General features: G+C 72.9%; 56 protein-coding genes and 1 riboswitch (2 of these 57 only partly in view). Of the genes, 28 read left to right on the forward strand and 28 right to left on the reverse strand.

Annotated features, from left to right (window positions below; genetic code table 11):
• Positions 1-273: the 3' portion of a glycoside hydrolase family 9 protein gene (locus O7635_RS26265; RefSeq protein ID WP_278083142.1), read on the forward strand. Its footprint begins 1998 nt before the window's first position; the window shows 273 of its 2271 coding nt (coding positions 1999-2271); the start codon falls outside the window, past its left edge; the stop codon is at positions 271-273.
• Positions 274-334: 61 nt separating this feature from the next.
• Here O7635_RS26265 and O7635_RS26270 read toward each other — a convergent pair whose 3' ends face one another.
• Positions 335-577, reverse strand: a complete 243-nt coding sequence (locus O7635_RS26270) for a LamG-like jellyroll fold domain-containing protein (protein ID WP_278083143.1) — start codon at positions 575-577, stop codon at positions 335-337.
• A 483-nt stretch (positions 578-1060) separates the two neighbouring features.
• Here O7635_RS26270 and O7635_RS26275 point away from each other — a divergent pair, with 483 nt between their 5' ends.
• Together O7635_RS26275 and O7635_RS26280 are read left to right on the forward strand one after the other, a co-directional pair.
• Positions 1061-1645, forward strand: coding sequence for a hypothetical protein (locus O7635_RS26275; protein WP_278083144.1), 585 nt, complete (start codon positions 1061-1063; stop codon positions 1643-1645).
• Between the two features lie 486 nt (positions 1646-2131).
• Positions 2132-2344 carry a hypothetical protein gene (locus tag O7635_RS26280; RefSeq protein WP_278083145.1) on the forward strand — a complete coding sequence of 71 codons (213 nt, stop codon included), beginning with the start codon at positions 2132-2134 and terminating at the stop codon, positions 2342-2344.
• A gap of 80 nt (positions 2345-2424) precedes the next feature.
• Here O7635_RS26280 and O7635_RS26285 read toward each other — a convergent pair whose 3' ends face one another.
• Positions 2425-3231: a siderophore-interacting protein gene (locus O7635_RS26285; protein ID WP_278083146.1), complete on the reverse strand. Its 807-nt coding sequence runs from the start codon at positions 3229-3231 to the stop codon at positions 2425-2427.
• Between the two features lie 88 nt (positions 3232-3319).
• Between O7635_RS26285 and O7635_RS26290 the strand changes: the two genes are divergently transcribed.
• The 4 genes from O7635_RS26290 to O7635_RS26305 all read left to right on the forward strand — a co-directional run bounded on the left by O7635_RS26290 (position 3320) and on the right by O7635_RS26305 (position 7314).
• Complete coding sequence (locus O7635_RS26290) at positions 3320-4753, forward strand: alpha-amylase family protein (protein ID WP_278083147.1); 1434 nt, start codon at positions 3320-3322, stop codon at positions 4751-4753.
• Positions 4754-4824: 71 nt separating this feature from the next.
• Positions 4825-6369 (forward strand): GH25 family lysozyme, encoded by a 1545-nt coding sequence (locus tag O7635_RS26295; RefSeq protein ID WP_278083148.1) that lies wholly within the window; start codon positions 4825-4827, stop codon positions 6367-6369.
• A 24-nt stretch (positions 6370-6393) separates the two neighbouring features.
• Entirely contained in the window at positions 6394-6780 is a 387-nt protein-coding gene (locus O7635_RS26300) for a VOC family protein (protein WP_278083149.1), read from the forward strand.
• Between the two features lie 18 nt (positions 6781-6798).
• Entirely contained in the window at positions 6799-7314 is a 516-nt protein-coding gene (locus O7635_RS26305) for a hypothetical protein (RefSeq protein WP_278083150.1), read from the forward strand.
• A gap of 89 nt (positions 7315-7403) precedes the next feature.
• Here the strand turns inward: O7635_RS26305 and O7635_RS26310 are convergent, their stop codons facing one another.
• The 3 genes from O7635_RS26310 to O7635_RS26320 all read right to left on the reverse strand — a co-directional run bounded on the left by O7635_RS26310 (position 7404) and on the right by O7635_RS26320 (position 9612).
• The gene (locus O7635_RS26310) at positions 7404-7922 is read right to left on the reverse strand and encodes an SRPBCC family protein (RefSeq protein WP_278083151.1); all 519 of its coding nucleotides are present in this window, start codon (positions 7920-7922) and stop codon (positions 7404-7406) included.
• Positions 7919-8260, reverse strand: a complete 342-nt coding sequence (locus O7635_RS26315; RefSeq protein ID WP_278083152.1) for a metalloregulator ArsR/SmtB family transcription factor — start codon at positions 8258-8260, stop codon at positions 7919-7921. Before O7635_RS26315 ends, O7635_RS26310 begins: the two co-directional genes overlap by 4 nt.
• 182 nt (positions 8261-8442) lie before the next feature.
• Positions 8443-9612 carry an MFS transporter gene (locus tag O7635_RS26320; RefSeq protein WP_278083153.1) on the reverse strand — a complete coding sequence of 390 codons (1170 nt, stop codon included), beginning with the start codon at positions 9610-9612 and terminating at the stop codon, positions 8443-8445.
• 69 nt (positions 9613-9681) lie between these two features.
• Here O7635_RS26320 and O7635_RS26325 point away from each other — a divergent pair, with 69 nt between their 5' ends.
• The 3 genes from O7635_RS26325 to O7635_RS26335 all read left to right on the forward strand — a co-directional run bounded on the left by O7635_RS26325 (position 9682) and on the right by O7635_RS26335 (position 14024).
• The gene (locus O7635_RS26325) at positions 9682-10272 is read left to right on the forward strand and encodes an ABATE domain-containing protein (RefSeq protein ID WP_278083154.1); all 591 of its coding nucleotides are present in this window, start codon (positions 9682-9684) and stop codon (positions 10270-10272) included.
• 71 nt (positions 10273-10343) lie between these two features.
• Positions 10344-10553: riboswitch (cobalamin riboswitch) on the forward strand.
• Between the two features lie 118 nt (positions 10554-10671).
• Entirely contained in the window at positions 10672-13029 is a 2358-nt protein-coding gene (locus tag O7635_RS26330) for a ribonucleoside-diphosphate reductase subunit alpha (protein ID WP_278083155.1), read from the forward strand.
• On the forward strand, positions 13026-14024 hold the full coding sequence (locus O7635_RS26335; RefSeq protein WP_278083156.1) for a ribonucleotide-diphosphate reductase subunit beta: 999 nt from the start codon (positions 13026-13028) through the stop codon (positions 14022-14024). Before O7635_RS26330 ends, O7635_RS26335 begins: the two co-directional genes overlap by 4 nt.
• A gap of 45 nt (positions 14025-14069) precedes the next feature.
• Here the strand turns inward: O7635_RS26335 and O7635_RS26340 are convergent, their stop codons facing one another.
• The 4 genes from O7635_RS26340 to O7635_RS26355 form a co-directional block, all read right to left on the reverse strand.
• Positions 14070-14450, reverse strand: coding sequence for an Imm1 family immunity protein (locus O7635_RS26340; RefSeq protein WP_278083157.1), 381 nt, complete (start codon positions 14448-14450; stop codon positions 14070-14072).
• 121 nt (positions 14451-14571) lie between these two features.
• Positions 14572-17145: a DUF4062 domain-containing protein gene (locus O7635_RS26345; protein WP_278083158.1), complete on the reverse strand. Its 2574-nt coding sequence runs from the start codon at positions 17143-17145 to the stop codon at positions 14572-14574.
• A gap of 76 nt (positions 17146-17221) precedes the next feature.
• Positions 17222-18436 carry an alpha-hydroxy acid oxidase gene (locus O7635_RS26350; protein ID WP_278083159.1) on the reverse strand — a complete coding sequence of 405 codons (1215 nt, stop codon included), beginning with the start codon at positions 18434-18436 and terminating at the stop codon, positions 17222-17224.
• Between the two features lie 12 nt (positions 18437-18448).
• Positions 18449-19423, reverse strand: coding sequence for a kelch repeat-containing protein (locus tag O7635_RS26355; RefSeq protein ID WP_278083160.1), 975 nt, complete (start codon positions 19421-19423; stop codon positions 18449-18451).
• Between the two features lie 114 nt (positions 19424-19537).
• Between O7635_RS26355 and O7635_RS26360 the strand changes: the two genes are divergently transcribed.
• Both O7635_RS26360 and O7635_RS26365 read left to right on the forward strand, forming a co-directional pair.
• The gene (locus tag O7635_RS26360) at positions 19538-20290 is read left to right on the forward strand and encodes an SDR family NAD(P)-dependent oxidoreductase (protein WP_278083161.1); all 753 of its coding nucleotides are present in this window, start codon (positions 19538-19540) and stop codon (positions 20288-20290) included.
• Positions 20291-20425: 135 nt separating this feature from the next.
• Positions 20426-21532 (forward strand): crosslink repair DNA glycosylase YcaQ family protein, encoded by a 1107-nt coding sequence (locus O7635_RS26365; RefSeq protein WP_278083162.1) that lies wholly within the window; start codon positions 20426-20428, stop codon positions 21530-21532.
• A gap of 10 nt (positions 21533-21542) precedes the next feature.
• Here O7635_RS26365 and O7635_RS26370 read toward each other — a convergent pair whose 3' ends face one another.
• The gene (locus O7635_RS26370; RefSeq protein ID WP_278083163.1) at positions 21543-22793 is read right to left on the reverse strand and encodes an endonuclease/exonuclease/phosphatase family protein; all 1251 of its coding nucleotides are present in this window, start codon (positions 22791-22793) and stop codon (positions 21543-21545) included.
• A 113-nt stretch (positions 22794-22906) separates the two neighbouring features.
• On the opposite strand from O7635_RS26370, the gene O7635_RS26375 reads away from it, so the two are divergent.
• Positions 22907-23311 carry a hypothetical protein gene (locus O7635_RS26375; protein ID WP_278083164.1) on the forward strand — a complete coding sequence of 135 codons (405 nt, stop codon included), beginning with the start codon at positions 22907-22909 and terminating at the stop codon, positions 23309-23311.
• Here the strand turns inward: O7635_RS26375 and O7635_RS26380 are convergent.
• On the reverse strand, positions 23308-23784 hold the full coding sequence (locus tag O7635_RS26380) for a GtrA family protein (protein WP_278083165.1): 477 nt from the start codon (positions 23782-23784) through the stop codon (positions 23308-23310). The two genes, O7635_RS26375 and O7635_RS26380, sit on opposite strands and share 4 nt — an antisense overlap.
• Before the next feature lie 144 nt (positions 23785-23928).
• On the opposite strand from O7635_RS26380, the gene O7635_RS26385 reads away from it, so the two are divergent.
• A complete protein-coding gene (locus O7635_RS26385) occupies positions 23929-24681 on the forward strand; it encodes a PHP-associated domain-containing protein (protein WP_278083166.1) in 753 nt (250 codons plus the stop codon).
• Here the strand turns inward: O7635_RS26385 and O7635_RS26390 are convergent.
• Both O7635_RS26390 and O7635_RS26395 read right to left on the reverse strand, forming a co-directional pair.
• Positions 24678-25103: a Rid family hydrolase gene (locus O7635_RS26390; RefSeq protein WP_278083167.1), complete on the reverse strand. Its 426-nt coding sequence runs from the start codon at positions 25101-25103 to the stop codon at positions 24678-24680. The genes O7635_RS26385 and O7635_RS26390 overlap by 4 nt on opposite strands.
• 43 nt (positions 25104-25146) lie before the next feature.
• The gene (locus O7635_RS26395) at positions 25147-26064 is read right to left on the reverse strand and encodes a lysophospholipid acyltransferase family protein (RefSeq protein WP_278083168.1); all 918 of its coding nucleotides are present in this window, start codon (positions 26062-26064) and stop codon (positions 25147-25149) included.
• A gap of 213 nt (positions 26065-26277) precedes the next feature.
• Between O7635_RS26395 and O7635_RS26400 the strand changes: the two genes are divergently transcribed.
• The 4 genes from O7635_RS26400 (at position 26278) to O7635_RS26415 (ending at position 31245) form a co-directional block, all read left to right on the forward strand.
• The gene (locus O7635_RS26400) at positions 26278-27537 is read left to right on the forward strand and encodes an EAL domain-containing protein (protein ID WP_278083169.1); all 1260 of its coding nucleotides are present in this window, start codon (positions 26278-26280) and stop codon (positions 27535-27537) included.
• A gap of 183 nt (positions 27538-27720) precedes the next feature.
• A complete protein-coding gene (locus O7635_RS26405) occupies positions 27721-28065 on the forward strand; it encodes an AraC family ligand binding domain-containing protein (protein ID WP_278083170.1) in 345 nt (114 codons plus the stop codon).
• Between the two features lie 119 nt (positions 28066-28184).
• Positions 28185-28739, forward strand: a complete 555-nt coding sequence (locus O7635_RS26410) for a TetR/AcrR family transcriptional regulator (RefSeq protein WP_278083171.1) — start codon at positions 28185-28187, stop codon at positions 28737-28739.
• Positions 28740-28902: 163 nt separating this feature from the next.
• Entirely contained in the window at positions 28903-31245 is a 2343-nt protein-coding gene (locus O7635_RS26415; RefSeq protein ID WP_278083172.1) for a family 20 glycosylhydrolase, read from the forward strand.
• Here O7635_RS26415 and O7635_RS26420 read toward each other — a convergent pair.
• The gene (locus O7635_RS26420; protein WP_278083173.1) at positions 31218-32123 is read right to left on the reverse strand and encodes a LysR family transcriptional regulator; all 906 of its coding nucleotides are present in this window, start codon (positions 32121-32123) and stop codon (positions 31218-31220) included. The two genes, O7635_RS26415 and O7635_RS26420, sit on opposite strands and share 28 nt — an antisense overlap.
• 73 nt (positions 32124-32196) lie before the next feature.
• Between O7635_RS26420 and dapA the strand changes: the two genes are divergently transcribed.
• Positions 32197-33033 carry a 4-hydroxy-tetrahydrodipicolinate synthase gene (gene dapA / locus O7635_RS26425; RefSeq protein ID WP_278083174.1) on the forward strand — a complete coding sequence of 279 codons (837 nt, stop codon included), beginning with the start codon at positions 32197-32199 and terminating at the stop codon, positions 33031-33033.
• Here the strand turns inward: dapA and O7635_RS26430 are convergent.
• Genes O7635_RS26430 through O7635_RS26445 form a run of 4 tightly spaced genes read right to left on the reverse strand, consistent with a single transcriptional unit; the run spans position 33030 to position 35148 of the window.
• Positions 33030-33299 carry a hypothetical protein gene (locus tag O7635_RS26430; RefSeq protein ID WP_278083175.1) on the reverse strand — a complete coding sequence of 90 codons (270 nt, stop codon included), beginning with the start codon at positions 33297-33299 and terminating at the stop codon, positions 33030-33032. The two genes, dapA and O7635_RS26430, sit on opposite strands and share 4 nt — an antisense overlap.
• Positions 33300-33310: 11 nt before the next feature.
• Positions 33311-34396 (reverse strand): hypothetical protein, encoded by a 1086-nt coding sequence (locus O7635_RS26435; protein WP_278083176.1) that lies wholly within the window; start codon positions 34394-34396, stop codon positions 33311-33313.
• The gene (locus O7635_RS26440; RefSeq protein ID WP_278083177.1) at positions 34374-34715 is read right to left on the reverse strand and encodes a WXG100 family type VII secretion target; all 342 of its coding nucleotides are present in this window, start codon (positions 34713-34715) and stop codon (positions 34374-34376) included. Before O7635_RS26440 ends, O7635_RS26435 begins: the two co-directional genes overlap by 23 nt.
• A 4-nt stretch (positions 34716-34719) precedes the next feature.
• Positions 34720-35148: a YbaB/EbfC family nucleoid-associated protein gene (locus tag O7635_RS26445; protein ID WP_278083178.1), complete on the reverse strand. Its 429-nt coding sequence runs from the start codon at positions 35146-35148 to the stop codon at positions 34720-34722.
• 144 nt (positions 35149-35292) lie between these two features.
• Between O7635_RS26445 and O7635_RS26450 the strand changes: the two genes are divergently transcribed.
• A complete protein-coding gene (locus tag O7635_RS26450; RefSeq protein WP_278085576.1) occupies positions 35293-35613 on the forward strand; it encodes a helix-turn-helix transcriptional regulator in 321 nt (106 codons plus the stop codon).
• Positions 35613-36722, forward strand: a complete 1110-nt coding sequence (locus O7635_RS26455) for a hypothetical protein (RefSeq protein ID WP_278083179.1) — start codon at positions 35613-35615, stop codon at positions 36720-36722. Before O7635_RS26450 ends, O7635_RS26455 begins: the two co-directional genes overlap by 1 nt.
• Here O7635_RS26455 and O7635_RS26460 read toward each other — a convergent pair.
• Positions 36719-37681: a peptidoglycan DD-metalloendopeptidase family protein gene (locus O7635_RS26460; RefSeq protein ID WP_278083180.1), complete on the reverse strand. Its 963-nt coding sequence runs from the start codon at positions 37679-37681 to the stop codon at positions 36719-36721. The two genes, O7635_RS26455 and O7635_RS26460, sit on opposite strands and share 4 nt — an antisense overlap.
• Positions 37682-37808: 127 nt before the next feature.
• On the opposite strand from O7635_RS26460, the gene O7635_RS26465 reads away from it, so the two are divergent.
• Positions 37809-38483, forward strand: coding sequence for a hypothetical protein (locus tag O7635_RS26465; protein ID WP_278083181.1), 675 nt, complete (start codon positions 37809-37811; stop codon positions 38481-38483).
• Here O7635_RS26465 and O7635_RS26470 read toward each other — a convergent pair whose 3' ends face one another.
• Both O7635_RS26470 and O7635_RS26475 read right to left on the reverse strand, forming a co-directional pair.
• Positions 38484-38804 (reverse strand): nuclear transport factor 2 family protein, encoded by a 321-nt coding sequence (locus tag O7635_RS26470; RefSeq protein ID WP_278083182.1) that lies wholly within the window; start codon positions 38802-38804, stop codon positions 38484-38486.
• A gap of 18 nt (positions 38805-38822) precedes the next feature.
• The gene (locus O7635_RS26475; protein WP_278083183.1) at positions 38823-39539 is read right to left on the reverse strand and encodes a phosphotransferase; all 717 of its coding nucleotides are present in this window, start codon (positions 39537-39539) and stop codon (positions 38823-38825) included.
• A gap of 32 nt (positions 39540-39571) precedes the next feature.
• On the opposite strand from O7635_RS26475, the gene O7635_RS26480 reads away from it, so the two are divergent.
• Complete coding sequence (locus tag O7635_RS26480) at positions 39572-41020, forward strand: MFS transporter (RefSeq protein WP_278083184.1); 1449 nt, start codon at positions 39572-39574, stop codon at positions 41018-41020.
• On the opposite strand, the gene O7635_RS26485 is transcribed toward O7635_RS26480, so the two are convergent.
• Positions 40998-42389: an FAD-binding oxidoreductase gene (locus tag O7635_RS26485; protein WP_278083185.1), complete on the reverse strand. Its 1392-nt coding sequence runs from the start codon at positions 42387-42389 to the stop codon at positions 40998-41000. The two genes, O7635_RS26480 and O7635_RS26485, sit on opposite strands and share 23 nt — an antisense overlap.
• A gap of 108 nt (positions 42390-42497) precedes the next feature.
• Here O7635_RS26485 and O7635_RS26490 point away from each other — a divergent pair, with 108 nt between their 5' ends.
• Positions 42498-43409: a LysR family transcriptional regulator gene (locus tag O7635_RS26490; protein WP_278083186.1), complete on the forward strand. Its 912-nt coding sequence runs from the start codon at positions 42498-42500 to the stop codon at positions 43407-43409.
• Here the strand turns inward: O7635_RS26490 and O7635_RS26495 are convergent.
• The 3 genes from O7635_RS26495 to O7635_RS26505 form a co-directional block, all read right to left on the reverse strand.
• Positions 43406-44128: a hypothetical protein gene (locus O7635_RS26495; RefSeq protein ID WP_278083187.1), complete on the reverse strand. Its 723-nt coding sequence runs from the start codon at positions 44126-44128 to the stop codon at positions 43406-43408. The genes O7635_RS26490 and O7635_RS26495 overlap by 4 nt on opposite strands.
• Positions 44129-44245: 117 nt before the next feature.
• Positions 44246-45061 (reverse strand): siderophore-interacting protein, encoded by an 816-nt coding sequence (locus O7635_RS26500; RefSeq protein ID WP_278083188.1) that lies wholly within the window; start codon positions 45059-45061, stop codon positions 44246-44248.
• 3 nt (positions 45062-45064) lie between these two features.
• Complete coding sequence (locus O7635_RS26505; protein ID WP_278083189.1) at positions 45065-46105, reverse strand: iron-siderophore ABC transporter substrate-binding protein; 1041 nt, start codon at positions 46103-46105, stop codon at positions 45065-45067.
• Positions 46106-46262: 157 nt separating this feature from the next.
• Between O7635_RS26505 and O7635_RS26510 the strand changes: the two genes are divergently transcribed.
• From O7635_RS26510 to O7635_RS26520, 3 genes are read left to right on the forward strand one after another with little or no spacing between them, the layout of a single operon-like run.
• Positions 46263-47237 (forward strand): iron ABC transporter permease, encoded by a 975-nt coding sequence (locus tag O7635_RS26510; RefSeq protein WP_278083190.1) that lies wholly within the window; start codon positions 46263-46265, stop codon positions 47235-47237.
• Entirely contained in the window at positions 47234-48280 is a 1047-nt protein-coding gene (locus O7635_RS26515; RefSeq protein WP_278083191.1) for an iron chelate uptake ABC transporter family permease subunit, read from the forward strand. Before O7635_RS26510 ends, O7635_RS26515 begins: the two co-directional genes overlap by 4 nt.
• Positions 48277-49119 (forward strand): ABC transporter ATP-binding protein, encoded by an 843-nt coding sequence (locus tag O7635_RS26520; RefSeq protein WP_278083192.1) that lies wholly within the window; start codon positions 48277-48279, stop codon positions 49117-49119. Before O7635_RS26515 ends, O7635_RS26520 begins: the two co-directional genes overlap by 4 nt.
• Here O7635_RS26520 and O7635_RS26525 read toward each other — a convergent pair.
• Positions 49109-49987, reverse strand: coding sequence for an arginase family protein (locus tag O7635_RS26525; protein WP_278083193.1), 879 nt, complete (start codon positions 49985-49987; stop codon positions 49109-49111). The two genes, O7635_RS26520 and O7635_RS26525, sit on opposite strands and share 11 nt — an antisense overlap.
• A gap of 88 nt (positions 49988-50075) precedes the next feature.
• Here O7635_RS26525 and O7635_RS26530 point away from each other — a divergent pair, with 88 nt between their 5' ends.
• Positions 50076-52787: a penicillin acylase family protein gene (locus O7635_RS26530; protein ID WP_278083194.1), complete on the forward strand. Its 2712-nt coding sequence runs from the start codon at positions 50076-50078 to the stop codon at positions 52785-52787.
• A gap of 40 nt (positions 52788-52827) precedes the next feature.
• On the opposite strand, the gene O7635_RS26535 is transcribed toward O7635_RS26530, so the two are convergent.
• The gene (locus tag O7635_RS26535; RefSeq protein WP_278083195.1) at positions 52828-54897 is read right to left on the reverse strand and encodes a PQQ-dependent sugar dehydrogenase; all 2070 of its coding nucleotides are present in this window, start codon (positions 54895-54897) and stop codon (positions 52828-52830) included.
• Positions 54898-54932: 35 nt separating this feature from the next.
• Positions 54933-55495 carry the 3' portion of a LamG-like jellyroll fold domain-containing protein gene (locus O7635_RS26540; protein WP_278083196.1) on the reverse strand. Its footprint extends 394 nt past the window's final position, so only the last 563 of its 957 coding nucleotides appear in the window; its start codon lies off the right edge, out of view — the gene reads right to left on this strand; its stop codon occupies positions 54933-54935.

The following is a 55495-nucleotide window of genomic DNA, read 5'->3' on the forward strand; positions in this document are numbered from 1 at the left end:
TCGAAGAACCAGCACAGCCGGTGGTACGCCCGCCAGCTCAACCCCGACCTGCCGAACCCGCCGCGGGGAACGCTGTCGGGCGGCCCGAACTCGTCGATCCAGGACCCGGTGGCGCAGCAGAAGCTCCAGGGCTGCGCGCCGCAGTTCTGCTACATCGACGACATCGAGTCGTGGTCGACCAACGAGCTGACCATCAACTGGAACGCGCCGCTGGCCTGGATCGCGGCGTTCGTCGCGGACCAGGACAACGGCGACGCCTCCGGCCGCCTGTAACGGAAGCAAGGGACCCTTCTTATCGCTTTCCGCGATAAGAAGGGTCCCTTGCCAACGCGCGTCAGGCCCGCAGGAACTTGTCGACCGGCAGCGCCCGGTCGACAATGCGGACGTCGCCGAGCCAGCCGTAGAAGGCCTGCTCGACGATGCGGTCGTAGTGGTAGGCGCCCACGCGCCATCGCTCCTGCGAGGTGGCCCTTCGCCGCGGTCGACGGGTTGCGCACAGCTCCGCCTCGTCCACGTGGAGCGTCGTGGTGCGGCCGTCGTTTAGGACCGCGACATGGATCCACTCGTCGGCGCGCATCTCGTGGCCACACTTGGTCGCGAGATGCCGTCCTGGTTGAGCGAAAGACCGCCCACCGCAGCGCCGTCACCTCCGACATGCTGAGCGTTGCAATCGGCTCGACCAGGTCGGCGCCCGTCGGGAAGGGTGGACCTGTCGGACAGGTCGAGTTCGGTTAAGAGGCCGGGGCATGGCCTGCCGCAGCAGGCGGCGTCACCCCGCCGTCGTGGCCCAGAATGGCCCGACGGCGCTTCCGTTGCGGCCGACAGCAGGTTCGTGGCCATATCGTGGTGGAGTCAGCTTTGCTGCTAGACGGTCGGACACATCGCCAACGATAGGTAGGGTGCCGGTTGCCTCATCGGACGATGATCCGCGATCCTGCGCATGGTTCAATCGGGCATGGTCCAACCCGCGCTGTGGTTCCGAGCTGATCTAGGTGAGGATCCGGCTTCCACCGCTGTGGTCAGGTACTTAAGTAGTTTCGAGGACCTATGGCGGTACTCGATGCTGCTGGAGGCCTTGAAGCGGGAGGATGAATCATCTATTGGCCTTCGCGATCGTCTACAACGGGCCCACGAAGAGTCGATCGCGGCGGAGGGGAGCCTGTATGCGGCTACCGTCCGGGACCGGATTGTCGAAGAGTTCCACATCGTGCTAGATCAGTTACTGCCGGTCCCCGGGGTTCGAAAGCTGAAGATCGCTAGTCCGCTTGAGACGATGATCGTTTCCTTGGCCGGCGCATCGGAACCGTTCGCATGGGTCTTGGCTGGCCTGTGGAGCATCGAACGGGTGATGAAGAATTTAATGGAGTGGCAACGGCATCGCGCTGACATGAACGATCGGTCGACTGCTCCGACTGGTTCCCCGTCCGCGGCTGGACCAACTGGGCGCGAGGCAGGCGAGATCGCGATCTGGCTTAGCCAGGACATGGCGAGTGGTGAGTCGGGTGTGCGTGTCGCTCCGCTACGGGCCGATCAGCGACGGGCGGAGCAGGCAATCTGGAACCTCGCTCTTGTTCCAGTGGTTCAAGTAGCCGTTGTCGATGCGACCCGGACCGATGCGGATGGAGCGGGTGACGCTCACGCTTGACGTTTACCAGTGCTTCCGATGACATGGGTCAACTGGTCTTGGGAACGTGGTGAGGCTCAATGGGACAGGAGGGGGATCTGTGCTCGCCGCCGCCAGGCTGGTAGCCGTTTGCTTGCACGGCCGGGTTGCAACGCACCGATTGGCCGCACCGTGCGAGATCCGTTAAGGCGCAGCGGTTCGGGCGGAAGGCTGCCGAACGATCGGCTTCAGCCTTTCGCTCATTGACTACGACTAGGTCTTCGCCTACGCCCGAGTGCGGCCAGTCCAGCGCGAACACCACCCACTCCCGGCCGGCCGGAACACGTGGTAAGTGTTGTAGCCTTCCGGCGTGGCGCCGCGGTAGGTCGCCAATTGGCGGAAGTGCTCGGGCCCGAACACGTTGCCGGCGAGCACGCTGTACGGGGTACGCCGCCGGTCCAGGATCGTGAAGACCTCGCCGGCCGCAGTGAGCCGCGGTCCGTGTCGAACAGATACTGGGTGTCCGGGATGACGGCGAGGGTGAACCTCGGCTGCTCCGGGTCCGGCCGGCCGCCCTTGCCGGCCGCCGTCCCGCCGCTGCCCTGGGCGCTCGCAGGCGCCGGGACGAACGCGCCGATCGCCGTGCCGGCGCCCACCAGACCGGCGCCGGCCAGCACGCTGCGCCGGCTCGGTGTCAGTTCCATGATCACTCCTCGTTCGCGGATGGTCCGCGCCCAGTAGGCGCGCGGACCGCGAACAGTGATCATGTTGACGGGCGAACGGCGACCGAATACGCCGTGAACCTCGGCCCGGGGCCGGGCTCAGTCGATCTGGCCGATCGGGTCGCGCTTCTCGGCCTGGAACGCGTCCTCGGTGCGGCCGCGGGCCCAGTAGCCGGAGATGGAGATCGCCTCGCGCGGTACGCCACGGTCCCGCAGCACGCCGCGGATCGCCTTGACCGACTCCCGCTCGCCGTGCGCGAAGACCTGCACCGGCCCGCCCGGCCAGTGCGCGCCGTCGACGGCGCGGGCCAGGAACGCGATGTCGTCGGGGTCCGGGTTGACCAGCCAGTCGACGGTCACGTGCTCCGGGCGTTCGAGGTCGATGATGTCGGCGTCGCCGTTGACCTCGAGGTGCGCGACGCCGCGCGCGTCGCCCGGCAGCGCCTCCAGCGACCGCGCGATCGCCGGCAGCGCGGAGAGGTCGCCCGCGAACACGTGCCACGGCACCGCCGGGTCGGGCGCGTAGGCCCCGCCCGGCCCGGACAGCACGAGCCGGTCGCCGGGGTTGGCCTTCATCGCCCAGGGCGCGGCCACTCCGGTGTCACCGTGGGTCACGAAGTCGATGGCCAGCCGGCGTGCCTCCTGGTCGAACCACCGCACCGTGTACGTGCGTACGACGGGAGCCTGGCCGGTTTCCCGCAGCGCGGCGAGGTCGTAGGGCGGCTCCAGGCCGAGCGCGGGGTCGACGAACATGAGCTTCACGTAGGCGTCGGTGCAGCCGTTGTCGGCGAACTCGGCCAGTGACTCGCCCGTCGCGACGACCCGCACGAGGTGTGGCGTCAGCTCCTTGGTCGACTCCACGGTCAGCACGTGCTGCCGGCGGCCCCGCCGCTGAGATGTTTCCATGGGAACTTAGGTTACCCTCAGGCCCAGCGGCCGGACCGGGAGCTGCGTACCATCGACAACGGTGACTGTCGATGTGTGGAGGTTCGCGATGAGGCGACTCGCCCTGGCCGTGGTGACGATGGTCGCCGCGTCGTTGCTCGTGGCGTCCGGTGGCCCCGCGGCCGCGGCGCCGGCCGGCCCGCGAAGGGTGATCGCCAACCTGTTCGAGTGGAACTGGACCTCGGTGGCCAACGAGTGCACGTCCTTCCTCGGGCCGCGCGGCTACGGCTGGGTCCAGGTCTCGCCGCCGCAGGAGCACGTGCGCGGCCAGGAGTGGTGGGTGGCCTACCAGCCGGTGAGCTACCGGATCGAGTCGCGCAAGGGCACCCGGGCCCAGTTCGCCGCGATGGTCACCGCGTGCCACAACGCCGGGGTCAAGGTGATCGTCGACGCCGTCGTCAACCACATGGCCAACGAGGACAAGACGGGGCCGGGCTGGGCCGGTTCGGCGTGGAGCCACTACAACTACCCGGGCGTCTACCAGACGCAGGACTTCCACCACTGCGGGCGCAACGGCGACGACGACATCCGCAACTACAACGACCGCTACGAGGTGCAGCACTGCGAGCTGGTCAACCTGGCGGACCTCGACACCGGCGCCAGCTATGTGCGGGGGCGGCTCGCGGCGTACCTCAACGACCTGTTGTCCCTCGGCGTCGACGGCTTCCGGATGGACGCCAGCAAGCACATGCCGGCGGCCGACATCGCCAACATCAGGTCCCGGCTGTCCCGCCCGGCATATCTCGTGCAGGAGGTCATCCACGGCGCCGGCGAGCCGATCACGCCGGGCGAATACACGGGCAACGGCGACGTCCACGAGTTCCGGTTCGGCAAGGACCTCGCCCGGATGTTCCGCAACGAGCGGCTGGCCTACCTGCGCGACTTCGGCGAGGCGTGGGGCTACCTGCCGTCCGGCTCCGCGGTCTCGTTCGTAGACAACCACGACACGCAGCGCGACGTCGCCGGTGTGCTGACCTACCGCGACAACGGCAGCTACGCGCTCGCCAACGCGTTCATGCTCGCCTGGCCCTACGGTTCGCCGACCGTGATGTCCAGTTACGAGTTCAGCTCGCGCGACCAGGGGCCGCCGTCGGACAGCTCCGGCCGCACCAGCAACGCGACCTGCTTCTCCGGTGGGTGGCGCTGCGAGCACCGGTGGCAGGTGATCGCCAACATGGTCGGCTTCCGCAACGCGGTCGAGGGCACGCCGGTCGTCAACTGGTACGACAACGGCAACAACCACATCGCGTTCGGGCGCGGCTCGGCCGGCTACCTGACGATCAACGACGAGGATGGCGCGGTCAACGGCCGGTCGTACGACTCGAACCTGCCCGCCGGCCGCTACTGCGACGTGATCCACGGCGAGCGCTCCGGGTCGGGCTGCACCGGCCCGGTGATCACAGTGGACAGCGGCGGCTGGTTCAGCGCCAACGTCGCCGCGCACGACGCCGTGGCGATCCACATCGGAGCGCGGCTGCCCTGAGTCGGCGACCCGACCGCAGCGGTGGTTGAGGTTCCCGCCGGCGGGGAGGACCCTGTCCCCAGGAGGCGGCCATGGCTCGGCGACGGTGGGCGACACTGCTGGTGGTGACGATGGTGGCGGCCGGCCTGTCGGCGGTCGCCACGCCGGCGCGGGCGATCCCGCCGCCGCCCGGCTACGCGATCCGCGGCGTCGACGTGTCCTACTTCCAGGGGCCGGCCCTCGACTGGGCGGTGCTGGCCCAGGGCGGCACGAGGTTCGCCTACATCCGGGTCAGCGAGCAGGACGGGCGCGCCCTGCCCAACAACAACCCGGACCCGTTCTTCGCGACGAACTGGGCGGGCGCGCGGGCCAACGGCGTCTACGCCGGGGCGTACCACCGGGCCCGTCCGGGTCTGACGACCGGCAGGCAGCAGGCCGACGTGCTGCTCGACCTGGCGCCGCACCCCGCCGACGGGCTGACCCTGCCGCCGATGCTCGACATCGAGTGGCCGCGACCCGAGTGGGGCCTGGGCGACTGCTACAACCTGACGCCGGCGCAGATGGTGGCCTGGATCCAGGACTTCGTCGACGAGGTCGCGGTCCGCACCGGCCGCCAGGCGATGATCTACACGAACACCAACTGGTGGAACGCGTGCACGGGCAGCAGCACCCGGTTCGCGGCGAACCCGCTGTTCCTCGCCAACTATTCCCAGAACCCGCCGCCGCTGCCGGCCGGCTGGCCGTCGTTCACCATGTGGCAGCACGCGGCCGGCGAGTCGATCCCCGGGTCCGACTGGGCGTCGCCCGACCTCGACGTGTTCCAGGGCGACTACGCCGCCCTGGCCCGGCTGGTCGGTGGGCCGGCGACCGCGCTGCTGGCCAACGTCAACAACCGCTACGTCACCGCGGAGAACGCCGGCGCGGCGCCGCTGGTCGCCAACCGCGCCGCGATCGGGCCGTGGGAGCAGTTCGACCGCATCGACCTCAGCGGCGGCTTCGTGGCGCTGCGGGCCCGGGTCAACGGCCGGTTCGTCACCGCGGAAAACGCCGGCGCGGCGCCGCTGGTCGCCAACCGCGCCACGATCGGGCCGTGGGAGAGGTTCCAGCTCGTCACCAACGCCGACGGGACGGTCAGCCTCCGGGCGGCCGTCAACAACCTGTTCGTCACCGCCGAGGACGCGGGCCGGTCCGCCCTCATCGCCAACCGGGCCGCCGTCGGCCGGTGGGAGAAGTTCCGTCTCGCCCGGCCGGCGCCGCTGGTCAACCTGTTGGCCGGCGTCAACCGGCGCTACGTCAGCGCGGCCGCCACCGGCCTGATCGCCAACCGCGCCGTGGTCGCCCGCACGGAACAGTTCGACCAGGTCGACGCGGGCGGCGGGATGGTCGCGTTCCGGGCGCGGAGCAACGGCCTCTTCGTCACCGCCGAGGACGCCGGCCGATCGCCGCTGGTCGCCAACCGCACGGCGGTGGGGCGCTGGGAGAAGTTCACGCCCGTCACCAACGCCGACGGCACGGTCAGCCTGCGGGCCAACGTCAACAACCGCTACGTCACGGCCGAGGACCGCGGCGCCGCGCCCCTGATCGCCAACCGCACAGCCATCGGCCCGTGGGAGAAGTTCTTCCGGCTGGTGACCTGACCGCGCGGCGGGTATGAGTGGACCATGGCCCACCGCAGCAGGCTCTCCACGATCCTCATCGACGCACCCACGGCCGAGGCCCCCGCGGCCGCCGGTTTCTGGTCACAGGCACTCGGTGTCCCGGCGCGCCCGGAACCCGACGAGCCCCAGTTCACCGCGCTCGACGGCGCGCTGCCCGACCACGTCCTGGCGGTGCAGTCGGTCGACGACGAGCCCCGCTTCCACGTCGACATCGAAACCGACGACGTCGAGGCGGAGACGGCGCGCCTCGTCGCCCTGGGCGCGGTCGAGGTGAACCGCTGGCTGGAGTGCCGGATCCTCCGAGCGCCGGGCGGCCACCTCCTCTGCGTCATCCCACGCCACAGCGACCCGGAAACCTTCGCCCGCCTGTCCCGGGAGTGGCCCGGCTAGACATGCGACCATTCATGGATGGACGTCGCAGTGGTCCGGTTCACCCTCCGCAGCGTCGTCGGTCTGGTCGGCGTGGCGTTGGTGCTGGCGGTTGCGGTGCGCTGGTCGCCACGCGCGGATCACGCCGCGGTCGCGGCGTGGCGGCCGCCGGTCGGCTACGCCCTGGCCGAGACGGTGCCGTTGAGTGGCGATCGGGCGTTGCGGCTCTGGACCGGACCCAACGGTTGGCAGGTCGAGAGCCTCGTGGCGGGTCGCAGCGAGTCCGCGGTCGGTGCCGCCGGCGGCGTCGACCAGTTCGCGGTCAGCGAGGTCCTCGGCGGCTTCGTCGGGACCGTCCCGACGCGCGGCTGCCGAGCCGCCCTGATCCGCGACGCGGGCGGCATCGCCGTCCGCGCCGACCTCCACGACGGATTCTTCCTGGTCGCGGCGGAGGCGTTCGCCGCCACCGGCGACGCGCTGCTGGTCACGCCGCTCGACGCTGCCGGCCGGCCCCTGGCCGGCGAGACCGTCACACCGATCGCCGGTCGCCCCTGAGGCGCCGCTGGCGGCGTCAGTTTGCTCTGCAGCCGGATACGCAACACCCTCCGCCGCAGGCGTTGCGTATCCGGCTGCAGAGCAAGGGCCTACTGGTAAGCCGGCGCCAGCTCCCCGTAGAGCCGGCCCCAGGCCGGGATCTCCTCGGCCGCCAGATGCGCGCCCAGCCGGTCCAGGAAGGCGTGCGTGCCCGGGATGAAGCCCTGGGCGTTGCGCACGCTCAGCCCGCGGTGGGTGAAGACCAGCACGGTCCCGTCGCCGTCCTCGGTCAGCTCGTAGCGGACCACGCCGTCCTCGACGATGCGCTGCCGCCACTCGTGCTCGAGGACGGCCGTCCGCGCGCCGGCGCCCGTCGGCGGCTGCCAGGTCAGGATCCGCCCGGTCATCTCCTTGGCCTCGGGCGCGGCCGGCGGGTCGTCGGGCATCATCGTGATCGTGCCGCCCGGGCGGGCGTCGATCGTGGTCGCGCCGAACCAGATCGCGCGCTCGGCGGGGTCGGTGATCGCGGCCCACACCGCATCGATGGGGTACGGCAGTCGGCGCCGGAACGTCATCGTCGCGGTCTCGCCGCGCACGTCGAGGTGGCCCAGGCGGTCGTCAGTGCTCATCGGTCGGTCGTTCCTTCGGCTCGGGCGAGGTTCGCGGTGCGGTTGGCGAGGTGCGTCTCCACCGCGTCCAGATGGCGGGCCCAGTGCTCGCGGTAGCGGGCCAGCCAGTCGTCCACTTCGGACAGCGGCTCGGTGCGCAGGGTGTAGATCCGCCGCTGCGCCTGCGCCCGCACGTCGACCAGGCCGACCTCGCGCAGCACCCGCAGGTGGCGGGAGATCGCCGGCTGGGTCAGCGCCGGGAAGGCGGCCACGAGGTCGCCGGCGGGCCGCGCGCCGCCGGTCAGCAGGTCGAGCATGGCCCGGCGGGTTGGGTCCGCCAGCGCGGTGAAGACGTCCACGCCGCTATATTACGCACGACTCATATAAACGCAAGCTCATACAGCAACCCCTGGGCGCCAGCGACTTCGAGCTGCGGGTGGGCGGCGCGGGGATCGAGGGCTCGTTCGCGCTGACGGTCGGCGCGCGGTGAACGCGTACCTGGAGATGTGGGGTCCCACCGGCCCGTTCCTTCGAATGCCCGCTAGGCCGGCGCCGCACACCTTGCGAGCCGGTGCGGCGCGGGCAGCACGCGCTCGGTCAGCGCGAGCGCCAGCGCGGCCAGGCCGAGCAGCGCGCCGATCAGCACCGTGCTCCGCACGCCGTGCCCCGGCAGCACCAGACCGCCCAGGAAGGCGCCGGCGGTGATGCCGACGTTGACCGCGGCGGACAGGGTCGCCGCGGCCAGGTCCGAGCGCCCGGGCGCCACCCGCAGCACCAGGCCGCCGAGCGACGCGGTGAACGCGGCGAACGCGAACCCGGCCAGGGCGAGCAGCCCGACCGCCGCGACGGGGTGCCCGCCCAGCGCGTACAGGCCGAGCAACGCCGCCGCCTGCACCGCGACCGTGCCGACCAGCGCCCGCCACGGGTCACGGTCGACCACCGCGCCCACGGCGACGATGCCGAGCACGCTGGCGATGCCGCGCACGAGGAGGATGGCGCCGACGGACGCCGCGGCGAACCCGCTGACATCGGTGACGAACAAGGCGACATAGGTGTACGCGGCGATCGCGCCCGCGGTCGTCAGCGCGGCGACGCCCACGAGCAGCCAGAAGCGGCGCGTGTCGGGTGTGGACCCGCGGGCGGCGTGGCCCTCGTCGGGCCGGGTCGATGGCAGCAGGGCGGCCACCACGAGCAGCACCACGGCGCCGAGCGCGGCCACCGCGAGCTGTGCGGCGCGCCAGCCGGCCCGCTCGCCCAACCAGGTGCCGGCGGGCACGCCCACGACCAGGGCGACGTTGCCGCCGGCGAACACCGTGGCGACCGCCCGGCCGCGCAGCCCGGGCCGGAACAGCTCCGCCGCGGCCGGCACCACCACCGCCCAGAACAGCGCATGGGTGGCCGCGGTCGCCATCCGGGCCGCCAGCACGAGCGCATAGCTGCTCGCGAACGCGGTCGCCGCCACGCTGACGACGAACCCCGCCAGCAGCGCGGAGAGCAACAGCCGGCGCGGCACCCGCCGGGCGAGCGCCGTCAGCGGGATCGAGCCGACGACGACCACCGCCCCGTACGCGGTGACCAGCGTGCCCACCTGCGACGGCGAAAGCCCCAGGTCGGCTGCCATCGGCAGCATCAGGCCGACCGGCAGCGCCTCGGCCGTGGTGTAGAGGAACGTCCCGCCGGCCAGGCCGACGAGCGCGCCAACCGCTCGCATGTTTCCCCCTAACCGAGCTTTGATGGCAACAATCTAGCGTCCCGCCCGTTTCTGGTAAAGTGCGTTTCGATGGAAACAGTGCAGCGGATGCGTCTGGTGGGCGGCAACCTGGCGCTCGACTTCGTCAACACCCGCAGCGGCCCGCCCGACGGGCCGGCCGACGACGACGTGCTGACCGGCCATCCCGAGCTGGTCGCCTGGGGCGTCTACGCCGGCGCCCTCACCGCCCACGAGGCGACGGCGCTCGACCGCACGCGCGGCACGCGGGCCGCGTTCGCGCGCGCCCGGCGCACCCGCGACTACCTCGACGACCTGTTCCGCGGCGTCGCCGCCGGCCGCGACCCCGACGCCGACCTGCTGGCCCGGCTGGGCGACGACGCGGCCGAGGCGCTCGCCCACGCGACGCTCGAGCCCGCCTACGTCTGGTCCTGGCGCGGAGACCGCACGCCGGCTCGCCCCCTGCGCCCGGTGGTGCACGCCGCGGTCGAGCTGCTCACGGCGGGCCCACTCGACCGCGTCAAGGCCTGCGGCGGCTGCCGCTTCCTCTTCCTCGACGAGAGCAAGAACCGCAGCCGCCGCTGGTGCAGCATGGACGACTGCGGCACGGCCGAGAAGATCCGCCGCTACGTCGACAACCGCCGCGCGCGCGCCGCGACCTGACGGGTGTGGCGGGCGACACGCGACACGCCGACACACCATCTGGTGTTGCCTAAACACAGGGGCACCCATATATGGTGTCTCCCGCAGCTGGTTCGGCCGTCCTCACCAGACGGCCGAGGCAAGAGGGAACCCGGTGCGATTCCGGGGCTGCCCCGCAGCGGTGAGTGGGAACGACCGCCGTCAACGAAGCACTGGGCCCGGGCCCGGGAAGCGACGGCCACTAGGCGACCGTGAGGTCACGCCCACGAGTCCGAAGACCTGCCAGCGCGCCGCACGCCGCCCGGCGTGCGGCGGTCGAAGGCCGCGCGGGACGGCCGACGCCACGGCCGGCACACGCGTGCGCCGGCGGCGTCGCCCTGCGCGCCCGACGACCCTCGGTGTTGGCGTGAGGAGGGGGACATGACGGTCACGCAGGAGCAGGCCGCCGCGGTGCCGGAGCAGCGGCGGCACGTGATGCAGGTGCGCAAGCGCAACGGCGACCTGGAGCCGGTCGACGTCAACAAGATCGTGCGAGCGGTCGAGCGGTGGGTGGGCGACCTCGACGAGGTCGACCCGCTGCGGGTGGCGACCCGGACCATCAGCGGCCTCTACGACGGCGCCACCACCGCCGAGCTCGACAAGCTGTCGATCCAGACGGCGGCGGAGCTGATCGGCGAGGAGCCGCAATACTCCCGGCTCGCCGCGCGCCTGCTGTCGGCCTATGTGGACAAAGAGGTACGCGGCCAGGGCGTCGCGAGCTTCAGCCAGTCGATCCGGTACGCGTACGACCAGGGTCTGATCAGCGACGAGACCGCCGCGTTCGTGGCCCGCAACGCCCGCAAGCTCGACGACGCCGTCGACCCGGCCGGAGACCTGCGGTTCGAGTACTTCGGCCTGCGCACGGTGGCCGACCGTTACCTGCTGCGCCACCCGGAGAGCCGGCTCGTGGTGGAGACGCCGCAGTTCTGGCTGCTGCGGGTCGCGTGTGGACTGTCGAAGACCCCGGCCGAGGCCATCGGTTTCTACCGCCTGATGTCCAGCCTGGCCTACCTGCCCAGCTCGCCGACCCTGTTCAACTCCGGCACCCGGCACACCCAGATGTCGTCGTGCTTCCTGGTCGACTCGCCGCGCGACGAGCTGGACTCCATCTACGAGCGCTACCACCAGGTCGCCAAGCTGTCGAAGTTCTCCGGCGGCATCGGCATCTCGTGGAGCAGGATCCGGGGCCGGGGCGCGCTGATCCGCGGCACCAACGGCAAGTCCAACGGCATCGTGCCCTTCCTCAAGACCCTGGACGCCGGCGTGGCCGCGGTCAACCAGGGCGGCCGGCGCAAGGGCGCCGCCTGCGTCTATCTGGAGCCGTGGCATCCCGACGTCGAGGAGTTCCTGGAGCTGCGCGACAACACGGGCGAGGACTCCCGACGGACGCACAACCTCAACCTGGCCAACTGGATCCCCGACGAGTTCATGCGCCGGGTCGAGGCCGACGAGGATTGGTCGCTGGTCGACCCGTCCGACGCGCCGGAGCTGCCGGACCTCTACGGCGAGGCGTTCGACGAGGCCTACCGGGCCGCCGAGAAGAAGGCGGTCAGGACCGTCAAGGCCCGGGACCTCTACGGCCGGATGATGCGCACGCTCGCGCAGACCGGCAACGGCTGGATGACGTTCAAGGACCCGGCGAACCGGCTCTCCAACCAGACCGGCGCGCCCGGCAACACCATCCACCTGTCCAACCTGTGCACCGAGATCCTCGAGGTGAACTCCGACGACGAGACGGCGGTCTGCAACCTCGGCTCCGTCAACCTCGCCGCACACGTCACCGCCGACGGCATCGACTGGGCGAAGCTGCGGGCGACCGTGCGCACCGCCGTGGTGTTCCTCGACCGGGTCATCGACATCAACTACTACCCGTCGGCGCAGGCGGCCGCGTCCAACCCCCGCTGGCGGCCGGTCGGGCTCGGGCTGATGGGCCTGCAGGACGCGTTCTTCACGCTGCGGATGCCGTTCGACTCCGACGGGGCGCGGGAGCTGTCGACGCGCGTACAGGAGGAGATCTTCCTGACCGCGCTGGAGACCTCGGCGGGGCTCGCCGAGTCGTTCGGCCCGCACCCGGCGTTCGCGGAGACCCGGGCGGCGGGCGGCGACCTGCACCCGGACCTGTGGGGCGCGACGCCCGCGCAGACCGCGCGGTGGGACGCGCTGCGGACCCGGGTCGCCGCGCACGGGCTGCGCAACTCGCTCCTCGTGGCGATCGCCCCGACGGCGACCATCGCGTCGATCGCCGGCTGCTACGAGTGCATCGAGCCGCAGGTCTCCAACCTGTTCAAACGCGAGACCATGTCCGGCGAGTTCCTGCAGATCAACAACTATCTGGTACGCGAGCTGAAGGCGCTGGGGATGTGGACCGCGCCGGTGCGCGAGGAGATCAAGCGGTCCGAGGGATCGGTGCAGGGCATCGACTCCTTGCCGGCCGACCTGCGCGACCTGTTCCGCACCGCCTGGGAACTGCCGCAGCGGGCGCTGATCGACCTCGCCGCGGCCCGAGCGCCCTATGTGGACCAGTCGCAGTCGCTGAACCTGTTCCTCAGCGCGCCCACCATCGGCAAGCTCTCCTCGATGTACCTCTACGCCTGGAAGGCCGGCCTCAAGACCACCTACTACCTGCGGTCGCGTCCCGCGACCCGGATCCAGCAGGCGACCGTGGCCATCACGCCGCTCGCGGCGGACGCCGTCGCCTGCTCCCTGGAGAACCCCGAAAGCTGCGAGGCCTGCCAATGACCCTGCTCGACCCCGGACTCGACCTGACGCTGCGCCCGATGCGCTACCCGGCGTTCTTCGAGCGGTTCAAGGACGCCATCAAGAACACGTGGACCGTCGAGGAGGTCGACCTGCACTCCGACCTCGCCGACCTGGCCCGGCTCTCGCCGGCCGAGCAGCACCTGGTCTCGCGGCTGGTCGCGTTCTTCGCCACCGGCGACACGATCGTGGCCAACAACCTGGTGCTCAACCTCTATCAGCACGTCAACTCGCCCGAGGGCCGGCTCTACCTGTCACGCCAGCTGTTCGAGGAGGCCGTGCACGTCCAGTTCTATCTCAACCTGCTCGACACCTACGTGCCCGACGAACAGCAGCGCTTCGCGGCGTTCGCCGCCGTGGAGAACATCCCGTCGATCCGGCGCAAGGCGGAGTTCTGCTTCAAGTGGATCGACTCGATCTTCGAGCTGCGCGAGCTGCGGACGCGCGACGACCGGCGGGCCTTCCTGCTCAACCTGATCTGCTTCGCCGCGTGCATCGAGGGCCTGTTCTTCTACGGCGCCTTCGCGTATGTCTATTTCCTGCGCTCGCGTGGGCTCCTGCACGGTTTGGCCTCGGGCACCAACTGGGTGTTCCGCGACGAGTCCATGCACATGGCGTTCGCGTTCGACGTGGTCGAGACGGTCCGGCGGGAGGAGCCGGACCTGTTCGACGCCGACCTGGCGAAGCAGGTCACCGCGATGGTGACGGAGGCGGTCGACTGCGAGGCCCAGTTCGCGGAGGATCTGCTGGAGCAGGGCGTCAGCGGTCTGTCGCTTGTGGACATGCGGTCCTATCTGGAGCACGTCGCGGACCGCCGGCTGGCCATGCTCGGCATCGATCCGGTGTACGGGAGCCGGAACCCGTTCGCCTTCATGGAGCTCCAGGACGTGCAGGAGCTGTCGAACTTCTTCGAGCGGCGGGTCTCCGCCTACCAGGTCGGCGTCACCGGCACGGTCAGCTTCGACGACGACTTCTGACGGACCGGCCCGGGACGGCGGTGGGCGCCGCCGTCCCGGCCGCCGTCAGCCGGTGCGCCACTCCAGGTCGGGATGCGGCCGGCCGGCCGCCATGAACTCCCGCACCGCGGCCAGCGCGGTCTCCTCGTCGACGACGTCCTCGGGAGCGAACGAACGCGAACGCCCGTCCACCATCAGCTCGACCGGCGCGCTGCCCTCACCTCCGGCCCGCGGCCGCTGCAACACGACCCGGTCCTCGTGGTCGAGCGCCCCGACATAGACGTGAAAGACTCCGAGCCCACCACCGACCGCGATGTACGCGCCCGCCGTGTCCTCGACGGTCAGCTCGGTGTGCCGCCGCTGATCGAGCGCCCGCAACGCGGCCACCACGTCCTCGATCGCCGGTGACGCGATGACCACGGACTGCGTAGGCCCGGGTTCACGCACGTCGTATTCCAATCGCAGACCGGTGTCCGGGTTGACCGCCGGTCCGTCAAGTTGATCGTCGCCCACGTCAAGGCAAGCGCCCACCACCCCTGATCTGTCACCGCCGGCGCCGTGGGCCCGATCACGGGACGCCGTTGGCCGCGGCGACCGCGTCCGGGCGGTTGAGGGCCGTGCCCTTCGCGAACACTCTGTTGAACGTGGCCGCGCCCAGCGCCTCCCGGAGCCGGGTCGCCAGCTCGGCCTCGGGCCGGCGCAACGAGGGCCAGACCCGCAGTCCGGCCCGGCGGCGCAAACCGTCGGCCGCCCCGGCCAGCAGCGCCGACCGTTCGGCGTCACCCTCCACGAAGGACAGTTGCGCGAACATGGCCAGGCACAGCGTCACCAGCTGGGTGCTGTAGGCGGCGAGGCTGAGGTCGAGCCCTTCGGCGAACAGCGCGCGGGCGTCCGGCAACCGGCCCCGCGCAAGCGCCAGCGTGCCGAGCAGGATCTGGGACGTGGCGGCCAGCCACGGGTTGTCCAGCTCGACCGCCAGGTCGTGGGCGGCCCGCAGGTGCGCCAGCGCGTCGTCGTGGCGGCCGGTCGTGGTCTCCAGGGAGCCGGCGGTGAGCGCGGCCGACGCCGTACCCAGGGGCTCGTCCTGGCGCCGGAACTCCTCGATCGCGGCCAGGGCCTCGCGGAGCGCGCCGTCCACGTCGGCGACCATCGTCGAGGTCCAGGCCATCGCCAGCAGGCCCGCCGCGTGCAGGTACGGGTCGTCGAAGCCGGACAGCAGCGGCTCCAGCCGGCGCCGGGCCGCCAGCGCCGACTCGTCGTCGCCGGTCTCCCGCGCGGTGACGGCCGCCGTCCACAGCAGCTCGGCCCGGGCGTGAACGTCCAGCGTGTCCGCCGTCGGCATCAGCTGGTCGATCCAGGACCGGGCCTCACCGAGATGGTCCCGCTGCGACCAGAAGGGCCACAGCACGCGGAACAGGTGGGGCAGCGGCCGCTGGTCGTGGGCCAGGTACCAGCGCACGGCGGCGGCCAGGTTGCCCGCCTCGAGCTGCAGCCGCTCGACCCATTCGCGCTGCCCGGCGCCGCGCAGTGACCGGTCGGCCAGCAGCGCCATCGCCTCGAAGTGGTCGGCGTGCCGCCGCCGGATCGCGGGCTCGTCGGGCCGCTCCGCGAGCCGCTCGGCGACGAACGCGCGGATCGTCTCCAGCATCCGGCAGCGGGTGCCGAGCTCGGTGTGCTCGAGCTGGATCAGGCTGTGCCGCAGCAGCGCGTCGGTCAGGTCGAGCGTCCGGTCCTCGTCGAGCCCGGCGACGTCGGCCACGGCGGGGATGCTCCAGCCGTCGACGAACGCCGCCGCGATCTCCAGCAGCGACCGCTCCGCCTCGTCGAGCAGGTCCACGCTCCACCGCACCGTGGCGCGCAACGTGCGCTGCCGCTGCGGCAGGTCCACCGCCCCGGAGCCCAGCGCGTCCAGCGACGTGCCCAGCCGGCGCAACAACATGACCGGATCGAGCGTCCGGGTACGCGCGGCGGCGAGCTCGATCGCCAACGGCAGCCCCTCCAACCGCCGGCAGATCTCGGCCACCGTCTCGGCGTTGCGCTCGGTGAGGGCGAAGTCGTAGCGGGCCGCCCGCGCCCGGTCGACGAACAGCGCCACGGCCGGCGTCGCCGCCAGCTCCGCGAGCGACATCGTCGCGGGGTCGGCCGGCAGCGGCAGTGGCGACACGGGATATTCCCGCTCGGCCCGCAGCTCCAGCACCGTCCGGCTCGTCGTCAGCAGGGTCACGCCGGGGCACCGCGTCAGCAGTTCCCCGAGGTCGTCGGCCGCCCCGACCACCTGTTCGAGGTTGTCCACGATGAGCAGCCACCGCTCGTCGCCGAGCCGGCCGCAGATCGCGTCCAACGGCACGTCGGTGCCGGCCAGATCGGCGCCGACCTGGCGAGCGATGACGGCGAGCACCTGCTCGGGCACGGTCACGCCGGCCAGCGGCACGAACACGACGCCGGCCGGGAACCGGTCGCGGACCCGCTCGCCGACCGCGATGGCCAGCCGCGTCTTGCCGACCCCACCCGGCCCGGTCAGCGTCACCAGGCGGGTGTCCGGCTCGCCGACGAGCGCGCTCACCTCGTCGATGGCCCGCTCGCGCCCGATCAGCGAGGTCCGGGCGGCCGGCAGCGGCTCCGGTCCGCGTACCCCCGCTGTGGGGGCCGGCGTGGCCGCGGCGAACCGCTCGCTGAGCAGCATCGCGAGGTCGTCGCGGACGAGCTGGTGGAGCTCGGCGGCGTCGCGGAACGGTCGGTACGACAGCTGGCCCTCGGCGCGCATCCGGGCGATCAGCTCGGTGAGCCTGGGCTCCCGGTCCGGCGCGGGCTCCTTGACGTAGACGAGCCGCGGCAGCGACCGGGCCAGCACGAACTCGTCCTCCAGGCCCGAGATGTCCATGCCGGGGCCCATCCAGCCGTACTCCTGCCAGTAGAGCCCGACGAAGATGTCGCTCTGCGCCAGATATGCCCGGTAGACGGCCCGGGGCGGGTGGGGGCGGGCGCCGAGCTCGAACATCACCGGCGTGAGCCGCAGCGCCTGGATGGCCTGGGCGACGACCTCCCGCTCTGGGGCGAGCTCGCGCAGCGTCGAGCTGACGAACACCCGCAGCCGCTGGTCCGGGGTACGGATCGTCGACCGAGGGCGCGGGGTGGGCTCCACCGCCCCAGTCTCGTGCGGATGGCCGGGTCGCGGGTCGGGGTCGCCGGATCGCGGTGGCGGTGGGGCGGTAGTGGCCCTAGGGTCGCAGGCGCACGCAGCCGGGCTCGAGGTCGCCGATGGAGAGGGCGCCGAGCAGAGCGAGCGTACGGCGCATGTCGGCCCGCAGGAGCTCCAGCGCTCTGGTGACGCCGGCCTCGCCGCCGGCCATCAGCCCGTAGAGGTACGCCCGGCCGACCAGGCCGGCCCGGGCGCCGAGCCCGACCGCGGCTATCACGTCGGCGCCGTCGAGGACGCCACCGTCGACGTAGACCTCCGCCCGGTCGCCGACCGCCTCGACCACCGCGGGCAGCTCCTCGAGCGGTGTCACGGCCCGGTCGAGCTGGCGGCCGCCGTGGTTGGAGACGACGACCGCGTCCGCGCCCGCGTCGACCACGATGCGCGCGTCGGCCGCGCCCTGCACGCCCTTGACGACCAGCGGACCCTTCCAGACGTCGCGCAGCCACTCGAGGTCGGCCGGCGTGGCGCGCGGGTCGAACACCCGGTCGACCAGGTCGGCCAGCGCGCCGTCGGTGCTCGTCAACGACGCGAACCGCAGTGGCGGCGTGGTCAACAGGTGGAACCACCAGCTCGGGTGGCGGGCCATGCCGGCCAAGGTCCGCAGGGTCAGGTCGGGCGGGATGGTCAGCCCGTTGCGCACGTCGCGCAGGCGGGCGCCGGAGACCGGAGTGTCCACGGTGAGCATCAGCGCGCGATAGCCACTGGCCGCGGCCCGGGCCACCAGGTCCTTGGTGGCGCCGCGGTCCTGCCAGAGATAGAGCTGGAACCAGCGGTCGCCACCGGACCCGTCGAGCCCTTCCGGCGGAACCGTGCCCATGGTGGACAGTGTGTAGGGGACACCGGCGGCCGCGGCCGCCGCGGCGACCGCGTGCTCGCCCTCGTGGTGCATCATCCGGGTGAAGCCGGTCGGCGCGAGCACCAGCGGCATCGTGGCGGGCCGGCCGAGCAGCGTGGTGGCGAGGTCCGGGTCGGAGACGTCGCGCAGCACCCGCGGCCGGAACTCGACGCGGGCGAAGGCCGCCCGGCTGCGCGCGAGGCTGATCTCGCCTTCAGCGGCTCCGTCGACGTAGTCGAAGACCGCCCGGGGCGTGTGCCGGCGGGCGATCAGCCGCAGGTCGGCGACGCTGGCGGCGCGGCGCACGCGGGCCGCCCGCCGCCAGGCCGGCGTCTCGATCCGCACCAGCGGCCGGAGGTCGGACCAGCGCGGGAGCTGTCGCGGCACGTGTCGAGACACCCCCTGGCCTCCTCAGCAGGGTCCGACGTCGAGCGCCTCGGTGACGTCGGCGACGTGGAGGCCGGGGTGCGGTCCGCCGGCGAGGGTGTAGAGCGTCGGGCCGACGGACACCACGCCGAGGCCGTGCCGGGGGGTGGGCAACGGTGGCAGGGCGCGCCAGGCGCGGGCGGCGACGTCGTACGCCTCGACCTCGGGAAATGTCTCCTCGCCCTCGCCGCCGATCGCGACGACGAGGCCGGTGCAGGTCGCGGCCGCGGACAGGCCGCCACGCGCGGTCGGGAGCGCGGGGAGCGTCGACCACTCCCCGGTACGCGGGTCGAACGCCTCGAACGCGTCGAGGTTGCCGTCGAGGCCGCGGACCCGGCCGCCCACGGTGTAGACGATGCCGTCGATACCGGCGCCGCCCAGGTGCTCCCGTGGCGTCGGCGGTCCCGGGGCCGTCGTCCACGTGTCGCTCGCGGCGTCGTAGACCAGCATCTCCCGCGCCAGGCCGTCGGGGCCGATGCCACCGGCGACGTGCACCCGGCTGCCGACGGCCACCGCGGTGCCGGCGGCCCGACCGGCGGGCATCGGCGCGAGCGGTTGCCAGGACGAGCCGGTCAGCCGGTACGCGCCGGTGTGTGGCCGGTCGGCGCTGGTGTAGCCGCCGAAGACGTGCACCGCACCGTCCACTGTGGCGGCCATCGCGTGGTCGACCGCCACGGGCAGCGCGGGCCCGGGCGTCCACCGGCCGGTGGTGGTGTCGAGCACCTCGACGGTGGCGACCGAGTCGCCGCCGGTGACCAGGCCGCCCATGACGTAGATCAGCGATCCGGCGGCGGCCGCGACGACCTCGGTGCGGGTCGTCGGCGCGGGCGCGAGCGACCGCCACCCACCGCCGGCGGTCGGCGGCGCGGGCGCCGTCTCCAGCGGCAGCTGCTTGGGGCCGCCGCCGCAGGCCGCGGCGAACAGCAGCACGGGCACCAGCACGGCGGGGGACAACCGCATCAGGCCAGTCTGCTGCCGCACGCGCCCGCTGTCCACGCGTACGCAGATCTGCGTACGCCCGATGCCGTCCGTCGACAGACGCCGGGGCCGCCGACCGGCGGCAGCCTGACAGGTATGACGAACGACATGACGGGCCGGGTCGCCCTGGTCACCGGCAGCTCGCGGGGGATCGGCGCGACCATCGCGACGACGTTCGCCGCGGCGGGCGCCGAGGTCGTGCTGCACGGCCGCGACCGGGCCGCGCTGGCCGCCGTGCAGGCCACCATCGGGCGGGAGAGCCTGGTCGTGACCGGTGACGTGACGGTCGCCGCCGACCTCGACCGGATGCACGACGAGATCATGGAGCGGCACGGTCGGGTGGACGTGCTGGTCGCCAGCACCGGCAACACCACGAGCCGACCGGCGCCGATCGAGGAGATCACGCCGGAGAGCTGGCGGGCCGACCTCGAGCAGAACCTGACCGGCACGTTCCTCACCGTGCGTCGGTTCCTGCCGGGCATGAAGCAACGCCGGTCCGGCGCGATCATCACGCTGTCGTCGGCGGCGGGCCGCAAGCCGAGCGAGCGCACCATCGTGGCGTACGCGGCGGCGAAGGCCGGGCTCCAGATCTTCACCCAGGACCTGGCCGCGCAGGTCGGGCCGTTCGGGATCCGGGCCAACTGCATCGCGCCGGAGACCATCATGACGGAGACCAACGAGGCCTGGATCCCGGCGGAGACGCGGCGGCGCCTGGCGGAGGCGCATCCGCTGCGCCGCCTCGGCACGCCCGACGACGTCGCCGCGACCGCGCTGTTCCTGGCCACGGACGCGTCGAGCTGGATCACCGGCGTCATCGTCGACGTCGCCGGGGGCGCGGTGCTGGCCTGAACGGCCTACAACTGGCCGTGCGGGGCACACGAAGTGGATCGCGACGGTCCTGACCATGGGGCCCGCCGGCCGCCGGCGGGCGGTCGCGGGGTGCCGTCGTTGCACCGGCGCGTGGCGTCGGCGTACCGTGCGGCGATGTCGCTGACCTGGGCCCAGGCGCTGGCGTGGCGGATGCGGCGGCAGCTGCTCGACCCGGTCGGCGCCGCGCCGGTCGCCGCCGTCGTGGACCGGCTGGCGGCGGTGCCGGCGTTCCCCGACCACTCGGCCGAGCTCGCGGTGCGGCTGCGGCGCGCCGGGTCCCGGCCGGGCGACGTGGCCCGTGCGCTGGCGGCCGGCGAGATCATCAAGTCGTACGCGTTCCGCGGCGCCACCCACCTGCTGACACCGGAGGACGGCGGCGCGTTCCTGGCCCTGCGGGCCGCCGGGCGCATGTGGGAGCTGCCGAGCTGGCAGAGCCACTATGGACTGTCCCCGGCGGACTGGCCGCGGCTGCGGCAGACGGTCCGGGCGGCGTTGGCCGTCGGCCCGCTGACCCGCGACGAGCTGCGGGCCGCGATGACGGCGCCACGCGGGTTCGGTCAGCTGGCGTCGGCCTTCGACGGGTCCGACACGCTCCTCAAACCCCTGACCTGGCTGGGCGACATGTCGTTCGGGCCGCCGCGCGGCGGTCAGGCCACCTTCCAGCTCCTCGACACCAACCCACGCTGGGCCGGCCTGCCCGACCTCGACACCGCCGGTCCACGGGCGATCGCGCTCTACCTGCGGTCCTACGGGCCGGCGACCGCGCGGCACGTCCAGTACTGGCTCGGCGAAGGCCTCGGCGCCGGGCGCCGACGGATCGCGTCCTGGCTCGCCGACGGCCTGGCGACCGACCTGCTGGCCGAGGTGGACGTGGCGGGGGAGTCGGCGCTGGTCCTGCGCGCGGACCTCGAGGACCTGGCCGCGGCGACCCCGACCGACGCGCTGCGGCTCCTGCCCGGACACGACCAGTGGGTGCTGGGCCCGGGCACCGCCGACCCGCACGTGGTCCCGCCGGCCCGGCGCCGGGCGGTGACCAACAAGGCCAACCTCGTCATCGCGGCCGGCGTCGTCTCCGGCACCTGGCGGGTGGTCGGGGCGGACCTGGTCATCGCCTGGTTCGCCGAAGCCGGGCCCGTGCCCGACCAGCGCCTGACCGCGGAGGCGGAGCGGCTCGCCGACATCCTCGGCAAGCCGCTCCGCCCACGCGTCGAGGCGGGGTAGCCGCCCCGGCTCAGCGGACGTCGAGCCAGACCAGGCGGTGGTCGGAGCTCGGGAACGGGAACACACCGGTCAGCCGGAACAGCGGATCCGACTGGACCGGCCAGAAGACGCCGCCGCCGCGGACGTCGAGGCCGATCCGGGACGGCAGCACGTAGTCGGCGCGCAGGTTGCCCGGCGTGGTGTCGGCGAAGTCGGCCGTGTCGAAGCGGGGGTCGCTGCGGTGGGTGGCGTTCGCGCCGCCCTGCGCCGCCGCCGCCTCGGCCGCGCCGGCGCTCGACGGCGCGAACGCGTCGTCGATCCACCTGTTGTCGAGCAGTTGCTGCGCGGCGCCGGGGATGCTGTCGCCGTCGAGCGGGTCGGAGTTCTGGTCGCCGGCGATCACGAACGACGAGCCGGGCCGCAGCCCGCCCCGGCCGCCCCGGTCGTCGTAGATGTAGCGGCCCTTGCCCGGCGTCACGTAGTCGGACCAGAACCCGATCTCGTCGAAGTTGCGCCGCCCGTTGCGGTCCTCGGCCCCGTCGAAGACCGGGGGAGTGGGGTGCGACACCAGGAAGTGGACGGTACGCCGGCCGATCTCGATCGGCACGTCCCAGTGGCTCTTCGACGACAGCGGCAGCACGCGCAGCTCGGCCGGCGAGTACCAGTCGGCCGGCGCCGGCGTGGCCGGGTCGTCGGGGAGCAGCGCGCCCGGCATGTCCTTCCACCGGAAGCTCTGGAACGTCCGCACGTCGCGCCGGTCGATCGGGTAGCGCGAGTAGACGACCATGCCGAACTGGCCCGGGAACGCACCGAAGCCGAGCGCGTCGTCGCCGTACCCGGGTGCGCCCGGCGTGGTGACGACCGCGCCGTCGTTGTTGAGGTCGAGACCGGACGCGATGCCGGTGTTGCTGGGCGCGATGAAGTGGTACGGATAGCGGACCGGCTGCGCGCCGTTCTGCCCCACGGCCAGGTAGTTGTCGCGGAACAGCTCGGCGGCCCGCGGGTCGTAGTCGAACTCGTTGATCAGCAGCACGTCCGGCCGCGCCCGCTGGACGATCTCCGCGATCACCCGCGCCTGCGCGTTGTCCGGAGTGGACAGATCGGCCCGCAGCTGCCCGGCGACGCCCCGGTTCAGCGACGCGTTGAACGTGGCGAACCGCACGCCGCCACCGCCGTGCCCGTGACCGCCCGCCGAAGCCGGCGCGGCCCCCGCCGCCAACACGAGCGCGGCGACCGCCCCACCGGCCACCACTCGCGACAGACGCGACAAGGTCAACGACACGATGCCTCCTCTCGAATGCATGGATCTTTGAGGTACGCATCGTGACTGTCGTACGGATCGCCGTCCGGCACAAGCGTTGACCGCCAGGCAACCGTGCGGCCAACATCTGTATCGTGACCGGCCACGATCCCGCCGCCGAGTTCTTCGCCGGCCTCCCGCCACAACGCCGCGCCGACGCGGAGGCGGTGCACGACCTGATCCGCGCCGCCGCGCCGCGGTTGACCCCCTGGATCTGGCGGGGCGTCATGTGGGGCGGCACCGACCAGACGATCCTCGGCTACGGCCGGATCGCGCAGACGAACCGCGGCGGCGCGACGGTGGAGTGGTTCCGCATCGGCCTCGCCTACCTGAGCCTCTACGTCAGTGCGACACGCGACGGACGCTACCTGGCCCAGGTCTACGGCCCCCGCCTCGGCAAGGCGAAGATCGGATCGTCCGCGCTGAGCTTCCGCCGCCTCGCCGACCTCGATCGCTCGGTCCTGACCGAGCTGGTCGCGGAGGCGGCACGCCCCGACTAGCTCGGGCCGGCGCCGCCGCGGAAGATCCACCAGCGGGCCGCCGCGTAGTTCAGGATCGCCACGACGGCCGCGGCCGCCGGGCGGGCGATCGCCAGGCTCGTGCCGCCGGCGGTCAGGGCCGTGGTGACCGACACCGTGAGCACGTAGTCGGCGATGGCGACCGCGGTGTAGCGCGACGCCTCGCCGACCACCCGGGCGTGCGACCGGAAGGTGACCACCCGGTTGAGCACGTAGTTGAGCGCCACCGCGGCGACGTAGGCGACGGTCACCGCCACCGGCACCGGCAGGGGCGTCCAGCGGCGCAACGCCCACAGCAGGGCCAGGTCGACCGCGAGCGTGCAGCCGCCGAGGATCGCGAAGCCGACGAGCTCCCGCGAGACCCACCGGCGCAGGGGCGTGGGCAGGCGGTCGCTCCAGCCGGTCAGCGCGTCGCCGACGCGTTCGGCGCGCGCACGGGTCGCGGATCGCGTCACTGCCACCGTTCACCTCGGATGCACGGATCCTGCCGGGTCCGACCGCCGCCGGACAACGGACCGCAGGCGAACATCGGATGGAGTTCACCGCCGCGTGGAGCGCCGTTCGGCCCGCGGCGGCGGGGCGCACCTACGGTTCGCCGCATGGACGCCGCGACGCCAGCGCCCCGAGCTGACCTGCACGCGCACACCAACCTCGGCGACGGCTGGATCAGCCCGGCCCGGCTCGTCCGCGAGGCGACGCGAAACGGCCTGTCGGTGATCGCGGTGACCGACCACGACCACGTCGAGGGCGCCAAGCGGGTGGCGGAGATCCTGGCCGCCCAGGAGTCGGGCCTCCAGCTGGTCAGCGGCGTCGAGGTGTCGACCCGCGGCGGCCACCTCATCGGCCTGTTCGTCGAGCGGGCGCCGCGTCCGATGCGGACGGTCGAGGAGAGCATCGACGCGATCAAGGAGCAGGGCGGCCTGGTGGTCGTGCCGCACCCGATGGGACGGCTGGTGCCGAGCCTCGGCCGCCGCAGGATCGACGCCTTGCTGGCCGCCGGATACGGGATCGACGGGATCGAGATCTACAACCCCAGCCCGGCCAACGCCGGCCGGCGGGACGCCGTGCGCCAGGCCAACGCGGAGTGGGGTCTCGCCGAGATCGGCGCCAGCGACGCCCACTTCTGGCAGCACATCGGGGCCGGCTACACCCGCTTTCCGGGCGGGACCCCGGCCGACCTGCGCCAGGCGATCCTCGACCGGGCGGTCGGGGCCGGCGGACAGGAGCGTCCGCCCGCCCGCCTCAACCCGGCCAGCTACGTCGCGCAGTGCGCCTGGAGCTGGTTCGTGGACCCACCCCACCGCCTGCTCCGCCGGCGCCGCGCGGCCCGGGCCGACACGGCGGCGCGCTAGGCGCCGGCGCCGACGATGGCGGTCACGCGGATCTCGATCCGCATGGCGGCGAGCCCGAGCACCGTGACGCCGGTCTCGGTCCAGATCGGCGCGCGCCCGCCGAGCCGACGGCGGAACTGGTCGGCCATGACCCGGTTGTGGTCGTCGCCGATCGCGTCATCGCCCGGTGCGACCTTGTGGTAGGAGTTGACGTGGATGACGTCCCGCCAGGTCGCGCCGACCGTGGCGAGCGTGCGCTCCACGTTGTCGAACGCCAGGACGATCTCGTCCTCGAGCGATTCGGGGACGACCAGGTCGTCGTCCACCCCGGCCTGGCCGGAGATCTCGACCCGGTCGCCGACGCGGACGGCCCCGCTGTAGCCCCACGCCTGGTGCAGCTTCTCGCCGAAGCCCGCGGCGATGCCGAAGGTAACGGTGCTCATGGTGCTCCTTCTTCCCGGCGGACCGCTGTGCGTCGGACCGAGCCTAGGCCGCCCGGGCCGGCACCGCGGCGGGTTCCACCGGCCAGAAGCGGCGGAACATGAACCACTGGGTCGGGCACTGGCGGACGACCTCTTCCTGGCAGGCGAACATGTACTGCGCCAGCCGCCGGACCTCGCGCTCCTTCTCCGCGTCGTCGGCCACCGCCCGCGGGAACATCGGCGGGAACGTGCGGATGTAGTAGCCGTTGTGCGGCGCGTACCAGAAGTAGCCCGGCATCACCGCCGCGCCGGTCTTGACCGCGAGCGCCGCGGCGCCGGCCGGCACCCGGGTCCGGTGGCCGAAGAACGCCACCTCGACGCCGTGCTGGCTGGTCACCGGCCGGTCGATGACGATCGCCACGGCCCGGCCGGCGCGCAGCTCCCGGATGACGAGCCGGGGCGCGCCGGAGACCGGGATGATGTCGACGCTCTTGTCGCGCCGGTGCCCCTGGAGCAGGCTGTTGATTCGCGGGTCCTTGAACGTGTCGGCGATCGCCGACAGCGGCACGTGGCGGGCGGCGATCGCCCCGGCCAGGTCCCAGCTTCCGAAGTGGCCGGTCGTGATGATCGTGCCCTTGCCCGGCGCCATCGCCTTCTGCAGGCACTCGTGCCACGCCATGCCGTCGGTCAGGTCCCGCGTACGGGCGTCCACGTCACGCATGTCCTCGTAGGGCAGGCAGATCAGCGACACCGCCGTCCGGCCGTAGTTGCTCCAGGAGCGCAGCGCGGCCCGCCGCGTGTCGGGGTGACCGACGGGCAGGCCGAGCACCTTGGCCATGTTCTCCTGGGTGACCAGGCGCTTGGACCGCCAGCCGAGGTAGCTGGCCAGCGTGACCGTCGAAGCGAGGCCGTGCCGCAGCGGCCGTGGCGTGCGGCCCGCGACCGCGATCCCCGAATGGGCGAGCCAGTAGACAGACGACACCGCGGCTCCTTCCCGAAGCCCCGCAGCCCCGAAGCCCCGTGCCGGGGGTCAGCCGACGGTAAGGAACGCGGATGGCCGAGCCGGTGCCGGATCGGTAACTCCGGATGACCCGGCGGTGACCTCCGGGGTGGCAGTGCCGGCTGAGGCCGCACGAGGCGATTGTCACGCCGCGAACCGGTAGCGGGGTCCGCGTGGGGCGCGCAGGCTCGAAGTATGGCCTACGAGGTAGAGCTGCCGCCCGACGCCGAGTTCGAGGACATCATGCTGGACCGGCGGATCGAACCCGTCTTCCAGCCCGTGGTCTCGCTCGTCGACCTGCGGCCGGTCGGCTTCGAGGCGTTCGCGCGCGGGCCGGCGGGCCGGTTCCGCAGCCCGGCGGCGCTGTTCGGGGCCGCCGCCGAGGCGGGCCGGTCGGCCGAGCTCGACGAGCTGTGCGCGGCCCTGGCCACCACGGCGTTCCGCGAGGCAGCGATGCCTGACCTCGCGCTGTTCGTCAACTTCAACCCCGACACGCTGAGCCACGAGCCGATCGAGGGCGAGGGCCCGGCGTACGCCGATCTGATGGCCGAGAGCAACGTGGTCATGGAGATCACCGAGAAGGCCGTCACGCGGCGGCCGGCCGGGCTGCTCGACGCGGTCGTGGACGCCCGCCGGCACCTGGCCCGCATCGCGCTCGACGACATCGGCGTCGACCCGGCCAGCCTCGCCGCGATGCCGCTGATCAACCCCGACGTGATCAAGCTCGACAAGACGATCATCCAGAGCACGTCACCGGACTCACACGTGATCAACGCGGTGCTCGACGACGCCCGGCAGCGGGGCGCCCAGATCGTGGCCGAGGGCGTCGAGGACGGCGAGCACCTGGCGGCCGCCCGCTCGCTCGGCGCGACCCTGGCGCAGGGCTGGCTGTTCGGGCGGCCGGGACCGTTGCCGCACGACATCCGCCCGTCGGAGCAGCCGCTGGCCCGGGTCGGGCCGCGACCGGACGCGCAGGCGTCGCCGTACGACGTGCTCTCGGCGCACTGCCCGGTCGAGGCCACGACGCCGGCACAGTTCGCGGCGATGTCGGCGGAGATCGAGAACCAAGCGACCCAGGCCACCGGCCCGGCGATCCTGGTCGTCAACATCGGCGACCTGCGCTACCTGACCGACGACAGCCTGATCCGCTACGTCTACCTGACCAGCCACGGCACGCAGGTCTTCCTGATCGGGCACGACGTGCCGTTCACGCCGGGCGGCCGGGTGCGCGGCATCCCATTGGCCGAGGACGACCCGCTGCGCCGGGAGCGCACGACGTTGCTGGTCGGCACCCACTACGGCAGCGGCGCCTTCGCCCGCCTGCGCCCCACCGGCGACGCCGGAGCGGTGTTCGACGCCGGCGCCTGCTACGACTGGGACGCCGTCGTCGAGGCCACCGTGCCGCTCGTCGGCCGGGCCAAGAACGAGCTGGTCGCCCGCGAGGAAGAGCACTAGACGAAGCGGGACAACCCGCGGGCCGCCTGCCAGCTCCGGCCCTTGGGCGCCTCGAGGCGGCGCCGCACGATGCCCTCCCACGGGACCTACGGGCAGACGGTCAGCCAGCGAAGCTGGACACTGAGGCATCATCGGCGGTTCCGCGCCGGTGACCGAACCGTTTGGACGTAAAGGGGAGGCGGTATGGCACTGCACATCCACAACGAGGACCTGCCCGGGAACGCGACGTCGCGGACCTTCCTCGGTCGTGACCACGGGGGAGTGCCGATCTCGTTCTTCATCCAGGCCAGCCCGCACGGCCACGGACCGGAGCCGCACACCCACCCGTACGCGGAGGTGTTCGTGCTGCACGAGGGCTCGGGCACGTTCCTGGCCGGCGACAAGACGATCGAGGCGTCCGGTGGCTCGGTCGTCGTCGTGCCGCCGAACGAGGTGCACGGCTTCAAGGCCTCGTCGGACGGTCCGCTGCGGATGACGTGCATCCACACCAACGACGAGATGCTCACCGAGTGGGTCGATCCTCAGTAGACGCTCCGGAGGGGGCGCTCCACGACCGGAGCGCCCCTTCCTCCCGAGTAGCCGGAGTGCCGCCGTATCCGTACAGTTGTATAGGACGTTTGTTTAGTGCCTGGCGTAGACTTCCCGGCGTGGGTCATCGGGAAGAGCTCCTCGCGGGCGCGAAGCAATGCCTGCTCGAACGCGGCTACGCCAACACGACGGCGCGCGACATCGTCGCGGCGTCGGGGACCAACCTGGCCTCCATCGGCTACCACTTCGGCTCGAAGGAGGCCCTGCTCAACGCCGCCATGGTCGAGGCGATGAACGACTGGGGCAGCGAGGTCGAACGCGCCGTCCGCGTCGACCCGGACATGGACCGGCTGGAGCGGCTCGAGGCGGTGTGGTCCGGCGTGGCCGCCTCGATCGCGGCCAACCCGCGGCTGTGGTTCGCCAGCGTGGACGTGATGACCCAGACCGACCAGAGCCCGGAGCTCAAAGACCGGCTCGCGGCCGCGATGGACGCGGGCCGCGCCGGCTTCACCGACCTGGTGCTGGGCCCCGGCGACGCCGAGGATCGACCGCGGGTAGGGGCGCTGGTGCTCGCGGTGATCACCGGCCTCACGGTCCAGACCCTGCTGGACCCGGAACGCGCACCCACCGGCCGCGAACTGGTCGAGGCCATCCGTGCGGTCGTCGCCCGGTGAGCCCGAGCGCCGTGTTCTTGACACCACGCACGGTCAGACATAGCGTTCCGTCGAACTCGCAGGAAACTTTACCGTTTCGCTGGAGGACGTCGTGGCTGGTCAATCCCGTCGGGCTCGGCCCATCGCCGCTGTCGCTTTCGCTACTGCCGCCGCCGCTGGGCTCGTGGCGGTCGGTGTCGCCGAGCCGGCCCGGGCCGCTGCAGTGGTGAGCCTGCAGAGCGTGGTGCCCGTGCCCGCGTCGGTGCAGCCGGCCGCCGGCGTCACCTACACGCTGCCGCCGAACGCCGCGATCCAGACCCATGCCGGGGCGACCGCCGTCGGCGACCACCTCGCGGGGATCCTGCGGCCCTCCACCGGCTACGCCCTGCCGGTGACCACCGTCAGCGGCACCCCGAGCGGCGGCATCGCGCTGCTGCTGACCGGCGCCGACCCGAGCGTGGGTGCCGAGGGCTACCAGCTCGACATCACCGCGGCCGCGATCACGATCCGGGCGCAGACCGCCGCCGGCCTGTTCTACGGCGTGCAGACGCTCCGCCAGCTGCTTCCGCCCACTGTGGAGGCCCGCTCCGTCCAACCCGGACCGTGGGAGGTGGCCGGCGGGCGGATCGTCGACCGACCTCGCTACGGCTACCGGGGCGCGATGCTCGACGTCTCGCGGCACTTCTTCGGGCCCGACGTGGTGAAGCGCTACGTCGACGAGATCAGCCAGTACAAGGTGAACGTGTTGCACCTGCACCTCTCCGACGACCAGGGCTGGCGGATCGTCATCGACGCCTGGCCGCGGCTGGCGACCTACGGCGGCAGCACCCAGGTCGGCGGCGGGCCGGGCGGCTACTACACCAAGGCGCAGTACACCGACCTCGTCGCCTACGCCGCGGCGCGGCACATCACGATCGTGCCCGAGATCGACATGCCGGGACACACCAACGCGGCGCTCGCGTCCTACGCGGAGCTCAACTGCGACGGGGTCGCGCCGCCGCTCTACACCGGCATCGAGGTCGGCTTCAGCTCACTCTGCGTGCCCAAGGAGATCACCTACACGTTCGTACGCCAGGTCCTCGCCGAGCTGGCCGCCCTCACGCCCGGGCCCTACGTGCACGTCGGCGGCGACGAGGCGCACAGCACGTCGGATGCCGACTACCGCACGTTCATGAACCGGATCCAGCCGTTCGTCGGCGCGGCCGGCAAGACCGTCATGGGCTGGCACCAGCTCGGCCAGGCCGACCACACCCCGGGCCGCGTCGCCCAGTTCTGGGGCACGACGACCGCCGACGCGGACCTCGCCGCCGCGGTGAGCAAGGGCGACAAGGTGGTCATGTCGCCGGCCAACAAGGCCTACCTGGACATGAAGTACACGCCGGAGACGCCGCTGGGGCTGAGCTGGGCGGGGCTGATCGAGGTGCAGACCGCGTACAACTGGGATCCCGCGACGCTCGTCCCGGGCGTGCCGGCCGGCGCGATCCTCGGCGTCGAGGCGCCGATGTGGAGCGAGACCCTCACGCGACTGGCCGACATCGAGTTCATGGCCTTCCCGCGGCTGCCGGCGCTCGCCGAGATCGCCTGGTCGCCGCAGTCGGCCCGCAACTGGGACACGTTCCGGGTCCGGCTCGGCGCGCAGGGTCCACGATGGACCGCGCAGGGCATCAACTTCTACCGGTCACCGCAGGTGCCATGGGCGAGCGCGCCGCCCACGCCCGGCCGGGTCGAGGCGGAGTCGTTCACCAGCCAGTCGGGCGTGCAGATCGTCGCCGACCCGGCGGCGCACGGCGGCAACCGGGTCGGCTACATCGACAACGGCGACTGGATCGGCTTCTCCGGCGTCTCCGTCACCGGCCGCACGGGTTTCACCGCCCGCGTGGCGTCGGGCGGGCCGGGCGGCACAATTCAGGTGCGCGCCGGCTCGGCCACCGGTCCGCTGTTGGGCTCGGTCAGCGTCCCCAACACCGGCGGCTACGGGAGCTACGTCGACGTCTCCACCGTGCTGTCCGCCGGCTCCGGCCCGCTCCACCTGGCTTTCACGGGCAGCGGCGGCGGCCTCTTCGACATCGACGACTTCGCGCTGACCGGAAGCAGCCCGCCGGCGACGAACCTGGCCCTGCGCAAGCCGGCCACCGCCGACAGCCAGTGCGCGCCGACCGAAGGGCCGGAGAAGGCGGTCAACGGCTCCACCGGCGGCGGCAACGCCGACAAGTGGTGCTCGGTCGGCGCGACCAAGTGGTGGCGCGTCGACCTGCGGTCGAGCACCTCCGTCGGCCGCGTCGTCATCCGGCACGCCGGCGCCGGCGGGGAGAGCACCGCCTTCAACACCCGCGACTTCGACATCCAGGCCAGCGTCGACGGTGTCACCTGGTCCACCGTCGCCCAGGTCCGGGGCAACACCGCCAACGTCACCACGACGACGTTCACCCCGATCGCGGCGCGCCACCTCCGGCTCAACGTGCTCACGCCGACGAGCAACTCCGACCGGGCGGCCCGCATCTACGAGTTCGAGGCGTACGCCTCCTGACCGTCGAGGGCGGCGAGCAGCGCCTGGATCGCCGGGCTGGCATCGGCGCTGCGCCGCCACGCCGCGTGCACCTCCCGCGTCGGTGGCCGGCGCAGCGGCCGGGCGACCAGGTGCGCGCCGAGCGGCGGGCGGGCGAGGCGCGGGATGAGCGCGAGCACGCCGCCCGTCGCCACCAACGAGAGCTGGGTGGCGAAGTCGTCGACGAGGTGCCGCACGTCGGGCTCGTCGGGCAGCAGCCGCCGGAACCACTGGTGGCAGACCGTGCCGGGCGGGCTGGTCACCCAGGCCTGGCCGGCGAGGTCGGCGGCGGTGAGCGGGCGGTCGAGGCCGGCCAGCGGGTGCGTGCGGGGCAGGACCACGTCGCCGACGTCGGTGTGCAGGTGGCGCCGCGTCATGGTCGGAGGCAGCGGCACGGGCAGGCCGTCGGCGTCGTGCACCAGCGCCAGGTCGGCCGCGCCGGCGTCGACGCGGCGCAGCGCCTCGTCGGGGTCGTGCTCGGCTATCCGCACCCGCAGTTCCGGGCAGTCGGTGGCGAGCCGGGCCAGAGCAGGGGAGAGCAGCCCGCGGATGGCGGTGGAGAAGGCGACCACGCGCAGCGTGCCGCGCGGCGTGCCGGACGCGACGGAACGGGCGGCCTCCGCGCAGCGCTCGAGTGACTCGAACACGTCCGGCGCCGAGTCGACGATCGCCTGCCCGGCCGGGGTGAGGACGACACCGCGACCGGCGGGCGCGAGCACCGGCACGCCCACCTGCCGTTCGAGCCGCTTGATCTGCTGGGAGACCGCCGAGGCGGTGAAGCCGAGGTCGTCGGCCGCCCGGGCCAGCGTCCCGAGCGCGGCCACCGACCGCAGCGCCTGCAGCGCACTGACGTCGATCATGAAGTCAGGCTACGCAATATCCTCAAGAAAGCATCGCTGGACCCGACGAGTCGACCGCGCCGAGGATCGGTCCATGACTCCGCTCTTCGGCGCCAACCTCGTGGCCATGGTGACCCCGATGCGTCCCGGCGGTGCGATCAGCGAGCCGGGACTCGCCGCGCTCGTCGACCACCTGCTCTCCACCGGCTGCGACGGCCTCGTCGTCGGCGGCACCACTGGGGAGTCGCCGACGCTGACCGAGGCCGAGGCGGTCGAGCTCGTCGCCACCGTCGCCAAGCGGGTCGCCGGCCGGGCCCGGGTGATCGCCGGCGTCGGCACCTATGACACCGCCGCCAGCGTCCGGCGGGCCCGCGCGGCCGCGGCCGCCGGCGCCGACGCGCTGCTGCTCGTCTGCCCCTACTACTCGCGGCCGACCCAGGCCGGGGTGGTGGCCCACTGTCGGACGGTCGCCGACGCCACCACGTTGCCCGTGATGCTCTATGACGTGCCGGCCCGCACGGGCGTCGCGATGACGGAGGCCACGCTGGTCGAGCTGGCCGGGCATCCGCGGATCCGGGCGGTCAAGGACGCCAAGGGCGACCTGCGCGAGGCGATGTCGGTGATGGCCGCGTCGTCGCTGGCCTACTACTGCGGCATCGACGAGCTCAACCTGCCCTACCTCGCCTGCGGCGCGACCGGTCTGGTCAGCGTCGTGGGCAACGTCGCCGCCGACCGCACCGCCGCGCTGATCGAGGCCGTCCGCGCCGGCGACCTCGACACCGCCCGCGCGGTCAACGCTTCGTTGCTCCCACTCGTCGACACCATGCTGGGCACCGCGCAGGGCGCTGTCATGGCCAAGGTCGCGCTGGCCGACCGCGGCATCATCCCGCACGCGACCGTGCGCCCACCGCTCCTCGAAGCGGCGCGCTAGGACGTGCGGGCGGCGAGGGCCGTCGAGAGCCGGCCCAGGAAGTCGCGGATGCTCTCCTCGGTGTGCGGGGCCTCCACCTGGTCGTTCAGCGGCCCCTGGTAGCGCAACGCCTCGGTCAGCGCGGCCAGGGTCTCCGCCCGGTCGCCCGGGTAGAGCCCGCCGAGGACGCCGTCGGCCACCCGGCCGACGACCGCGTCGTCGAGGGTGCGGTCGAACTGGATCCCGTAGAGGATCCCGTTGACGTGACCCTTCCAGTTGTCGCTCATGGTGTCTCCCGCTAGAAGATTCGGCTGCCGTCCCAGCTCTGGATCGGGACGTCGCCGAGGCCGTTGCGCTTGAACTCGGCGTCGAGGTTGGCCATGTGGCCCGGCTCGGGCTGGTAGTGCCCGCTGCGCGCGGTCGCGAGCTGAACCCTACCGTCCTTGACGACGAGCTCACCGGCGGCCGCGACCGGCTGGCCGTTGCCGAGCGTCGAGTGGTGGAAGTCGCCGACCTTCTGGTAGGTCGACGCGTAGATGTTGCCGTTGCGGTCCATCACGAAGATCGCTTGACCGTTGCCGCTGAAGACCGTGCTCGACGCGGACGTGTCGTAGGGTCGCCCGTCCTTCGCGCTGCGCAGGATCCCGTTGCCGTCGAAGAAGACCCGGTGCTCCTCGAGCTGCTCCGGGGTGAGTCGCCGCACGGGCGTCGGGAAGAACCCGCCCGGCAGGTGCTCGTTCCTGTATTTGTCCAACATGGACTTCGTGTTGTGGTAACGCGGCGTGGTGTGGCGGCCCGGGATGCCGGGCTTGCGGCCGCCGCCGGGACCCCGACCCTTGCGCGTGAACCTGCGCAGCAGTGTCCTGGCCCGCTTGAGCAGCCGCGGGATGATCTCCTTGGCGACCTTCTCCACGACCTCCTTGACGATCCGCTGGATCGCCATCCGCGCGAGCCCGATCGACACGGGGATCTGCGCGAGCGAGGCGCCAAGGGTGGGCGCGGCGGCGGCCACCGCGATCGCCACCTGGATCACCAGGATGGTCAGCTGGACGATCACCAGGATCTTCTGCGCCAGTGTGATGATCGCCATCACCAGCAGCGCCATGCCGATCAGTTCGGCGGCCTCGGCCCCGTCGGCGATGCGGCGGGGCGCGCCCTCCTCGCCCCGCCACGACCGCTCGAAGGCCCGCACGTCGTCGCCGCTGTTGGCGCCGAACACCTGCGCCGCGCCGGTGTCGGCCTCGGCGGCCGTCGCGCGCAGCCGCCCGGCGAAGGCGAGCCACGACTGCGACGCCGCGAACAGCAGTTCCTCGTCAGCGGTCGGCCAGGTGAAGCCGACCCAGCCGAGCGCCTCCGCCAGCTCAGCGGGCAGCTGCAAACCCACCGGGCAGCTCCATCCTGTCGAACAGCTGGCGGTTGGACTCTTCGACCGCCTCGTACGCGCCGGCGCCGTGGTCGAGGTTCTCGGCGGCCTCCAGCAGTTGGTCGGCCATCGACTGGTAGACGTCGAGCGCGTGGGTCAGCACCTCGACGTAGGCGGCGCCGAAGAGGGAGCCGGCCTCGTCGGTGCCCCAGGGGTTGCCCGACCCGTCGACGGTGTTCGCCAGGGCGCTGACCTCCGTGGCGAGCTGCTGCCCGGTCGCGCCCAGCGCGGTCGCCGCGGCGCGCAGGGTGGTGATGTCGACCCGGATGCCGTCGGACAACGCGCTACCGCCGATCCATCCGCCGGGTGATCGCGTCGAGGTCGCCGATCATGCGGTCGAAGCCGCGGTAGGCCTCCTCGGACACGCGCTCGAGCTGGCGGGTCAGCGCCGCCGGGTCGCCCGCGGCGCCGAGCGTCTCGGCCCGGCGGGCCTGCTCGTCGTCCTGGGCGGCGCGGACGGCCTCGACCACCTGCTCCGCGATCGCGGCGGCGCCGGCCCGCAGCAGACCGGGATCGATGACCAGCGACTCCAGCCGGCCCAGCGCCGCGACCTCGGCCTCGACCAGTCCAGTGTGGCTGGTGCCGCGCCCCACCAGCGCGGTGGCGGCCGGTGGATCGCCGGGTGCCGCCGCGGCGGACTCCGTCGCCTGCCCCAGCATCCGGATCGCGTCTTCGAGCGCGCGCCCGAGGCCGCCCGGGTCGATGCCCCCCACACCATCACCTCACGGTCGATCGAGAGACGCGAGACTACCTCGCCCGGCGCTCGGCCGCGATCCCGGTGTCGCTCGTGGACGGATCCGCCGCCCGACGGTTGACGATAGATTGATCATCTATCTATCCTGCGTGCCGTGGCGGTTATGCGGGAACCGACGTTTCTCATCCTCACCGCGCTGGCCGACGAGGCGCGGCACGGTTACGGCATCGTGCGGGAGGTGCGGGCGCTGTCCGGCGGGCGCACCAACCTGCTGACCGGCACCCTCTACACGGCGCTCGACCGGCTGACCGCGGAGGGGCTGGTCGAACCCGACCGCGAGGAGGAGGTGGCCGGGCGGCTGCGGCGCTACTACCGGCTGACCGCCGCCGGGCTGGGCGCCCTCACCACCGAGACCGCCCGGCTGCGCCAGTTGACCGCGGCGGCCGAGGCCCGGCTGCGCACCGTCCGCCCGGGCACCGTGTGATGGCCGACCCGCTCGCCCGCCGCTACCGGCGCCTGCTGATCGCCTATCCGCGCGCCTACCGCCGGGCCCGTGGCGACGAGTTGCTGGGCGCCCTGCTGGAGGCGGCCCCATCCGACCGCACGCGGCCGACGCCGCGGGAGACCGTCGACCTGCTTCGGCACGGGTTGCGGGCGCGGCTCGGCCGCCCGGCGAGTCGCAGCGTCGTCGCCTGGGCCATCCTCACCGCCGTCATCAGCGGCGTGTTCGCGGCCGCGTTCGCGAGCCGCGCCGCGTGGGAGACCGCCCGTCCGCTGCCGCGGCCCGCGGAGGCGCGGGCCATGCTCGCCGAGATCGTGCCCGGCCAGGAGTTCACCGACGTCACGGACGCGCCGGCGCTGTTCGTCATCTACGGCCAGCCGCTGGGCTGGGAGGCCGCCGACGACATGCTGCTCGGCGACGGCGGCGAATACGCCCAGGCCGGGGTCGGCGGCGCCACGCCGCTCCCGGCGGGCACCTCGCCGGCGGAGATGGTGGCCCGGATCCACACCAACCTGCGGGCGCACGGCTGGACGACCTATCCGGACCTGACCCACGACATGTACGGGTGCGTCGGCCCACCCTGCGACCCGACGGCGATACCCGTCGGCACCACGGTCACCGCCCGCCGTGGCGACACGGTGTTCACAGTGGACGTCAACCCGACGTACACCGGCAACCCCGGCGCCCTGTGGGCCACGTTCCAGCGGGCGGCCCCGATCGCGGTCCGCCCGGCCGCGCTGGCCGGCGGCCTGGCCGGCGCGGTGGTCGCCTTCTTCCTGTTCGGTTGGGCCAGCCGGCGCACTGAGGGCGGCCACCCGGTCGGGGGACTGGTCAAGCTGCTGACCGGCGTGGCCCTGTTCCTCTGGTGGGTGCCGGCGGTGCTCGCCGCGCCGACGATGCTGTGGCACCACTTCGCCGAGCCGCACCCGTCCTGGCATCCGATGTGGGAGTGGCTCGGCCAGCCGACCTTCTCGCTGTTCTTCGTCGTGGGCTGCGGCGCGGCGCTGCTGGCCGTCGCGCTGGCCGCCGCCGCGGCCCCGGCCCCCCGCCGCCCGGAGGCGCCGGTGAGCCGGGGCGTGGCCGGGAGCTAACCCAGCGGAACCACGGGCGTCGTCGAGCGGCTGACGTAGAAGCAGCCCGTCGTCGGCAGGCTGCTCGCGGCCGGCGGCGTCGCGCCGTCGTAGACCGCCAGCAGGAAGTTTTGCGGGCAGCGCCGGGTGCTGCCGGTGCGGATGCCGAAGTGCAGGTGCGGGCCGGTCGAGTTGCCGGTGTTGCCGGTCAGCCCGATCTGCTGCCCGACCGCGACGGACGCGCCGTTGGACACCGACCAGGACGAGAAGTGACAGTACGTGTAGATGGCGCCGTCGCTGCCGGTCAGGTTGATGCCGCGCCCGCAGGAGCTGTCGTCGATGACCACCACGGTGCCGGAACGGACCGCGTACGCCGGGGTGCCGGTGCCGACCGGCAGGTCGATCGCGGGGTAGTCGTGGTGCGGGTCGTCGTACTCGCTGCGCGGCAGCGCGCTCCGCGGCAGCGGCAGCGAGAACGAGGGGGAGCCGGTCGACGAGGTGATGCGGACCGCGTCGGCGACCACGTAGCCGGGTTGGCTCGTCCACCGGCTGACACCGACCACGTTGTAGTCGCCGGCGGCCAGCGTGAAGGTGCCGAGGCTGACCCATCGCCCGCCGTTGGCGCGCTGGTCGACGACGATGCTGCGGGTGCCGCCGGTGGTGGCGACCATGAACGGGGTGGCGCTGTTGTAGCCGGCGTCGGCCGGGTACCACACCTCGACGAGGTGGGCGCCGGCCGCGGCGATCGACGCCTTGAACCAGGCGGCGTCGCTGGCGGTGGTGTTGGGGGTGGCGAACCGGTAGTCCGCGCCGTAGCGCTGCGCGGACCAGGCCGACGTGCCCCAGCCGGTGCTGGCGGTGAACCGCCCGGCGGTGGCGTTGTCGACCGTCGTGGTCGCGGCGGACGCGGGATCGGCGGGACCGAGCAGGACCAGGCCGACCACGACGGCGGCGGCCGACAATCGATGGAAGATCCTCATTGGGCTGTGCCCTCCGGGGGACGAGGGGAAGCGCACGGGCGAAAGTATTTAACCAACTCGCGCCGGACATTGAAAGAGACCTTCATAGATGCCGCGCTATCGCCGTGCGCTGAGTAAGATCGCCCGCGTGACGCGATGGATCTACAACGACCGCCCGGCCGACGTGCGTTTCCTGACCGACCGCATCGCGGAGCCGGGACGCACCGAGATCGAGACCGAGATCTGGGACTGGATCGTGCGCGGCGAGGCCGACCCCGCCGAGTTCGTCGACTTCTTCGACGACGACGAGGAGCGGCACGGCGCCACCGACGGGGAGCTGAGCCAGGCGTACGAGCAGGCGCTGCGTGCCCGGCGGAAGCAGCAGCGGGCCTGGGGCGCCGTGTCCAGCAACCTCACCCGCGCGTTCACCGCGCTCAACGCGCGCGGCGTGGTGGCGCGGGAGAACTTCAGCTGCTGCGGCACCTGCGCGGCCGGCGAGATCCACGACGAGCGCGACGACACGCGGCACTGGCAGGGCTATCTCTGGTACCACCAGCAGGACACCGAGTCACTCCTGGCGAGCGACGACGGCGCCGTCTATCTCGGCTACGGCGCCTACCCGGCCGAGGACTTCGACGAGGCGGCCTACTCGGCCCTGCCGGAGGCGGAGCAGGAGGCGCGCTACCAGGCCGACGTCGAGCGCCTCCTCGACGACGTCGTTTTCCCGGTGCTGCGCGAGCACGGGATGCGCGTCGACTGGAACCGCAAGCAGTCGACCCGCGTCCGCCTCACCGGCGCGCAGTGGTACGCGCCGCTGCCCTGATCAGGTCTCGAGGCGGGCGATGCGGTCGCCGCGCACCGTCAGGTGCAGGTCGCCGGTGCCGTTGAAGCGGCGGCTCGTGGCCCGGATCGTGACCACCCAGGTGTCGGCGCCGGTCGACCGCCAGCCGAGCAGGTCGAAGTGCATGCCGACGCCGATGTTGTCGGTGCTGTCCCAGCTGCGGACCCCGTCGTGCCCGGTGAACTCGCGGCTTCCGTCGCGGATGTAGGCGTCGTCGGTGAAGGCGGCGACGAAGGCGTCCGTGTCGCCCGCGTTCGTCGCGTCGATCAACGCGCTGATCGCCGCCGGAGGCTGCTCGGTCATGCCTCCACCTTCGCACGGTCAGCCGACGGCACGCTCCAGGTCGGCCCGGTGCGTCGCTGTCCACTCGTACGCGTCCCGCACCCCCTTCAGCTGGCCGCCGTCGCGGAGCCGGACCATCGCCGGGTCGCCGGCCGCCGCCTGCTCCTCGATCCCACGCCAGCACCGGTCCTGCCACCACAGCACGGTGTCGATCACGTCGGTCCGATCCGCCAGCCCGTAGGAATCGCAGACGACCCGCACGCGACGGCCCGCCTCGGCCACGTCGGCGCCCGGCCCGAGCGCGGTGAACTGCCAGCACACGTGGGCGACGTCATGGACGCGGGCGCCCGGCGCGGCGAGGTCCCAGTCGATGAACGCGATCGGGCCCGGCCGGTAGACCGTGTTCTTCGGCGACAGGTCGTTGTGGCAGACGACCTCGGCGTCGCCGGCGAGCGCGGTGCCGGCGGTCAGGTCGTGGAACTCGCGCACCAACCGCGCGACCGCGGCCAGGGCGGCGTCGGTCGGCTCGGGCGGGCGATCCCAGGGGACCTGACCGTCGACGTAGGACAGCATCTCGCGCCCATCGGCGTCGAAGCCGAGGAACCGCGGCGCGCCGGGCCAGTCGTGCGCGGCGAGGTGGTCGAGCAGCCGGTGGACGAACTCCGCGCCGCGCGGGGGCTGCCGCCGCACCGTCTCACCGACCCGCACCACCGTCGTGACGAACCCGCCCGGCAACGCCTCTTCCTGGCTTCCCACGCTGACCTCCCCGTCGACCCTATGGTGGCAGCATGCCGACGACCACCGATCGCCGGCGGGCGATCCTAGCGTTGCTCGCGTTCGCGATGCTGATCGTCTCGTTGGACCAGTACATCGTCGTGGTCGCGCTGCCGGAGATTGGGCGCGGGCTCGGCTACTCGGCGCAGACCCTGCAAGCGGTGATCAGCGCGTACGCCGTGACCTCGGCCGGTTTCCTGCTCCTCGGCGGCCGGGCCTCCGACCTGCTCGGCCGCCGGCGGGTGCTGGTCGCGGGTCTGACGCTCTACGGCGTCGGCTCGCTCGTCGGCGGCCTCGCGTCGTCGCCCGAGGTGCTGCTGGTGGCCCGGGCGGTGCAGGGGCTCGGCGGCGCGCTCGTCTTCCCGGCCACGCTCGCGCTGATCAACACCACGTTCGCCGAGGGCCCGGAGCGCAACCGGGCGGTCGCCATCTGGGGCGGCACCGGCGCGGCCGGCCTCGTGGTGGGCGTGCTGCTCGGTGGCATTCTCACCCAGGCGCTCGGCTGGGAGTCCGTGTTCTTCGTCAACGTGCCGCTCGCCGCGGTCGCGCTGGTGCTGTCCTTTGTGCTCATTCCGGCCGACCGTGGTCGGGAGGCCGGCCGCCGGTTCGACCTGCCCGGCGCGCTGACCGCCGCGGTCGGCATCACCCTGCTCGTATTCGCTCTCGTGCAGGGCCCGAACCTCGGCTGGGTCTCGCCGGGCGTCGTCGGCAGCGCGGTGGGCGCGGTCCTGGCCCTGACCGCTTTCGCCGTGATCGAGCGCCGCGGCCGGGACCCGCTCGTGCCGCCGCACCTGCTGGCCAACCGCAACCTCGCCACGGCCGCCGCGATGGCCTTCATGTTCTGGGCGACGTTCGGCTCGGTCCTTTACTTCCTGACCCTTTACTTCCAGGACGTACGCGGCTACGACGCGCTCGCCACCGGTGTCGCCTTCCTGCTGCCCACCGCCGTCGTCGTGGCCGGCTCGACGTTCGCGGGCCGCGTGGCGACGCGGTGGGGCCTGCGGCCCACGCTGGTCGTCGCGCTCGCCGTGGGCGCGATCGGCGCCGTCGCGCTCGGGCTGGCCATGTCACCGGACGCCGCCTATCCGACGCTGATCCCCGGCCTGGTCCTGCTCAGCGCCGGCGACGGCATCACGTTCACCATGATCTTCATCGCCGCCGGCACCGGGGTGCCCGACCGGGAGCAGGGCGTCGCCTCCGGGATCGCGTCGACCAGCACCTCGATCGGCGCCGCCGTCGGCCTCGCGCTGCTCGTGCTCGTCGCCGCCGCCGGCACCGAGGGGCTGACCGGCGACTCGCTGCGAGTGGAGACGGCGGCCGGCCTGCGTACCGCCGTCTTCGCCATCGCCGGTGGGATCGCGGCCACCGCCGTGCTCGCCCTCAACCTGCGGCCTGAGCGGCAACCGCTCGCCGCGGCGCCGTGTCCGCGCGGCGTGCCGGCTAGGGAGCCGGCGGAACATTGACGTTGACCCGGAACAGGTTGTCGGGGTCGTAGGCCCGCTTGACCGTCGACAGCCGGGCCAGCGTCTCCGGCGTGTACGCCCGGTGGAGCGCCTCCGCCTTCCCGTCGAACGCGCCGATGAAGTTGAGCAGCGCGCTGCCGGTCGTCCACGGACCCAGCGCGGCGAGCACGGCGGTCACGGGAGCCCGCAGCTCCTCGGTGTGGCCGGGAGGGCCGCTGGCGCCGGTGAGGAACTGGAACGCCGCGTCCCGGTGGCCGACCGCGTTGGGGACCGGCGGCTCGCGCGTGAGGGCGCCGCCGAGCTGGCGCACCTCGACCACCAGCGCGGGCAGGTCGACGTCCGGGCCGGCCGCGTGGATCAGCGCCTCGCCGGCCTCGGCCGGGAACTCGCGGAGCAGACCGCTGCTCTCGTACGCCGGGAGCGGGTCGACCGGGTCCGCATGGATGATCGCGGTCGACGTGTAGGGCATCTCGGTGACCGTGTCCACAATGGGCGGCGCCGTCGCGCGCAGGTCGGCGAACAGCCGCTCGCCGTCCTCCGCGGCGCCGAGGAAGGCCAGCCGCACGTTGACGCTGAACCGGTCGCGCAAGGGTTCCGGGACGAAGGGGAGCGACGGGAGCCGCAGAAAGGCCAACGACGTGCTCAGCTCCGGCGGCGCCACCTCGGTCAGCCGGCGGAACGCGTCGACCACCGCCCGGGTGTGCTCGGCCGCGAAGTAGAGCCCGCCGCCGTAGAGCCGGTCGATCCGTTCGAGGTCGACGGTCAGCGCGGTGACGACGCCGAAGTTGCTCTTGCCGCCGCGGACGGCCCAGAACAGGTCCGGCTCGTGCTCCGCGTCCACCTGGCGCACCTCGCCGTCGGCGGTGACGATCTCGACCGACCGCACCGTGTCGGCCGAGTAGCCGTAGCTGCGGCTCAGCGTCGGGCTGAGCCCGCCGCCGAGCGTGTAGCCCACGAACCCGACGTTGGGCGACGAACCGGCCAGCGGGGCCAGGCCCACCTCGGCGGCGGCCGCCACGACCCGTTGCGCCTCGACGCCTCCGCCGACGGTCGCGGTGCGCGCGTCCGCGTCCACCCGGACGTCGTTCATCCGCCGCATGTTGACCAGCACCGCGCCGTCCGTGGGCAGGAACGCCCCGTGTCCCGTGGCGACCACCGCGACCGGCAGACCGTGCGCGGCGGCGAACCGGACGGCCGCTCGCACGTCCGCCACGGACGTCGCGCCGACCGCGACGGCCGGATCCTGGTGCTGTGCGAGGTTCCAGGTGGCGGTCTCCGCGGTGTAGGCCTCGTCGCCGGGCGCCGCCACCGGTCCCGCCACCGCCGCGGCCAACTCCGTCAGATCGCTCCGCTCGATGATGTCGGTCATTCCGCAACCCCCGTTCGCTGACTGTCGTGGCGCAATCGTCGTCGCGATCCTGGTCGTCGCCCACACAACTGCGCGCTGAGGCCCATCGCGATCGGCGATAGTGGGGTGATGGAACTGCGCCAGCTCGAGTACTTCGTCGCGGTCGCCGAGGAGGGCAGCTTCACGAAGGGCGCGCAACGGGTGCACGTCGCCCAGTCGGCGGTTTCCGCGACGATCCGGAAGCTGGAGCGGGAACTGGGCGCCTCGCTCTTCCAGCGGGCGGCGAACCCGATCGCCCTCAGCGACGCCGGCGAGGCGCTGCTGCCCGAGGCCAAGGCCGTGCTGGGCTCGGCGTTCCGGGCGAAGGACATCGTCGCCCAGGTACGCGAGGGCCTGCGCGGCACGATCCGGATGGGCACGCTGACACCGATCGGGACTCGCCCGGGCGCCGAAGGTCCGCTGCTGATCGACCTGGCGGCGGTTCTGGGCCGCTTCCACGCGACCCATCCGGGGGTCAACATCCGGCTGCGCGGTGTCGTGACGGGTTCCGCGGGTCACCTGGTCGACCTCACGGGCGGCGACCTCGACCTGGCGATGGTCGGCATCGTCGACCGGCCGCCCGGCGTGCGGCTGCACCGTCTCGGGTCCATCCGCTGGTCCTTCGTCTGCGCCCGCCGGCACCCGCTGGCGGCCGAGCGCGCGGTGACGCTGGCGGACCTCAAGAACGAGACGTTCGTCGACTTTCCGCGCGGGTGGGGCAACCGGGAGATGATCGACCGCGCGTTCGCGGCGGGCGGTCTGAGCCGGGACGTCCCGTTCGAGGCGGCGGATCCGGAGGGCGCGCTCGCGCTCGTCCGCAACGGCCTCGGAGTGGCGTTCCTGCCGCGCTCCTGCGTGGGCGACGGGGAGCACGTCGCGGTCGTCGACGTGGCCGGGGCCGACCTGGACCTGCCGATCGCCCTGGCCACACCGGCCGATCGGCCGCCGTCGCGGGCGACGGCGGCGCTGATCGACGCGCTCCTGGCGGCGGCGGGCCGCTAGGCGGGGGCGGCCGCCACGGCCGCGGCCGGCCGGGGCAGCCCGATCCGGAAGGTCACGTCGGGCATGCGGCGCAAGGCCCGGATGCCCCACAGGGCGCACACGCCCACCATCACCGCGGTGAGGATGCCGCTGAACACGCCGCGGGAGAGCACGGCCGCGTCCAGGCCCAGGTGCAGGAAGCCGAGGCTCATGCCGGCGTCGATCAGCCGGCCGAGGCCCCACAGGGCCGCCGTCTGCACGAACACCTTGTGCAGGCCCCGGTGCTCGCTGAGGTGGCCGGGCAGGGCCACGAAGTCGCGGGCCAACCGTCTGGTGATCGGCCGGCCGAGCAGCGCGCTGCCGAGGAACAGCGCCGCCATGAACAGCGAGGCGATCACCGGCTGGACGAAGTACACCAGCGCGCTGGACAGCGCGAGCGCCACGCTGGCCCGGGCGACCATGGCGCCGGCGCAGACGAGCAGGGTGCCCGGCAGGTGCCGCCCGGTGAGCCAACGGATCGTCACCGTGGCCGCGGACCAGCCGATCACCGCGAGCAACGCGGGGAGCAGCCCCGCCGTGTGCAACAGGAGATAGAGCAGGCCCGTGGGTACGAGCACCGTTTCGGCGAACAGGCGTGCGGCGCGAACCAGTGCGGGACGGATGGCGCCGAGCTCGATGACGTGGGGTGCCGCTTCCGTACTGATGGTGAACCACTCCAGGGGGATCGGCGGGCGGAACACGAAGCGTAGCGGGCCAACCTGAACCGGCCGCCGCGAAAAGCCGTAATATCCCTCGCAGCGCGCCGGTCCAGGGCCGATACCTCGCACCGATTTGCCGGTGAGGCCTGTCACTTACTGTCACATCGCGGCGTGGCCGTGCCTCCAGTAGCCGATGAAGTCGACGTGGGCCTTCGGAACGGCCCGCTCGGCAACCAGGTGCCGGCGCGCGCCCGTCGCCAACCCGGACTCGCCGACCAGATAGGCATAGACCGTGCCGTCGGGCAGTTCGGCCGCACGCAGCGCGGCCAGCGCCAGCTCGCCCGGTGTGCCCGTAGCGCCGTCCCGTGCGACCCACTCGACCCGCAGGCCGTCCGGCACCCGGAACCGCTGGCGGTCGGCGTCGCTCGGAATCTCCACAATGGCCAGTCCGCGCGCGTCCGCCGGCAACGACTCGCAGATGCCCGCCACGGCCGGCAGGCCGGTCTCGTCGGCGACCAGCAGCGTCCAGTCGTGCGCGTGGCGGGGGTGGTAGCCGACACCCTGGTCGAGCAGGCCGATGCGGTCGCCGGGCGCGGCGGTCGTGGCGAACGTGGCGGCCGGGCCGCTGGTGCCGTCCGCCTCGGCGTGGACGACGAAGTCGACATCCAGCTCCCGCAGGTCGCCCCGGAACGCCCGCACGGTGTAACAGCGCACGTGCGGCCGCTTGGCCCGCGGCGTGGCCAGGTACTGCGCGTACCACAGGCCCGACGAACGGGTCGGCAGCCGCAACGTCTCCTGGCCGGTCCGGGGGAGGAAGAGCCGCATCCACTGGTCGAAGCCGAGCGGGGTGAACAGGTCCAGCCCCGCGCCGCCCAGGGTGACCCGCACCAGATGCGGGCTTACCTGCTTGGTGCCGACCACCTCGACCATCAGCACGTGCGGGTCGACGGGCTTGCGCATCTTGAAGCCGGCCATCGGTCAGGCCTCCGCTCGCCGTACCTCGGTGGCGGGGTCCCCGTCGATCGCCGCGGCCATCTGCGGCACGAGGTTGTCCAGCAGGTACGGCAGGCTCAGCGGGGTGATGAAGGACAGCGCGGCGCCGAGGTCCTCGTTGTTCTCGAGGAAGACGTCGCGCCCGTCCTTCTTGACGCCGAGGGCGGCGTACAACGGGTTGGCGTGGATCGTGGCCTTGTCCTTGTCGTAGCTGTCGATCAGCCAGAGCAGCACGTCGGTGTCGACCAGGTTGGTCTTCTCGGGGCTCAGCGTCACGCCGAACTCGGTGCCGGTCAGCGCGTCGAGGCCGGTGGGCAGCGCGAAGCCGAGGTCCTTGAGGAACCGCCCGCGGGCGTCCTGCGAGCCGTAGACGTAGATGCCCTGGTAGTAGGTGACGACCGCGCCGACCTTGCCGGCGAACGCCGGGTTGGCCTGCCGGGCCGCGGCGAACCGGGCCTCGACGTCCGAGATGACCTTCTCCGCCTCCGCCTTCTTCCCGACGGCGGCGCCGACGATCCGGGTCAGCTCCTGCCAGCTCGCGCCGAAGTCGATGACGCCCTTCGCCTCGGCGATCGTGGGCACGCGGGCGGACAGTTTGTCGTACTCCTCCTTGGTCATCCCGGAGTAGACGCCGAGCACCAGGTCCGGGTTGAGCGCCAGCACCTTCTCGATCTCGATGCCGTCCGTGGGCTTGAGCACCTGTGGCACCGGGTTGCCGCCCAGCTCGTCCTTCGCCCACGGCCAGATGGCGCCCGGCTGCTCGCCCCACCACTCGGTCGTCGCGACCGGGGTGACGCCCAGCGCGAGCAACGCGTCCTGCTCCACGAGCCCGACCACGACGATCCGCTTGGGCTCCGCCGGGACCGTGGTCGTGCCGTACTTGTGCTCGATGACCGCCGGGAACGCCGCGGCGTCGCCGGCGCCGGCCGATGAGGCGGGTTGCGGGTCCTCGGTGCCGCAGGCGGACAAGCCGGACGCGAGCAGCAGGACGCTGGCCACGGCCGCGATATGACGACCCAGACGCATGGGTTTCCTTCCGAAGGAGCAGCGCTTTACGTGACCGGGAGTTTAGGTTAGCCTCCCCTAACTGTCTACGAGGGAGGCGGGATTGCTAACAGCGGTCTCCCCGGCGCCACCGGAGACCGCCCCGTCGCGGCGGCCGGCACCGCGCCGGCGGTCCACCGTGGGCATCGCGGCCGCGTTCGCGCTGCTCGGCGTGGCCGTCGTGCTGAGCGTCGCGGTGGGCACGCGGTGGATCGACCCGGCGACGGTCTGGCATCTGCTGTGGCATCCCGATGGGTCGCCGGAGTCGGTGATCGTGCACGACGTGCGCCTGCCCCGCACCCTGCTGGCCGTCGGCGTCGGCGCGGCCCTCGGCCTGGCCGGCGCGGTCATGCAGGCGCTGACCCGCAACCCGCTCGCCGAGCCGGGCCTGCTGGGCGTCAACACGGGCGCCGCCACCGGCGTGGTTGTCGCGATCGCGTTCGTCGGGACCGGTTCGCTGGGCGCGTACGTCTGGTTCGCCTTCGCCGGCGCCGGCCTCCTCTCCGTCGCGGTCTTCGTGCTCGGCGGAGCCGGGCGGGTCCCGACCCCGGACCGCCTGGTGCTGGCCGGTGTCGCGGTCGACGCGGTGTTGTCGATGCTGATCTGGACCGTGCTGATGACCCGCCCCGACGCGTTCCTCCGCTACCGGCACTGGGACGTCGGCTCGCTCACCGACCGTGGCTACGACGTGCTGGTCCAGGTGCTGCCCTTCCTGGTCGTCGGCGTGGCCGCGGCGCTGCTGCTCGGCCGGAGCCTCAACGCGCTGGCGCTGGGCGAGGAGGCGGCCAAGGCCGTCGGCGCGCGGCCCGGGCGCACCCGGCTCGCCGGCATGCTCGTCGTGACCCTGCTGTGCGGGGCCGCCACGGCGGCGGTCGGGCCCATCGCCTTCCTCGGCCTGGCCGTCCCGTTCGCCGCCCGGCTCCTCGTCGGCGTCGACAACCGGGCCGTCCTGGCCATGTCGACGCTGCTCGGCCCTGGGGTGTTCCTGCTGGCCGACGTGCTGGGCCGGGTGGTCGTGGCCCCGTCCGAGCTGCAGGTCGGCATCGTCACCGCGGTCGTGGGCGGCCCGCTGTTCATCGCGCTGTGCCGGCGGCGCCGGGTGGGTGTGCTGTGAGCGGCCCGCCGACCCGGCTCACGGTGCGCGCCGGCCCGTGGTCGGTCCGGCTGCGGCCGCGCAGCGTCGCCGTGACGCTGGCGCTGCTGGTGGCCGCGCTGGGTCTGGCCCTCGTCAACCTGTCCACAGGGGACTTCCCGGTGCCGTTCGGCGAGGTGCTGCGGTCGCTGTTCGGCTCGGCCGGCGACGGCACCGCCTACGTGGTCCGGGAGCTCCGGCTGCCCCGCGTGCTGGTGGCCATGCTGGTCGGCGCCGCCCTCGGGATCAGCGGCGCCGTCTTCCAGAGCCTGACCCGCAATCCGCTGGGCAGCCCCGACTTCATCGGCCTGACCGTCGGAGCGGCAACCGGCGCGCTGGTCGTCATGCTGCTGCTCGGCGGAAGCGGGCTGTCGGTCGCGGCGGGCGCGCTGGTCGGCTGCCTCGTCACGTTCGGCGTCATCTACCTGCTGGCGTTCCGGCGGGGCGCGGCGCCGGTGCGGCTGGTGCTGATGGGCATCGGCGTCTCGACGATGCTGGCCGCGTTCGACACGCTGCTGATCGTCCGGTCCCGGCTCGAGGAGGCCATCGCGGCCCAGCGCTGGCTGATCGGCAGCGTCACCACGAGCACGACGGCCGAGGTGGCGCTGATCGCGGGCGCGCTGGCGGTGCTGGTGCCGCCGCTCGTCCGCTACGGGCGGGAGCTCGACATGCTCAGCCTCGGCGACGAGACCGCGCTCGCGCACGGCATCCGGGCCGAGCGGTCGCGGCTCGTGCTGTCGGTGATCAGCGTCGCCCTGGCCGCGATGGCCACCGCGGTGGCCGGGCCGATCGCGTTCGTCGCCCTCGCCGCGCCGCAGCTGGCCAGCCGGCTGACCCGGGCACCGGGCGCCGGCATCGGCGCGGCCGCCGCGATGGGCGCGTTCCTGATGACGGCGAGCGACTGGATCGGCCGGCGCGTGCTCCCGCTCGACCTGCCGGTCGGCGTGGTCACCGCCGCGCTCGGCGGGCTCTATCTGACCTGGTTGCTGGCCGGCGAATGGCGGCGAGGAAGGCAGTTGACATGACGTCGGAGCAACGGCTGGGCGCCCGGGACCTGACCCTGGCGTACGACGGGTCGCCCGTGGTCGACGCCCTCGACCTGGACGTCCCGGACGGCTCGTTCACCGTGATCGTCGGCCCGAACGCGTGCGGCAAGTCGACCCTGCTGAAGGCGCTGGCCCGGGTGCTGCGGCCGCGCTCGGGCTCGGTGGTGCTCGACGGCGCGGAGATCGCGTCGTACCCCACCCGCGAGGTGGCCCGGCGCCTCGGCCTGCTGCCGCAGTCGCCGCTGGTCCCGCCCGGCATCGTCGTCGAGGACCTGGTGGCCCGCGGCCGCTTCGCCCACCAGCGCCTGCTGCGGCAGTGGTCGGCGCAGGACGCCCGCGCGGTCGCCGACGCCATGCGGCTGACGCAGGTGACCGACCTCGCGGACCGGTTCGTCGACGAGCTGTCGGGCGGCCAGCGCCAGCGCGTCTGGCTGGCCATGGTGCTCGCCCAGCAGACCTCCATCATGCTGCTCGACGAGCCGACGACGTTCCTGGACCTCGCGCACCAGATCGACGTGCTCGACATCTGCGCCGAGCTGCACGAGGGCGGCCGCACGGTCGTCGCGGTCCTGCACGACCTCAACCAGGCGAGCCGCTACGCGACGGACCTGGTCGTCATGCGCGCCGGCGCGATCGTCGCCCAGGGCCCACCAACGGAGATCCTCACCGCCGACCTCGTCGGCGACGTGTTCGGCGTGCCCTGCCTCGTCATCCCGGACCCGGCGACCGGCACCCCGATGGTCGTCCCGGTCGACCGCACCCGCCGCGCCGCCGGCCGCGCCGGCACCCCGGACCTGGTCGCCCGGGCTAAGGCCTGAGTGCCCCGTCGAGCAGCGTGACCAGCTCGGCGGCGTGGCGGCCGTGCGGGTCGAGGTCCGGCCGGTAGTCGGCGAGGCTCACGCCCAGCAGGCGCGGCGACGCGGCGAGCGGGGCCAGGACGGCGGCGAGCTGGCCGAGGTCCGGCCCGCCCGGCTGGGGATAGGTCACCGCCGGCATGGCGGTCGGGTCGAGCACGTCGACGTCCACGTGGAGCCACATCGGGATGCCGAGGCCGTCGGCCCAGCCGGCCGCGCGACGGCCGGCCGCGCCGGGGTCGTCGATGACCGCGGGCGCGTCGATGGTGAACAGGTCGGCGGGCACCCGGGCGAGCTCGGCCGCCGAATCGGGGTCGAGGTCGGCGGTGCGGTGGCCGAGCAGGGCCGCGTGCCGCGCCGCGACCATCGGCGCCCGGCCGCCCAGGCCCGTCAGCGCGGGCGGTCCGTCGCCGGTCAGCACCGCCAGCTCGAGGTCGGCGGTCTCGCCGGTGTCCGAGGCCGCCGCGTCGAAGAAGTCCGGGTGGCCGTCGACGAGCCACAACCCGACCTCGCCGACCGTCGGGCGAAGGTGGGCGAAGACCCCGAGCAGCAGGCTGCAGTCGCCGCCCAGGACCAGCGGCCACAGGTCGGGGTGGCTCCGGCGGCCGGCCGCGAGCGCGTCGGCCAGGGCGCGCGCCGCGGCGATCGTCCCAGGCAGGGCCCGCACACCGGTCGCCAGGTCCCGATCGGCGTGCGCGATGCGCGTGGCCGCGTCGCCCAGGTCGACCTCGGCGCGCAGGCCGGCCGCCCGCAGCGCCGCGGGCGCGCGCTCCTCGCCGCGGGCCGAGGCCGAGCTGTCCCAGGGCGCGCCGAGCATGAACCAGCCGGTCACCGTTCCACCGTAACGCGCGCTGTTGCCCGTCGATCGAACGATGGCTAAGGTGCGGGGACCAGCCATCCATGCTGGACGGAGGCCCGTGATGCGCCGTCGCCTGATCGGTCTGCTCGCCCTCGCCATGGTGCTCGGCTGGCCGCCGCCCGGCGCCGCCGCGGGCGGGGGGAAACCCGGGACCGTGTGGCGCGACGCCTACGGGGTCGCCCACATCACCGCCCGCAGCGAGCGCGACCTGCTGTTCCTCCAGGGCTGGCAGCACGCCGCGGACCGGCTGTTCCAGATGGACGTCAGCCGCCGGCAGGCCTCCGGGACCCTGGCCGAGCTCCTCGGCCAGCCGGCGCTGCCCGGCGACGTCGAGGCCCGCACGATCGGGCTCCGGCGGGCGGCCGAGCGCGGCCTGCCGGCGCACAGCGCGGAGATGCGCAAGGGCCTGGAGGCGTACGCCGCCGGCGTCAACGCCTGGGTCGCCGGCCACCCGCTGCCGGCGCAGTACGCGGCCGTGCGGATCACCCGGTTCGCCCCATGGACACCGGTCGACAGCCTCGTCATCGGCAAGGCGATCGCCTTCAACCTCTCGTTCGACCTCGACATCGAGCTCACGCTGGCCGCCGACGCGTACGCCCGGGCGGGCGTGGAATCCGGGTTCGACGGCGCCGCGCTGTTCCGGGACGACCTGTTCCGCTCACAGCCCTTCAGCGCGGCCTCGACGGTCCCGGACGCCACGCGGCGGGCCGCCCGCGCCGAGCCGGGCCTGAGCGACGCCGCCCGCCGGCTGGCCCGCGACTACCAGGCCCGGGCGCAGCGCACGCCGCTGCTCGCCGATGCCGTCGACCGCACCTTCACCCTCGGCTCCAACGAGTGGGCGATCGCCGGCCGGCACACGACCACCGGCCGGCCCATCCTGGCCAACGACCCGCATCTCAGCCTCACCGCCCCGGCGACGTTCTATCCCGTCGCGCTGAAGGGCGGCGGCATCGACGTGCAGGGGGAGAGCTTCGCGGGCGCGCCCTACGTGATCCTCGGCCAGAACCGCCGCGTCGCCTGGGGCGCCACCACGAACCCGATGGACGTCACCGACACCTACGTCGAGCGTCTCGTGCCGGATCCGGCGTCACCGAGCGGGCTGTCCACTGTCTACCAGGGCCGGCCCGAGCCCGTCGTGGCGATCCCGGAGACGTTCCGCGTCAACGCCCGCTCCGCCGACGCCACCGACACGCTGGTCACCGTGCCGCCCGGCGGCGACGTCCCGGCCGCCACCCTGATCGTGCCCCGGCGCAACAACGGCCCGATCGTCTCGCTGGACCGGGCGGCCGGCACCGCCCTCTCGGTGCAGTACACCGGCTTCTCCGCGACCCGCGAGCTGGAGGCCTCGCGCCTGATCAACCTCGCCCGCGGCGTCGACGACGTCCGCCGGGCGCTGGACTTCTTCGACGTGGGCTCGCAGAACTGGGCGGTCACCGACGTGGCCGGCCACATCGCCTACTTCACCAGCGCGGAGATGCCGCTTCGGGAGGACCTGGAGGCGGGCGCCGTGCGCGGCCGGCCACCCTATTTCCTGCGCGACGGCACGGGCGGCAACGAGTGGCTGCCGGCGACCCGGCCGTTGCGGGGGCAGGCGGTGCCCTACGCCATCCTGCCGCCGGCCGAGATGCCGCATGTGGTCGACCCGCCGGCGGGCTTCTTCGTCAACGCCAACAACGATCCCGCCGGCACCACATTGGACAACGACCCGCTCAACCAGCGGCGGCGGTCGGGCGGCATCTACTACCTCAACGTCGGCTACGACGGGTTCCGGGCTGGCCGGATCACCGAGCTGGTCCGCTCGGCGCTCGCCCGGGGCGGCAAGGTCTCGGCGCGCGACGTCCAGGACCAGCAGGCCGACGTGACACTGCTCGACGCGGAGTTCTTCCGGCCTCACCTCGTGCGGGCGCTGGCGCGGGCCCGGGGGAGCGACTCGCCGGAGCTCGCCGCGCTCGCGGCGGACCGGCGGGTGGTCGAGGCGGTCGGCCGGCTGGCCCGGTGGGACTGCACGACCCCGACCGGCATACCGGAGGGCTACGACGCCGCCGACGTCGCGGGCCACCGCCGGCCGCCGAGCCGCACCGAGGTGGCACACAGCGTCGCGGCGAGCATCTACGCGGTCTGGCGCGGGCAGTACGTCCGGAACGTGATCGACGCCCGCCTGGCCCCGCACGGCCTGCCGGAGCCGGGCGGCCCGGAGGCCCTCAAGGCGCTGCGGATGCTGCTCGAACGATTCCCGACCCGGCACGGCGTGGGCGCGTCCGGCATCGACTTCTACGCCGTGCCCGGCGTGGCCGACGCCGCCGACCGGCGGGACGTGCTCCTGCTGCGCAGCCTGGCCGACGCGCTGGACCTGCTGGCCGGCCCCTCGTTCGCGGCCGCCTTCGGTGGTTCGACCCGGCAGGACGACTACCGGTGGGGCCGGCTGCACCGGGTGACCTTCGGGTCGCCGCTCGGCGCGCCCTGGTCGATCCCGCCGGCCGGCGGCGCGTTCCCCGCCCCGCTGCCGGACCTGCCGGGCGTCCCGGTCGACGGCGGCTTCGGCACTGTCGACGCGGCCAGCCACAACGTCCGAGCCGACTCGGCCACCGAGTTCACCTTCGGCGGCGGTCCGGTGCGCCGGGCGGTGGCCCAGCCGACGCGGACGGGCATCACCGCCGTCTCGTCGCTGCCGGGCGGGACGAGCGAGACCCTCGGCAGCCCGTACTACTTGAACCTGCTGCCCCGCTGGCTGACCAACGAGACCTATCCGGTGCTCATGAACGGGGCGCGGTGACGTCGTCGGCACCGCGCCCCGCCCATCTCCCCCTACCGGATCACGCTGCTGGTGTGCCCTTCACCGTGAGGTCGCGCAGGCGGCCGATGTTGTCGAACGAGCCGAAGCCCACCCGGCCGGAGCTGAACGTCGTGTCCTTGGCCGTCATCAGCGGGTCCTTGGCACCGTCCACATAGACCGCGATCTCGCCGGTCGACGGCAGGTGCTTGACCCGCACGGTGTGCCACTTCGCGTCGACGATCGCCGGGTTGGCGCCCCGCGACCGGCCGTTCCACTGGTAGTCGATCCGCTCGCGGTCGGCGTTGTTCACCTTGAAGATGCCGTTGTGCGGGTAGATCGTGTTGTCGGTCGAGACGTGCGCGTAGTAGAACTCCGTGTCCGACCGGTAGCCGAACACGATGATCACGTCGCGGTTGGTGACCTCGACGGGCGTGTCGAGCCGCACCTCCCCGGTGATCTCCACCGCGCCGAACACCGGGCCGGCGGTCAGCACCGCGTACTCGAACGGGCGCCGGGGACCGGGCCGGGCCTCACCGGCCTCGGCCAGGATGACCTGACCGTTGGCGAAGCGCCACTTCGACGGGGTGACCGGGGCCCAGTTGGTCGGGCGCATGGTGTCCCGCACCGAGGTGCTGCCGACGTCTCCGGCGGCGAACTCCCGCGTACCCGTCACCTTCCAGATCTTGCCGTTGGCCTTGGCCAGGATGTAGAGCTCACCCTGTGCGTCGGTGCCGAACCGCAGGTCGACCCGGTTGGGGTCGCCGGGCGCGCCCGGCCCGGAGAGGTCCTGCATGCGCACCGACTCGCCGGCCGCGTTGAACAGCGCGAACCGGTGGATGGTGGCCGGCGCGTGGCCGCGGCGCATCTCGTCGGCCTCGGTGAACAGCACCCGCCCGTCGACCAGGTCGCCGAAGACGTACTTGCCGCGCAGCTTCGGCACGTCCCGGCCGCGGTAGACGAAGCCGCCGGCCACCGCGACGCCGACGTCCGAGGTGCAGTTCCAGCCGGGCGCGGGGTCGTGGTCGTAGGCGGCCACCGGGTAGACGTATCCCGCGTCATCGGCCGGGAGCGGGAGCAGCTTGTCACACGGGTTGGTCGAGGTCTTGTCGAATACGAACGCGCCCTCGCGCTCGCTCCAGCCCATGTTGTCGCCGGCCCGCACCTCGTAGATCGCCTCGATCGCGTGCTCGCCGATGTGGCCGAGGTAGAGCTTGCCGGTCGCCCGGTCCCAGCTGAACCGGTGCGGGTCGCGGTAGCCGTACGAGTAGATCTCGCCCAGCTTGCCGGCCTGGCCGACGAACGGGTTCGAGGGCGGGATGCCGTACGCCCCGTTGGCCGCGTTGGTGCCCAGCGGGTCGATCCGCAGCAGCTTGCCGTGCGGAATCGCCAGGTTCTGCGGGTCGGTGTTGCGCACCCCGAGCCCGCCGTCGCCGACGGCCAGGTAGAGCAGGCCGTAGTCGGCGTCTCCGCGCCGCGCCGTGGGGTCGAAGTTGATCTCCTGGACGCCGTGCACCTGACCGCCGAAACCGATCCGCAGCAGCTCCCGGCGCGTGCCGGCGAAGGTGCCCGCGGCCGGGTCGGTGGCCGTCCACTCGGTGATCACACCGTGGAACAGCGTGCCGGTCTGCTGCCAGTCGGGCACCTCGGTCGTCTGCGACGCCTGCTCCGTGTGGATGGTGTAGAACTTGCCGTTGCGCTTGAAGTCGGGGTGGAAGGCCACATAGCCGAAGCCCTGGCCGAGACCCCGTCCGGAGAAGAACTGCGGCGCGAACGTCGCGGCGACGTCGAGGTAGACGTGCGGCACGCCGTCCTCGACGAAATAGAGCTGGCCGTTGAGGTCAGGCACCGCGCGGCGGCCGGAGCCGTCGGGCACCTCCATGATGGTGTTGATGCGGGCCTGCCGCATGAGCCGGGCGTCGGTGGGCGCCGGGGTCGGCTCGGACTTCGGGAACGATGCGTACTCCTCGAGCACCAGGCCGATGCGGCTCTGCACCTGGGACTCGGGCACCGGGTCGTAGACGGGGTCCGCGGCCCGGGCCGGTGACGCCACGAGCAGGGACAGGGCGAGAGCGGTGGCGGTGAGGGACGCGGTCGTGAGGGATCTGCGCACGCGGGTCACTCCGATCTCGGGGACGGTGGGCGCGGTCAACGCCGGGTCATGTGCTGGTATTGCCTCTCGACGTCGCGCGCCGAGACAACGGTGTCGAGGAACATCAGCGAGTCCATGCGGCAGTCGCACGGGTTCTGCTCGCGGGAGTCCTGCGGGAAGCTGCCGCCGATCTTGATGCCGCGCGGGTCGGACGCGGTCGTCACGTGCGGGCCGGGGCCGCCCACGAGCCACGGGTCGTCGGTGCGGGTGTAGAAGCCGTCGACCGGCTCGCCGTCGCGGTAGAGGGCGAGCGTGCCGTCGGCGAAGTTGAAGGTGGCGGCGAGGTGCACCCACTCGCCGCGCGGCAGCAGCTCCTGCCACGGCCGGCTCGCCGCGAACGTCTGCGAGTTGCCGCCGTCGAGCCGCCGGCCGAGCGCGACCAGCCGCAGCTCGCCGTTGACGTCGATGAGCTCGAGCAGCGCCCGCACGCCGTGGCCGTCCGAGTCGCCGGTCAACACGCCGGCGAGGCCGATCGCGTTGAACCGGTCGGCCGGGTCGGGAGTGTTGGAGTTGAGCGCCGGGCCGTCCATGTCCACCTTGAACCAGCCCATCACGGTGG

Source organism: Asanoa sp. WMMD1127 (genome assembly GCF_029626225.1).
Taxonomy (GTDB): domain Bacteria; phylum Actinomycetota; class Actinomycetes; order Mycobacteriales; family Micromonosporaceae; genus Asanoa.

Bases quoted from the DNA above. Each gene is read 5' to 3' on its own strand.
- O7635_RS26485 (WP_278083185.1), bottom strand. From the start codon at position 42,389: ATGACCGACATCATCGAGCGGAGCGATCTGACGGAGTTGGCCGCGGCG.
- O7635_RS26290 (WP_278083147.1), top strand. From the start codon at position 3,320: ATGAGGCGACTCGCCCTGGCCGTGGTGACGATGGTCGCCGCGTCGTTG.
- O7635_RS26470 (WP_278083182.1), bottom strand. From the start codon at position 38,804: ATGACCGAGCAGCCTCCGGCGGCGATCAGCGCGTTGATCGACGCGACG.
- O7635_RS26295 (WP_278083148.1), top strand. From the start codon at position 4,825: ATGGCTCGGCGACGGTGGGCGACACTGCTGGTGGTGACGATGGTGGCG.
- O7635_RS26280 (WP_278083145.1), top strand. From the start codon at position 2,132: ATGACGGCGAGGGTGAACCTCGGCTGCTCCGGGTCCGGCCGGCCGCCC.
- O7635_RS26365 (WP_278083162.1), top strand. From the start codon at position 20,426: ATGTCGCTGACCTGGGCCCAGGCGCTGGCGTGGCGGATGCGGCGGCAG.
- O7635_RS26430 (WP_278083175.1), bottom strand. From the start codon at position 33,299: ATGAGCGACAACTGGAAGGGTCACGTCAACGGGATCCTCTACGGGATC.
- O7635_RS26310 (WP_278083151.1), bottom strand. From the start codon at position 7,922: ATGAGCACTGACGACCGCCTGGGCCACCTCGACGTGCGCGGCGAGACC.
- O7635_RS26320 (WP_278083153.1), bottom strand. From the start codon at position 9,612: ATGCGAGCGGTTGGCGCGCTCGTCGGCCTGGCCGGCGGGACGTTCCTC.
- O7635_RS26305 (WP_278083150.1), top strand. From the start codon at position 6,799: ATGGACGTCGCAGTGGTCCGGTTCACCCTCCGCAGCGTCGTCGGTCTG.
- O7635_RS26400 (WP_278083169.1), top strand. From the start codon at position 26,278: ATGGCCTACGAGGTAGAGCTGCCGCCCGACGCCGAGTTCGAGGACATC.
- O7635_RS26355 (WP_278083160.1), bottom strand. From the start codon at position 19,423: ATGCGGTTGTCCCCCGCCGTGCTGGTGCCCGTGCTGCTGTTCGCCGCG.
- dapA (WP_278083174.1), top strand. From the start codon at position 32,197: ATGACTCCGCTCTTCGGCGCCAACCTCGTGGCCATGGTGACCCCGATG.
- O7635_RS26460 (WP_278083180.1), bottom strand. From the start codon at position 37,681: ATGAGGATCTTCCATCGATTGTCGGCCGCCGCCGTCGTGGTCGGCCTG.
- O7635_RS26360 (WP_278083161.1), top strand. From the start codon at position 19,538: ATGACGAACGACATGACGGGCCGGGTCGCCCTGGTCACCGGCAGCTCG.
- O7635_RS26390 (WP_278083167.1), bottom strand. From the start codon at position 25,103: ATGAGCACCGTTACCTTCGGCATCGCCGCGGGCTTCGGCGAGAAGCTG.
- O7635_RS26455 (WP_278083179.1), top strand. From the start codon at position 35,613: ATGGCCGACCCGCTCGCCCGCCGCTACCGGCGCCTGCTGATCGCCTAT.
- O7635_RS26500 (WP_278083188.1), bottom strand. From the start codon at position 45,061: ATGGCCGGCTTCAAGATGCGCAAGCCCGTCGACCCGCACGTGCTGATG.
- O7635_RS26325 (WP_278083154.1), top strand. From the start codon at position 9,682: ATGGAAACAGTGCAGCGGATGCGTCTGGTGGGCGGCAACCTGGCGCTC.
- O7635_RS26450 (WP_278085576.1), top strand. From the start codon at position 35,293: ATGCGGGAACCGACGTTTCTCATCCTCACCGCGCTGGCCGACGAGGCG.
- O7635_RS26480 (WP_278083184.1), top strand. From the start codon at position 39,572: ATGCCGACGACCACCGATCGCCGGCGGGCGATCCTAGCGTTGCTCGCG.
- O7635_RS26490 (WP_278083186.1), top strand. From the start codon at position 42,498: ATGGAACTGCGCCAGCTCGAGTACTTCGTCGCGGTCGCCGAGGAGGGC.
- O7635_RS26270 (WP_278083143.1), bottom strand. From the start codon at position 577: ATGCGCGCCGACGAGTGGATCCATGTCGCGGTCCTAAACGACGGCCGC.
- O7635_RS26530 (WP_278083194.1), top strand. From the start codon at position 50,076: ATGCGCCGTCGCCTGATCGGTCTGCTCGCCCTCGCCATGGTGCTCGGC.
- O7635_RS26275 (WP_278083144.1), top strand. From the start codon at position 1,061: ATGCTGCTGGAGGCCTTGAAGCGGGAGGATGAATCATCTATTGGCCTT.
- O7635_RS26420 (WP_278083173.1), bottom strand. From the start codon at position 32,123: ATGATCGACGTCAGTGCGCTGCAGGCGCTGCGGTCGGTGGCCGCGCTC.
- O7635_RS26385 (WP_278083166.1), top strand. From the start codon at position 23,929: ATGGACGCCGCGACGCCAGCGCCCCGAGCTGACCTGCACGCGCACACC.
- O7635_RS26520 (WP_278083192.1), top strand. From the start codon at position 48,277: ATGACGTCGGAGCAACGGCTGGGCGCCCGGGACCTGACCCTGGCGTAC.
- O7635_RS26335 (WP_278083156.1), top strand. From the start codon at position 13,026: ATGACCCTGCTCGACCCCGGACTCGACCTGACGCTGCGCCCGATGCGC.
- O7635_RS26330 (WP_278083155.1), top strand. From the start codon at position 10,672: ATGACGGTCACGCAGGAGCAGGCCGCCGCGGTGCCGGAGCAGCGGCGG.
- O7635_RS26285 (WP_278083146.1), bottom strand. From the start codon at position 3,231: ATGGAAACATCTCAGCGGCGGGGCCGCCGGCAGCACGTGCTGACCGTG.
- O7635_RS26405 (WP_278083170.1), top strand. From the start codon at position 27,721: ATGGCACTGCACATCCACAACGAGGACCTGCCCGGGAACGCGACGTCG.
- O7635_RS26505 (WP_278083189.1), bottom strand. From the start codon at position 46,105: ATGCGTCTGGGTCGTCATATCGCGGCCGTGGCCAGCGTCCTGCTGCTC.
- O7635_RS26300 (WP_278083149.1), top strand. From the start codon at position 6,394: ATGGCCCACCGCAGCAGGCTCTCCACGATCCTCATCGACGCACCCACG.